The sequence below is a fragment of the Klebsiella sp. 7-CIP_Kleb. genome (assembly GCF_050378655.1).
Taxonomy (GTDB): Bacteria; Pseudomonadota; Gammaproteobacteria; order Enterobacterales; family Enterobacteriaceae; genus Klebsiella; species Klebsiella quasipneumoniae.
Map to the genome: position 1 here is coordinate 1 of NZ_JBNRLJ010000008.1, position 57671 is coordinate 57671.

The window sequence follows — 57671 nt, forward strand, 5'->3', positions numbered from 1 at the left end:
GCGCTGAACAAAATGACGAAAGCAGGTATGCCTGAAAGCGTGCGTATTGCCTGAAAACACAACCCGCTACGGGGGAGACTTACCCGAAATCTGATTTATTCAACAAAGCCGTAGCAGGCCACAAAGGAGTGACACCCCCTGACATCAGTACACAAGGGTGACTCTGGGTGTTTTGCTGCCCGCGGTTTTCCTATACCATTCTGCTATCGTTTCAATGTGCCTGTTCGGAGAACGCATGGCCCCTTCCAATGTGGAACATCACACGACTGATAGTCATGAAAGCCGCTTTTATCGTGAGGACTTTCCATTTTTCTGGATCGTGAATGTTCACGCAAAATATACCCAGTTAATGGACATTGAATTGAAGAAAGTGGCGATGGATGTGTCACGTTTCCGTGTGTTGATGTTGATCCACCAATACCGTAAAGCCAGTATCTCGCAAATATCCCAATATTCCGTCAGTAAAATGCCGACAGTCACCAAAATTGTAGGCAGGCTGCGCGACGATGGGTTGGTTGAAACCAGGGTCAGTGAGCAGGATGGGCGAGTCACCGAAGCAATACTGACTGAAGCGGGTACTCGCAAGGCTTTAGCTGTGATGGAGATAAGCCAGCGTATTTTCACCAAAGCGTTTAAAGGTATCTCTCCGGCGCAGGCGCGCAAGATGAACCAAATTCTGTCCGGCATACTCGACAATCTGGATGATTGAGCATTCCACTCCGATGTCTTACCTCTGCGTCCCATGTCAAAAACCATCCGATATGACGTAAAAAATGAAGCCGAAAAACTATTTTTTTGGTCTCATTTTTCCTGTAAAACCAATAACAATTATCCATATTTGCATTGGGTGTTTTTATTTTTTCACTATAAAAACATATTGATAAATCATTTTTAAGACGAAGGCTTGTCAGGTTAACGTATTCTGACATAAGTAAATTATATGTGACAAATTACTTGAATATTCACATATTCGTGACAGGCGTAAATCCACAACAACAGTCGTGTGAATGCCACTTTTCCCCTTGTCGCGGATACTGCAATGATGAGCAATAGTGTTGGTTTTTTTTCAAAATTTACCCGAGGAACGGGCAATCTTTCCTTCGCGGTGAAAGACACCATTGATGTGTCTGGTTATCCCACCCAGGCGGGCAGTCGGGTTTTCCTGCATGCACCACCCGCAGCCCGCAACGCCCGCATCGTTCAGCAGTTTCTCGATGATGGCTGTCAGTTATTGGGTAAAACGATGCTGCATGAACTGGCGTTTGGCGTGACTGGGATCAACCACTGGGGTGGGACACCGGTTAATTACTCTTTCCCGGATATTATTCCTGGCGGATCATCAAGCGGTTCTGCAACGGTAGTTGCGGCAGGTTGTGTTGATTTTGCCATCGGTACTGATACCGGCGGTTCGGTGCGTATGCCTGCGGCCTGTTGTGGCGTTGTCGGCCTTAAACCGACGTGGGGTTTGATAAGCCGTGTCGGTGTCACGCCGAAACACAGTTCACTTGATTGTGTGGGGTTTTTTACTCAGACGTGCGGAACCCTGTTGCAGGTGATGGAGAAGGCACAGGGAAAAGTGGCAGACCGCTCAATCTCCCTGCCTGCTATTGGAGTGATGAAAGGCCATGCCACTGAAGCGATAGATGCTCTGTTGGCACAGCGACTGCAGCCTCTCAGTGCAGCAGCCACAACAGTGGATTTGACCTATTTCACGGAAGCTCACCAGGCCGGATTGACCCTAATCAGCCATGAGAACTGGCAGGCTTACGCTTCCATCATTGACGCAGAGGGCATTTCGCCAGATGTTGTTACGCGTATTCGGGCAGGGTCTGCCGTCACCGCTGCGGAGCTGGCAAATGCGGAAGCCGTGCGGGAAAAATTTTCTGAAGCTTTGGACCACCAATTAGCCGAAACGCCGCTGATAATTTTACCGACATTGCCAGAATTGCCTCCTACGTTAAGTGAAGCTTCCGATCCATTAAATGTGGTGAATCTGACTCGATTAATCAGACCTTTTAACCTTAGCGGGCACCCGGCTATGAGTTTACCCATTGGCGTAATTGATGGCCGTCCGGTCGCTATGCAGCTTATCACGCATAAAAACCATGATTTGAATTTATGTGTTTATGCAAAGAAGCTGGTTGAATCTTTTACCTGATTATATTTTCTGAACGCGAGATTTTTTCTTATTCCTGTTTTCAGGAAGGGCAGTATGTGGAGGTTATATGTTACAGACACGATTAGCTATGAATGCTGAAAATACCCACTGCGATATGAGTATTTTACTGCAGGAATTAAAATCCAGAGGGGAGGAGTTTGAAAATCAGAAATATATTACCCATGACATAATTGAGAAGTTCAAAGAACTCGGTGTTTATCGGGCATTAGTACCCAAAAAATATGGCGGTACAGAAATGACACCGGCGCAATTCTGTCAGCTGATTGAAACTATTTCAATCGCTGATGGGTCGGCTGGCTGGGTTGCAAGTTTTGGTATGAATCCTTTTTATCTTGGAGGATTACCGCTCTCAACGCTGGATGAAATTTATCGCAATGGCCCGGATGTGGTCTTTGCGGGCGGAATTTTTCCTCCTCAAAAAGCCATGGTTACAGACAAAGGTTTTGTTGTTTCTGGCCGTTGGGGTTTTGCCAGTGGATGTATGGGGGCGAGCTTGATTGGCGTGGGTATTGTGCCGGAAAACGGTGAGGAAAAATCGTTGCCACGTATTGCCGTATTGCCAAAAAATCAGACCACCATTGATCCCGTATGGAATACCGTGGGGCTGGCAGGCACAGGCAGCCATGATGTGGTTGTGGACAACGTCGTTGTACCCGAAGAATGGACGTTTATCCGAGGTGGAAAACTTAATCTTCAGGGCGATCTCTACCGTTATCCGGTGTTGTCACTGGCGACTCAGGTACTGGCGGTGGTAAGCGCCGGAGTGGCCCGTGCGGCACTGAATGAAATATACACCATTGCCGGTCAGCAGCGTTCGGTAACAGGGGCGCCGCGGCTGGCGGATCGGCAGTTTGCACAACGGGATGTGGCGCATTGCGAGGCAGAACTTAATTCGGCTCGAAGCTGGTTTTATGACGCTATCGACAAGGTGTGGCAAACCCTTTGCCGTGGCGATGCACCCCAGGATGAGGACGTCAATTTGCTGCGCCTCTCAGCAACCCATCTGACACGCGTTGCCGCAAAAGTCACTTCAAAAACGTTGATGTTGGCCGGGATGCCGGGCATCTCCATGCGCAGTCCATTACAACGTTACGCCCGCGATTCCATGGTCATCACTCAACACGCCTTCATGGGTGAGCTGACCTACATCAACGCCGGCAATATGTTTTTTGGGCAGTCACCTTTGCCCGGTTACTTATAACCAACAGGAGTACTACATGAGCCAGACAGATTCAATTCGGGTGCTGTTTTGTATTGGTGTGAACCAGAATTTTTTTGATGCTACGCCGGAAGTAGCAAAACAGGTTTGGGCAGCCTTTGGCGAAATGATGAAAGGGATTGAAAACATGCCAGGCATCACCGTGCTGGGCAATATGGACGATGACAAAGTGATGGTGGGACCTTCCGCAGGTTGGCCATGGACCACGTATGTCCTCGCTGATGTACAGGATTTTGCAACCGTCAGCGCTGCCTGTAACTTATTCCGCACCGTCATCGTGGGCGAAGGACCGTATCGACTGTGGAAATTTTGCAAAGTCGAAGCACGCACCGGACGTGAGTTAATTATCCAACAGTAAGAGGCTGTTATGCAGATGTCTGAGCAACAACACCTTTTATCAAGACTGGATACGCTGGAGTCTGAGGCGGAAATTCGCAGAGTTATCAGTCAGTATATGCATTTATGTGATGACCTGCGTTCTGAAGATAGCGTTACACAAATTGGGCAACTTTTTACCTGCAATGCCGAATGGGCAGGCATTGGTGAACTCTATGCCGAACGGCTGGGGAATTATAAAGGGCGCGCGGCTATAGAAGCGATGATGAGAAAGTATGTCACTCATCCGGCCCATTTTAGAATCAACACGCACTATTTAAGTTCTGAGTTTATTTATCTAAATGAGATAAATGAAGCCACTGGCCGCTGGAAGATGTTGCAATTGTCAACCTTCAATAATGGCCAGTCACATTTAAACGGTGCCGAATTAATTATTGAGTTTCGCCGTGAAAACAAAATCTGGTTAATAAACCATTTCACTACGCGAAACCTATTTAGTCGCCCGATCGATTATTGGCATTCCCCCAGTGGATTGCCCATACCAGAAACCAAACGGGCCTGATAAATATTGGAGATGGAGTAATGCAAGATATCCCGGTAAAAAATATTGATTGTACGCCCAGTTCACAGGAGCTGGCGGCTCTGGTGAAGTCGGACCGTGTTCATACCTCTCTCTATACTTCAGCCGAAATTTTTGATGTAGAGATCGATAAAATTTTTTCCAATACCTGGATCTGGGTGGCTCACGAAAGTGAGATACCGGATGCCGGTAGTTTCAAATCCTCATTTGTCGGTACTCAGCCGGTCATTGTTGTACGTGACAGAAAAGGCAATATCAATGTGTTGTTGAACCGCTGTCGTCACCGCGCCGCAACAGTTTGCGAACACCAGAGTGGCAAAACCAATAACTTCGTTTGTCCTTATCACGGTTGGGGTTACGGGCTGGATGGTGCGTTGCGTGGAGTACCTCATCCAGAAAGCTATGCCGATACGCTGGATAAAGCCAACCTTGGCATGATTCGTCTACGTACAGAAAGTTATGCCGGTATGGTCTTTGCCACTTTTAAGGACGATATCGAGTCGCTGGTCGATTTCCTTGGACCCGCGAAAAAATGGATGGATTTATTTATGAAGCAAGGTGGCGGCTACCCGATCCAGGCCACGACGGCTCACCGTTTCCGTTTCCCAGGGAACTGGAAAATCCAGCTGGAAAACACTACCGACGGTTATCATTTTCCCATCGTTCATAAGTCTTTCCTTAGCTCAGTGGATAAACAGACTGAAGAAATGCTGAATTTTGTTGATGGCAGTGGCTTTGTTGAAGACCTGGGGAACGGCCATAGCGTGATGGTAATGATTCCGGAGTTGATTGATCTTGAAGAGAATCTTGATGCGCCGATTCCCGATCGTTTTGTTGAACTGGCCCAGGTATTACGTGACGAAGGCCATGCAGAACTGGAGGTCCGCCGCATAGTCCGCGCCGTAGGCGGCTGCGGTTTTAACCTCAACCTTTTCCCGAATGTGGCCTGTTCGATGGCCTTTTTCCGTGTACTCCAGCCGATTTCAGTTAAAGAAACTGAAATTCACCATGTAGTGATCACCATGAAAGGCGGACCGGAAGCAGCCAACCAGGCACGTCTGCGTATGCACGAACATTTCCAGGGACCGATGGGTTTTGGTACGCCGGATGATTCCGAAGCCTGGGAACGTGTCCAGCGCGGGTCATCTGCCGGGGATGATCTGTGGATCATGCTAAACCGAGGGTTGCCGGGGGAAGTGACCACCGAAGATGGCCTGCGCAGTGACGTCAGCGCGGAAACCGGGATGCGTGCCGCCTATCAAAAATGGAAAGAGTACATGACAGCAGAAACACGGGGGCAGCAATGACCGAGCAACAGGCTTTATTTTCCGCCATCAGTTTTATCAATTATGAAGCTGATGTGCTGGATCAGGAAGAGTTCAACCACTGGCTGACGCTGTGGAAACCGGAAGGGTTGTATGTCATCCCTATCGATCAGAAAACGGAAGATTTCGCTAACACGCTCAACTATGCCTACGACAACCAGCATATGCGGGAAAAAAGGGTTAACCGGCTTTACAGCGGGGAATCGATATCCACTACGCCACGCGCCAGAACCATTCGCATGCTGGCACGTTACCGCCTGCTGCATGCCAGCGAGGAACGGGTAGAAATCCGCTGTGCGCAATCGTTGTGGGAATACCGCAAGGGTAATGCCCAGCATTATGTCGCCGATGTCACCTATACATTGGTGCCAGAGGGCGAAAGCTTTCTGATCCTGAAGAAAGTGATTCGGGTGATCAATGGACAGGATTTCCTGCGCAGCATTGGCTACATCATGTGAGGTATCGAATGAAAAATGTTGCCCTGGTGACAGGTGCTGCTTCCGGGCTTGGGGCGGTGATAAGTCGCTATTTGTGGTCTCAGGGGTACGCGGTTGTGCTGGCGGATATTTCACTATCAAGTGCACAACAAATGGCCCGTGAGATCGATGTTAAAGGTCAGCGCACGGTGGGTGTACAGCTGGATATCCGTGACAGTGATGCATTTTCCCATGCTATTGACCATTGCGTGGCGCACTTTGGCGGACTGCATGTGCTGGTCAACAATGCGGCGTTGACACTTGCTACGCCAGTCATGTCAATCACGGTGGAAGAGTTTGATCAGGTGATGACCACGAATTTGCGCGGCACCTTTCTTGGTTGTCAGCTGGCAGGGGGTTATTTCGCCACACAGCAATATGGTCGCATTATCAATCTGGCCTCACTGGCGGGACAGAATGGCGGCACGGCCTCTGGCGCACATTATGCGGCTTCCAAAGGGGGAATTCTGACACTCACCAAAGTGTTTGCACGGGCGCTAAGTCACGATGGCGTTACGGTGAATGCCATTGCACCGGGGCCAATGAATCTCCCTTCGGTTCATGCAATGGTCCCGGACGATAAGATGCAGGCGCTGCTTCAGATGATCCCGGTTGAGAAATTAGGGGAACCAGAATTTGTCGCGCAGGCGGTTGCCCTGTTGGCCTCACCCGCTGCGGGCTTTGTTACCGGAGCGACCTGGGACATTAATGGCGGAATTTACATGCGCTAAATGCCACCGGGTTGGTTATCCAATCCGGTTTCATCTGATGCAGGAGTATTGAATGTCAGAAATATTAAGAGTACGCGTCAGCGAACGTGATGTGCAGGGAGCCGAGGTGGTCGTGCTGTCGCTTCAGGCGATTGATGGGACTAATTTACCGGCTTTTAACGCAGGTGCCCATATCGATTTGCATCTTGCCGACGGACTTATTCGCCAGTATTCATTGTGCAGCAGCCCGCAGGAACGTCATTACTATCGTCTTGGTATCCTTAAAGATCCAGCTTCGCGCGGTGGCTCGCTGGCTGCACACCAATTACAGATTGGTGATGAAGTAACCATCGGTGCGCCACGCAACCTTTTTGCTCTGGACATGAGTGCTGAACATACCTTGTTGTTTGGCGGTGGTATTGGGGTGACACCGATGCTAGCTATGGCAGATGAACTGTACCGGGCAGGGAAATCATTCGAATTGCACTACTGTGGCCGTGCGCGCGAGCGTCTGGCCTTCCTCAGTGAACTCGCCACCTGTTGCTGGGCGCAGGCAGTGCATATCCATGCGGATGACGAAGGTGAAGAACAAAAGTTGAATCTCAGCGCCGTATTGCCCCGTCATCATATTGATGGGCAAGTGTATGTTTGTGGCCCGGAAGGTTTTATGGATTGGGTCATCACCTCGGCACAGCGAGCAGGTTATGCCGATGAACGTATTCACAGGGAATATTTCAATCGCGAACTCGCCATCAGTGGTAAAGCCTTTGAAGTGGAAGTGCCTGAGCTGGATCTCACTGTCACCGTCAGTGAGAAAGAGTCAATTGTCGCTGCATTGGCGCGAGCAGGTATCAAAGTAAAGGTTTCCTGCGAACAGGGGGTATGTGGGACTTGTCTGGCCAATGTCGCCAGTGGCATCCCGGAGCATCGGGATGAATATCTCACCGAAGAAGAACGTTTGGATAACGATCAGATTCTGCTCTGCTGTTCACGTTCGAAGAGTGAGCGTCTGGTAATCGAAAACTTTGAATTCGTGAAACTAAAATAGAGAGGCAAATAATGAATCTTATGACCGACTTTCGTAATGCGATGGCGCAGCTGGGAAGTGCTATCACGATTATTACCACCGATGGCCCTGGTGGAAAATATGGCTTTACCGCCTCTGCAGTTTGTAGTGTAACGGATGAACCTCCGACATTATTAATTTGTATGAATCGTTCATCCTTTGCCAACAGCAAATTTAAAGAGAATGGTGTGCTGTGTGTCAATATTCTATCGGCACAGCATCGTGAATTGTCTGGGGTGTTTGCCAATGGCAAATTGCGTTCGGATGAGCGTTTTCTTCATGATAACTGGCAGACTCTGACCACTGGCGCACCGGTGCTGACGTCGGCAATCGCCAGCTTTGATTGTACAATTGGTGACTGTCATGAGGTCGGCAGCCACAGTATTTTTTATTGCCCGGTACAAGACATCGGTTTTGGTCAGGGGGAGCAGGGATTAGTTTATTTTAATCGTCAGTATCATACGCTGGCTGCCAGCCTATAAATTCTTTCCTGTTCAAAAAGGTAATCAGTATTTCTTATATTTATTCATCGCGATGAATATATTCGTCTGTTACGCCGCTAACAGACGATATTTGGATTTTTGCACCTGCATGAACGGAGATGATGATGAGCAATGACGTTACCAACGGTGATTTCAGCCGAAAAAATATGCGCAAGTTAATTATTGGTTCTTTCCTTGGGAACTCACTGGAATGGTATGATTTTTTTCTTTATGGTACTGCCGCTGCATTAGTTTTTGGGTCATTATTCTTTCCGGTTCAGGACGATCCGCTCATCAGCACATTGCTGGCATTTTCTGGCTTTGCCGTAGGTTTTATTGCCAGACCCTTAGGTGGCATTTTATTCGGTCATATTGGTGATAAATATAGCCGGAAAACAACCCTGATTATTACCCTGACCCTAATGGGGGCTTCCACATTTCTCATTGGATTACTCCCGACCTGGCACCAGGTTGGCGTACTGGCACCGATTGCCTTGATTAGCCTGCGCTTTTTGCAGGGCGTTGCATCCGGCGGCGAATGGGGAGGAGGGGTGTTGATGTTGAGTGAGAACGCGCCGGAAGAGAAAAAAGGCTACTATACCGCATGGAGCCAGGTGGGTGTTTCGGGTGGTTTTGTCCTCTCGGCGTTGGCTTTCTGGCTGGTTCAGCTGCTACCGGAAAACGCGTTCATGACGTGGGGCTGGCGGATCCCATTTCTGATGAGTGTGTTCATTTTTCTGGTTGGTATTTATATTCGAAAAAACATACGCGAGAATAAAGAATTTACGCAGCTGAAACAGGCCAGTGATACAGAACCGGAAGCAAACGTACCTGTAATTGAGATTTTTAAAAAATATCCCAAACAACTTCTCCAGGCCATTGGTCTGCGTTTGCCGGAAAACGGCGCAGTCTATATATTTTTCACCTTTTCAGTGGTGTTCTGTAAGCACGTTGGTATCGCCAGCGACAAAATTATCGCGGTTGTGACATTGGCAATGATGCTGGAGATTTTCTCTATACTGTTCTGGGGATGGTTATCCGATAGAATCGGGCGTAAAACTATTTATTATATTGGTGTCATTGGTCTTCTTCTCACCGCCTTTCCTTTCTTTTCATTATTGGCCAGCGGGAACTTTTCATTGATGATGCTGGCAATGATGCTCGGCTTACCACTGTGCCATGGTGCGATGATCGCAGCACAACCCTGCATCATGAGTGAGCTGTTTCCGGTGGAAGTTCGTTATACCGGTCTGGCTCTGGGACACGAAATCGGCGCGGTAATTTCTGGCGGTATCAGCCCAATGATTGCCGTGGCATTGTTATTAAAATATGACCATTGGTGGCCAATTTCAGTAATGCTGCTGGGCTTTGCGCTGGTAGCCCTTATCGCATTGCTAAGTATTAAAGTTTCACCTCGTGCTTTATCTTCACGCACAGCTTCATGATTCAAGAAATAAAAAACGGATGATAAGTAGAAAGTAACTCTCACAAACTACATGCATGTATACTGAGGTAAGATAACGCGGGAAGAGCGGCAGAAAATACACACGACCAGTAAGAGGTCTACTCAGTGTATTGAACACCACAGTTTTAATCTGGGGCATCACTTAGCACGTCAGGTGATGCTGCCAACTTACAGATTTAGTGTATGATGGTTTTTTTGAGGTGCTCCAGTGGCTTCTGTTTTTATCAGCTGTCCCTCCTGTTCAGCTACTGACGGGGTGGTGCGTAACGGCAAAAGCACTGCCGGACATCAGCGCTATCTCTGCTCTCACTGCCGTAAAACATGGCAACTGCAGTTCACTTACACCGCTTCTCAACCCGGTACGCACCAGAAAATCATTGATATGGCCATGAATGGTGCTGGATGCCGGGCAACCGCCCGCATTATGGGCGTTGGCCTCAACACGATTTTACGTCACTTAAAAAACTCAGGCCGCAGTCGGTAACCTCGCGCATACAGCCGGGCAGTGACGTCATCGTCTGCGCGGAAATGGACGAACAGTGGGGCTATGTCGGGGCTAAATCGCGCCAGCGCTGGCTGTTTTACGCGTATGACAGGCTCCGGAAGACGGTTGTTGCGCACGTATTCGGTGAACGCACTATGGCGACGCTGGGGCGTCTTATGAGCCTGCTGTCACCCTTTGACGTGGTGATATGGATGACGGATGGCTGGTCGCTGTATGAATCACGCCTGAAGGGAAAGCTGCACGTAATCAGCAAGCGATATACGCAGCGAATTCAGCGGCATAACCTGAATCTGAGGCAGCACCTGGCACGGCTGGGACGGAAGTCGCTGTCGTTCTCAAAATCGGTGGAGCTGCATGACAAAGTCATCGGGCATTATCTGAATATAAAACACTATCAGTAAGTTGGAGTCATTACCAGCACGTCAGTAAGAAAATCGCAGCTGTTTTAAGAATCAGGAGGATTAGATGATAAATATATTCTCCATTAATGACTAAATAGCACTATGAATAATTTTGAGTCACCATTGTATTTTTTATATTAGCTTCATTTTAATTACAACCTCCAATCTTACTTTTTGATACCCAAAACAAAATTTTTAATATTGACTACGATGGTTATTTTGTTATGGTGAATATATATCTATTTTAGGCGTCTCATCTTTTGATGAAGATTATCACCTTTGGTTTTTAAGATGAAATTATTAAGAGGATTAGATTTGAACAGGCGAGATCTTATTATTAAAACGGCAGTCATGATTACATCGTGTGGTTTGCTTTTAAAAAAAGCAGATTCCAAAGAATCAACTAAGCTTAGTAAGTCGATGATTTCTGGCTCGCGTCTTAAGGAATATAATAACCTTGAGTGGATCAGCATTGCAGAAAGATTGAAACCGACGCTTATTGAAAGTACTGTACAGGCTGTACAGCTAGTAAATGGTGTTAGCGACAAAAATAATATTTTACAATATAAAATGGTTTCTGATGAAACACGATCATTGAAATCAATTAGTGAGACTCCAGTCAATGCTGGTGATTTTTTTATCGTCGAATTTCCACATCATGTAACAGGATTTTTAACTTTTAATATGGACTGGGTTGGTAGAGGAAATGATGCGCCTACCAGATTAAGATTGATTTTTGGTGAAGTCCCAAGTGATGTACTGGAACCATTGTATCCATATAATGGAACTTTGAGTGCATCATGGCTACCTGATGAAATTATAAATATAGACCATCTTCCGGATGAGGTCACCATTTCGAGACGTCATGCATATAAGTATGTGAAAATTGAGGTTATGTCGGGTTCTAAAAATTTTGGTATAATATTTAGTAACATTCATACTATCGCAGTTAGTTCCGCAGGTGAAGACAAACAAACAAATATTTTAGGTCTTTCAGAAAAATGGAAAAAAATAGAAAAAATAAGTCTGAGAACATTGCATGAGTGTATGCAGACCACTTTTGAAGATGGTCCACGACGCGACCAACGTTTATGGTTAGGCGATTTAAGGCTACAAGCGCTGACAAACTATCTCAGTTTTAAAAATAACAACCTTGTTAAAAGGTGTCTATATCTTTTTGCCGGACTAACAAATAGTGATGGCTTTGTTACGGCATGTGTTTACGAAAAACCCACTCCCACCGCCGGGGAAGGAGTCATGCTAGACTATGCTGCGTTATTTGGCCCAACACTTGCAGACTATTATTTTGCAACAAACGACCGTCAAACACTTGAACATTTATTACCCGTTGCATTGAAGCAAATTACCTTAATAACGGAACGATATGTAAATAATGATGGGGTTGTTCAAATTCCTGATAGACCATTCACTTTTATCGACTGGCAGGATGGATTGGATAAACAAGCATCAATGCAGGGGTTAATGATTTATTGTTGTCGACGAGTTAAGAGTTTGACGGAACTGGTTGGAGATAATTCCTCAAGTGCAAAGCTGGATAGTTTGATTCAACATATGACGAATGCTGCAACGCGTTATTTATGGAAATCAGATTCCAAATTATTCGTCAGTGGGCCAAATTCACAAATATCCTGGGCGTCACAAATTTGGATGGTGCTAGCTGGTATTGTTGACAATCGGACGGGAAAGGATTTATTGCAGAGGGTCATGAAAATGCCCAAGGCAATAACTCCACTTACTCCATACCTTTATCATCATCTTGTGTCGGCTTTTGTAACAATAGGGGACAAACAAGGTGCGCAGGATGTTGTGCTTGGATACTGGGGAATCATGGCAGAGTACGGGGTTGATACCTTCTGGGAAGCCTTCGATCCACATAATCCGAAAGCATCTCCTTATGGCGCGATGCAAATCAATAGTTATTGTCATGCATGGAGCTGTACACCTGCTTACTTTATCCGTTCATTGTTCACCAGACCTTAATCTTGGACTGACTCTACACTGTTTCTTCTCAATATCGGTGCCAAGCTAAATCAGAGAACCCGACATTTTTCAGACTTCGGATAAATTCATCTGAGGTCCGATTCGATTATTCAGGAATTCATGAGGCTGATCGTTATTGTATTCCATCAGTCAGAGTTCTGTAATTTTCAGTGCTTCATTCAGGATTCTGAACCGATGAATATCACAAGAAATGCACCGCAAGTTAAGTCAGCTCATGTATCACCGGTTCATCGTGGGAGGTATCGGACCGGTAAAAATAGACAAGTCTGCCCAAATACAACATCTCTTCAATATAATCGCCAAGTTAATGCTTTATCGTTTGTTTTGAAAATTTTTAGATCGCGCATTTTCAACACGTAATTTTTCAGCCTAAAGTTAGCAAATAGCTGTTTGAGCCAACGATTTTCGTCATGAAGGTCCTGCATCTTTTGATTTCTGAGGCATCCTTATTGCCAAACTTTTCCTTTCAGTTTGAGTTCGAAACCTCTTATATTACTGTTTCGCATATGACATCTTTGTCGGCACGTCCAGGTTCGACAGACTTAAGAAAGGCTATGATCTGGTCGTTTGCCAAAAGAGTTTGCTGAGAATACAGCTGCCCGTGGAGGAAATAGTTATCTGTTGTGAAACCTATGCACAATGGTTTTAGGTTCGATGTAAAGGAAACCCTGGTGGTTGTAATATTCTTATGACAACATCCACAAACGTGCTCGGGCCGAAGTCTTTGGCCCGAGAAATGTCTCAACACTGCTGATTATGTAAAAAAAACACAATACCATATTATATGGAAGATATCTAACCTGCTAACAAGAACATATCAATAACGATATACCATGTGGTGAGCGGAAAATATACTCCTTGGTTAGATCGACATAATCTGAACTCTCGTACTAATATCAAGTGACTGCCCCGCAGTACAATTTTATTTTTGACAAAGTGAAAGTGCAGAATAAAATCATTTGTTGATATATGACTATTCATTACTATCAATAAACCATGCGTTATGATCACGAGATTCATTGCATAATAAAACAGGACGAATGCAACAACGCTGAAGGATACAGAGTATTGTCTGATACATTGCTTCCCCGGCTGTTCTAAAAGCTTCAATGTCTGACTTTATAATCATCATTAAAATAGTGATGATATGACTTTGCTATTCTTTTTCTTTGGCCAGTAATAATCCCTGGAGTGAAACTATTCCGCAGACAAAAATATATATTGCTGGGGCGCTATTACTCCCGGTCATTTTAATCATCAAGCTGCAGAAGAACTGGGCAAAGCCACCAAAAATCACAGTACTGACACTGTAGGTTAACGATAGCCCGGTGGCCCGAAATTCCCTTGGGAAAATTATACCCAACAAGACTAAAGAGGGCACAGTATTGAAAATCAGCAAAATGGTCAATAAAATAATTACCCCGGCCATTACCGGCGCAATCGGGATTGCCTCAATCAATAAGAATGCCGGATAGATAGCGATAAGCATCAAGATTCGTGTAATCAGCACCATTTTTTTGTAACCAAACTGGTCACACATTTTACCCGCTAGACCACAAAAACAGATCTGGATAAACCCAGCGACGCATCCCAGGAAAATACCATTGACCATCCCTATATTGAGCTGAGATATTGCGTAATTTGCCATATAGTGCAAAACTACATAGTTTGCCGAGGTGCCACCAATAGAAATCAGAATACCTGCGCACAGTGAGACCTTATGGCGCACAGCCATAGTCCATAATGACGAATGTTCCTTCAATGGTGCATGTTGTTCCGGCAGCGTATTACGAATGTATTGCCCCACCGGGATCACTAACAGGCCAATAATAAACGGAACACGCCATCCCCACTCATTCAATTGATTATTCGTGAGAAGCGCAGTTAATCCTAAGCCGACCAACGCACCCATTAATACACTGAGTCCCTGACTGAAGAACTGCCAACTGCTATAATAACCACGGGAATTTTTTGTTGCGAACTCCATCAGGTAAGTGAATCGCCACGGGTTTAACAGACACCTCAGAGTCATTTAAGATGGCTTAAAGAGAGGTGCCCATGAGCGATAAGCGTTATCCAGAAGAGTTTAAAATCGAAGCAGTCAAACAGGTTGTTGATCGTGGACATTCTGTTTCCAGCATTGCAACACGTCTCGATATCACCACCCACAGCCTTTACGCGTGGATAAAGAAGTACGGTCCGGATTCTTCCGCTAATAAAGAACAGTCAGATGATCAGGCCGAGATCCGCCGTCTCCAGAAAGAGCTGAAGCGAGTTACCGACGAACGGGACATATTAAAAAAAGCCGCGGCGTACTTCGCAAAGCTGTCCGACTGAGGTACGCCTTTATCCGTGACAATACCTGTTACTGGCCTGTTCGCCTGCTGTGTCGGGTGCTGGATGTTCATCCCAGTGGTTTTTATGCCTGGCTTCTGCAGCCGCATTCACAACGCCATCAGGCAGACCTGAGACTGACAGGACAGATTAAACAGTTCTGGCTGGAATCGGGATGTGTCTATGGTTATCGCAAGATCCATCTGGATCTGCGGGACAGCGGGCATCAGTGCGGAGTGAACAGAGTCTGGCGACTGATGAAGCGTGTCGGGATAAAGGCTCAGGTCGGATACCGGACCCCACGGGCACGTAAAGGCGAGACCAGTATCGTGTCGCCCAACAGGCTTCAGCGACAGTTCAATCCGGATGCTCCGGATGAGCGTTGGGTAACGGACATAACCTACATCAGGACTCACGAAGGCTGGCTATATCTTGCCGTGGTTGTTGATCTGTTCTCACGCAAAATTATCGGCTGGTCCATGCAATCCCGGATGACAAAGGACATTGTCCTGAACGCACTGCTGATGGCTGTATGGCGGCGTAACCCCCAAAAACAGGTGCTGGTTCATTCGGATCAGGGCAGTCAGTACACAAGCCATGAGTGGCAGTCGTTCCTGAAATCACACGGTCTGGAGGGCAGCATGAGCCGTCGTGGTAACTGTCACGATAATGCGGTTGCAGAAAGCTTTTTCCAGTTGCTGAAACGCGAACGGGTAAAGAAAAAGATCTACGGAACGCGGGAAGAGGCCCGCAGCGATATTTTTGATTACATCGAAATGTTTTATAACAGTAAGCGTCGGCATGGTTCCAGCGATCAGATGCCACCAACTGAATATGAAAACCAGTATTATCAACGGCTCGGAAGTGTCTAAATTATCAGTGGCGATTCAACCTGAGGCAGCGATGATAGTTCTTTCAGAACTTCCAAGGTAATTAGCTAAGATAATCAATCATTTCGTCAATAAATACCTGATACCTGCTTTCATTTACCCGTGAAGGGTCGTAGAGCAAATGCATTTCCCGTGAGGGAATAGTGAAGTTCTCCAGGACAGGAACGAGTTTTTCCCTGTTGATAAGTCGCCTGAGCTCTTTTTCATAACCAATCAGCACACCTGTGCCTCTTAATGCCGCCTCAAGGATTGCTCCCCAGTCGTTAATCGCCAGGCGAGAGTTTACCATCACTTCAGCAGGACCTTCAGTGCTGGCAAAAGGCCAGTAACGGGTTAACCCCGCAGACCAGGGTGCAAAAACCAGACACTCATGATGTTTCAGATCAGAAGGTTGTTCTGGATGACCGTACTTTGTCAGGTATTGAGGAGCAGCACATGCAATAAATCGGTATGCAGGCAACGGTTTTGCCGCAAGCCGGAGTTTCTTATCAAGCTCGCCGATTCGTATCACCAGGTCAAAATCTTCTGAAGCAGGATTAATAACGTCATCAGTAAGAACAAGTTCAATACGCATTTTCGGGTAGCGCTCAAGAAATGTGCTCAAAAAATCCACCAGGACATAACGGCCGAACGTTACCGGCGCATTCAGCCGCAGCGTACCTGCAAGAACTCCGCTCGTACTGCTTGCTTCCCGGTCAGCGCTGTCGATGGCCTGTAAAATTGTTTCACAACGCCTGTAGTACAGCGATCCTGCCGGCGTCAGGCTTTGCCTGCGCGTCGTTCGGTTAAGCAGGCGCGTTTCAAGCTGCTTCTCAAGTGTGGCGATATGGCGGGCCACCATCTGAGGCGACATACCGAGTCTGTCTGCGGCCGCGACAAAAGAGCCCGTCTGAACCACAACCACGAAGGCCCGCATTCCGGTAAGTTTATCCAGCATTCGCTACTCCTGGTTGTTTCAGAACTCAATATTGGCGAATTTTAAAAACTGCTAATACTTATTATGCTTATTTTTTGTCTCATGAACAGGACAGCGAAAACGATGCACATTTATATTGTCAGAATGGACCATCCGGACGGCCGCGGGTGGAATACCTTTGTGCGCGAGCATGTGATTTATCTGAAGGGTCTGATAGAACAGGGCAAACTGTTAGCGTCCGGTCCGCTCAAAAACACGCCACTGCGGGCGGGGTTTCTTATTTTCAGGGCTGAGACGCGCGATGAAGTCCAGTCCATGATCGGTGCGGACCCTTTTGCACGTGAAGGCCTTATTGCCCACCTTGATATCCAGCAATGGGACCCGTTGTTCGGGCAGCTCAGCAGTTACTCAAGCCATAATGCAAGCGGGGATTTGAAGGATTTAATTGATTAACCAATTGAGTTAAGAAAAATTTCTCTCAGTCTGCCGGATGATCCACATACAGGGTATGGGGAAGAGGAACGCCTGTATTCATGGCGATACATTTCCGGTATGTTCGGTAATGTATCGCCATTAACCAATTCTGGTTAGCATGGCAGAACATTCAATCCATCAGGTCGCGCCATTTTACCATCCTGTCACTGAGGTCAAGCGTCTCTCCGTCGACACTGAAACGGCCATCGCCCTGATGGTGGAGCAGGCGCAGTTCCTGCCATGCGCGGTCAAGCCAAATCCTCCGAACTTCCAGCACCCACAGGTTATAGCGCCGCACCTGTCGGTCATCCACCACTCTGCACTCCAGGTTAGCCACGCATTCATCTATCAGAGGCGCACTGACCGATTGCGCGGCAACGGGGGTCAGGCCGAAACGCGCAAATTTGTCGTCTGTTTCTCCCGAGCAATTACCGATGTCCACAACGGCCTTTGCCATCCCGGCTGGCGGTACAGCCAGAACACATTCCCCGGTATCTGACAACGCCTGATAGCTGTAATCCCAGGGGCCGATAATCACACCGACCAGCGGTGGGGCATGCTGCATCATCATGTGAAAACCTGCGGTCATCAGATTCGTTCGGCCATCTGTCCCCCTCGTGGACACCAGAATAACGGGACCAGCTTCAAGAATACGGTACGCTTTTTCCGCAGGTAGGCTGTCATGCATGAGATATCCTCCAGAAAGAAAATCAGGGACAGTGTGGTTCACATGTCCCCGGGGGTTATTACTCTTCAAAATCCGTGGCGTCTGACGCGCTTCGCCAGACATCAAGGTTCTGACTCACTGCATGCATTTTTTGTTCAGCGAGGGTGTTGGCAATCTTACCAGCAAAAAGATGCACGGGAGGGGCGTCAGCACTGGCCGCCTGCAGTATCAGAGAAGCGACTTTATCAGGATTGCCAGCCTGTTTGCCGTCCAGACCGTTCAGATGGAGGTCCAGCGAGGCCTGAGCTTCGGTATAGTCAGCGATTGTGCGCTGGGCCACGACCAGCGTCTCTTTCGACAGAAACCCGGTGCGCACCGGTCCAGGATAAACCACTGTGGCTCTGATGTTCAGCTCTGCCAGTTCGGCCGCCAGGGTTTCGGTCAGACCGGCCAGTGCGAATTTGCTGGCGACATAGCTGCCCCAGCCCGCGTAACCGCCCTGAAAGCCCACGATCGACGCCACGTTGAAGATATGGCCGCTGCGCCGCGTACGCATATGCGGCAGGGCATGGCGCAGAACATGCAGGGGAGCAAACACGTTAACATCAAAATTACGACGTAATTCGCTGTCGGTTAATGCTTCAATGGTGCCCTGCTGGCCGTAGCCTGCGTTGTTGACCACACAGTCAATGCGCCCGAAGGCGGCAATGGTGCTGTCGATGGCTTTTTGAACGCTGGCTTCGTTCACCAGGTCCACCTCCAGCGCCAGCAGTCGCGCGTTATCGTCGCCGAATGCCTGACGCAGACTGGTCAGGGTGCGGGAGGTTGCGGCTACGGCATCGCCTCGCGCCAGTAACTGGCGTGCCAGCGAAAGGCCAATACCACGAGCAGCGCCGGTGATAAACCAGACTTTTGCAGGGGAGGTTTGTTGTTGCATTGATGAAGACTCCTGTTGTTGAAAAATGAATTGCATTACTGAATGGCGACACTCATGCCACCGTCGGCCATAACTACTGCGCCGACAATGTAACTGGCCCTGTCTGACGCCAGAAAGGCGGCGACTTCTGCGATTTCATCGGGGTGGGCTGCACGACCAACAGGCGCTTTACGACCATGCTCTGCCAGATATGCCTGCCCGTCGGGCTGGATTGTATTCGTGATGTTTGTCACCGCATCTCCGGAGCCGACTGCATTAACACGAATACCGTGAGTGATAGCTTCCAGCGCGAGTGTACGGGTTAACTGTGCCAGCGCCCCCTTGGAAGCTGCATAGGCGGCGATACCGGGAAAAGACTGATAACAGGCGTAAGAACCAATATTAACGATTGCACCCGATTTTGCCGCCATCATTGGGCGGATGGCTTCCCTTGAGAAAAGGAATGCGCCCGTGGCATTAACAGCCATGACCTGGTTCCATTCCCTGAGCGTCATTTCTGCCACCGGCTGGTTGATGATGATGCCAGCGTTGTTGATTAATACGTCGAGGCGACCGAACTGTTCTGTTGCAGTCCGCACAGCCAGTTCCGCACTGGCTTCCTGAGTCACGTCGGCGACAACGGGGACAATGCCTTCACGTGCTAGCGCATTGACATTATCCCCCCGGCCAACTGCGACGATACGTGCGCCCTGGCGGTGCAACAGTTCGACGGTCGCCAGGCCGATACCGCTGGCGGCACCGGTGACGATCGCAACACGGCCTGCAAAGGGCATAGCCCTGGAAAAAGAGTCTGACTCTGACATGAACACTCCTTAATAAATGAAAACATGTTTACGGTTAATGAGGACTGGCCACAGGACGGACGATGAGTTCGCTGATATCTACGCCAGCGGGTTGTTCGATGGCATAGGCGATTGCCTGCGCCACGGGCTCCTGAGGTAAGGCGATGCGCCGGAATTCGCGCATGGCAGCCCGGGCTGTTTCGTCCGTAATATGATCGGCAAGTTCTGACTCGACCACTCCCGGGCTGACCAGCGTCACCCGGATCGCATCGGTCTCCTGCCGAAGCCCGTCAGAAATAGCGCGCACGGCAAACTTGCTAGCGCAATAGACAGCGGCTGTGGGCGAGACCGTATATGCGCCTGTGGAGGCAATGTTAATAATGTGACCATAACCCTGCTCCTGCATGATCGGCAGGACGGCGGCTATCCCGTGCAGAACGCCCCGTACATTGACATCCAGCATGCGGTTCCACTCTTCGACCTTCAACGCTGCCAGCGGTGAGAGTGGCATAACGCCAGCGTTATTTATGAGCGCGTCAATGCGTCCGTGCTTCTCCAGCGCCCTGGCTGCGATGCGTTGCAAATCTTCTGGTCGCGTGACGTCAATTGCCATGGCATCAACATTACCCCCCGTTGCCCGCAACTCTGTCGCCAGTGCGGTCAGTTTTTCAATACGTCTGGCACCGATAAACAAATGATGACCCTTCCGGGAAAGATGACGCGCTGTGGCCTCACCTATACCACTACTGGCACCGGTAAGAATGACCACCTTAGACGTTTCTGATACCACTGTTTTCATCACTCCTCCTTGCCTGTCCCCGGGCGGGATAGGGAATGTCATTGGAATATCAAACAGGCAGGTATCATAAAGAGAGGGCACTTACGACGACAGGCCTGACACTCTTGCATCATTGCCTAATCCTATTTTCTTTATTGATTTTTAAGCATGCAGGGGGTGAAAATATAATCATTAAATTCAATTATCAGGTCTGCTGTATGCCAGAAAGATTGCCCTCCATATCTCAACAGTCCGAAATGGCGGCTATGATTTGCCAGCTCGCCCCTCATGAAGGTCACACCCGTACGTTGCTGGATGGCGTGCGTCTGATGCGTGCTGACGGCGCGCTGGGGCGTACCCCCGTGTTGTACGAACCAGGCATTGTTATTGTCTGTCAGGGGCACAAAAGAGGTTACCTGGCCGACAGGGTTTACCACTACGACCCGTTGCACTACCTGGTGCTGTCAGTACCTCTGCCATTTTCAAGTGAGACAGATGCCAGTCCGGCAGAGCCTTTGCTTGCTGTATCCATTCGTCTGGATATGACAGCGGTGGCAGACCTGGTTGTGGCTGTCGATCACCATGCCACTGCATCAGGTTCACCCGTTGGCATTGTCTCCACACCACTTGACGACACGCTGGCAGATACAACAGTTCGTCTTCTGAAGGTATTATTTTCACCACTTGAAGCGCGGGTTCTGGGGCCGGGGATTGTGCGGGAGCTGATTTTTCGTGTTCTGCTGGGTGAACAGGGCGGAGCCATTCGTGCTGCGCTGGCCTGTCATGGCAACTTTGGACGTATTGCGCGTACGTTACGGCGTATCCACCTCGATTACGCCCGGCCACTGGATGTGGCTTCACTTGCGCACGAAGCTGGCCTGAGCGTACCGGCTTTTCATGCGCATTTCAAAGCCGTTGCGGCGACTTCCCCCATTCAGTACATCAAGTCAGTGCGTCTTCATCAGGCGCGACTGATGATGATACGGGATAACGTTACTGCAGCAGGGGCAGCAGCGCGGGTCGGCTACGAAAGTGCGTCGCAGTTCAATCGGGAGTTCAAAAGACTGTTTGGTCGAAGCCCCGGAGAGGAGACACGTAAAATGCGCACAGCATTCGCACTGATGGAACCTGCGCAACTCGAAGCAGCGACGTCGACACACTAATCTGCAACTGTCGATATTCATGCGCAAACGTTCACTGCAAACCGGACTGAGACGCCAGGACGCTAACAGTTCATGCTGATATTAAGTTTATCTGAATAACCTGTGGGATTTTCGTTCGTAACAAAAATGTCAGCAATACCTGCCGGCACATCAACACCGGCAGCCAGAACCAGTTTGTACCTGTACCTCTGTGAGCTGCGTGGAAGACGAATGTAAAAACATCGCAAAACCTGGTGCGAAAGCGTAAAGCAGTCGTGCCATTTATATGCGCAGATTGCCGGGCTAACCGTCCTGCTTTCATCACCAGGTTTTCAGGCTCCGTTCGAGTTACAAACCCAGCTTGTCTTTCATTTCTTTTTCTTCAATCGCCTTGGCAATAGCGTTTCTCATCACTTTCAGAATGATCCCGCTGAACATGGCCGTTAAACCGATGGTAAAGAATGCCGTAACCGCAAGGTCAATTAACCAGAAGCCTGAATGAACAAGAACGGGCCTGTAAATTGCAACACCGGCAAAAACCACCCAGTGACTAAAACAATAAAAACAACTGAAAAGGTAGCCTATCATGGCATTTTTTTTGACCATCCATTCACGCAACGGGCGAAACATTTCCTGCTGTGTGACGGTGATTGAAATGCAACTGGACATCAGTGCAATGACGAGGCAGACCCATAACTGTTCTGACACATTTTCGAATGACATAAAAATACTCTCTGTATGGATATCATGTAATAGTATAAGATACATGATATCCCGCCACTTATGCAACAACGAAAGTTTCATAAGAGATTCCGCAGCAAACAGGATTAAAAATGAGAAAAGACCACCGGCTGTCCCGTGCATTACACGTGCTGATACATATGGATAAAATCCGCGATCCCGTTACCTCCGAAGATATAGCCTCGATGATTAATACGAATCCGGTTGTGGTCAGACGCCTTTTCCAGGGGCTCAAACAGGCGGGTATCATTCATTCTGAAAAAGGGCATGGAGGTGGCTGGACACTCCAGAAACCTCTCGGAGACATCACTCTCCTTCAGGTTTTCCACGCTATTGGCAGCACTGAACTTTTTTCAATAGGCTGGGCGACTGAGCATGACAAATGCCAGATAGAGGATGCAGTTAACAATGAAATAAGTGATACGCTTGAAGAGGCGAGATGTCTGATTACGAACCGCTTTGCTGAACTTACTCTTGACAGGCTTGTGCCGGAAGTCCTTAAACATAAATAAATTCAACAGCCGGGTATCATATAGTGTCCGGCTGTTGAAAGGTCATCATGAATTTTTAGTCTGAAGCCTGTTCTGTTACCGGCCGTTCCTCAGGCGCGTCCGGTAATGAGGCCGAGTGCAAAGGTTTCCCGGATATTTGTCGGGCTAACAGGTAGAACACGGGGGTCATAAACAAGCCAAAAAGGGTGACGCCAAGCATGCCAGAGAATACCGATATCCCAATTGCCTGACGCATCTCAGCGCCAGCGCCATGCGATACCATCAGCGGGATTACGCCCATGATGAATGCCAGTGAGGTCATCAGAATTGGACGCAGCCTGAGACGGCATGCCTCTTTCACCGCGTTAAAGGCAGACTTACCTGAAAGTTCAAGCTCACGGGCAAATTCAACAATTAGAATGGCATTTTTAGATGCCAGCCCGACCAGAACGATAAATCCAATCTGTGTAAAGATATTATTGTCCCCATCTGTAAGCCACACCCCGGTAAGCGCGGAAAGAATACTCATTGGGACAATCATAATGACAGCCAGCGGGAGTGTAAGGCTTTCATACTGGGCAGCCAGTATCAGGAATACCAGGAATACACAGAGTGGAAAAATCCAGACGGCACTGTTGCCTGCAAGGATTTGCTGGTAGGTCAGGTCTGTCCACTCATACTCTACGCCGGGTGGAAGCGTTTTCTTTGCTATACGTTCAATCTCTTCCATCGCCTGACTTGAAGAAAAGCCTGGAGCAGGCGCGCCACTGAGATCGACCGCTGTAAAGCCATTATAACGGGTAACCAGCTCAGGACCGTGTGTCGGCTCAATACGGGCTATGGCAGACAGCGGTACCATATTGCCATCGGCATTGCGGGTCTGTAGTTTCAGTATATCCTCCGGGGTCGCCCTGAATTCTGCGTCAGCCTGCATCCTTACCGTAAGCGTACAGCGAGAGCCGTATTGACGGGGATGCGTTATTCAGTTGGCAGTACTACGCGCCAGGGTAGCAGTTCGCTGACCCGGTTGACTGGCCAGTCGGCGATGACGTCAAGCACATAGCGGAGGTAGCCTTCTGGATCCATGCTGTTCAGCTTGCACGTCCCGATCAGGCTGTACAGCAGTGCACCCCGCTCACCACCGTGGTTAGAGCCGAAGAACAGCCAGTTCTTTCTCCCCAGACTGACCATCCGCAACGCATTTTCAGCGATGTTATTGTCCGCCTCGGCCCAGCCATCATCTGCATAGTATGCCAGCGCCGGCCACTGGTTTAGCGCATACGTGAACGCCTTCGCCAGCTCCGAGTGTCGCGACAGAGTTTTCATCTTTTCACGCAACCAGCTTTCCAGGGATTTCTGCAGCGGTTTCGTTTTCAACTGACGTTCGGCAAGGCGCTGCTCCGCCGGCATTCCCCTTATTTCCACCTCGATGCCGTACAGTTCGCCGATCCGTCTCAGGGCTTCCTCCGTCAGGGCTGACGGGCTACGAACGTGCACATCGTGGATTTTACGGCGGGCGTGAGCCCAACAGGCGGCTTCCGTTATCCTGCCATCCCGGTACAGCTCGTTGAACCCCGCGTATGCATCCGCCTGCAGCACACCGCAGAACTCCGCAAGATGGTCCAGATAACTTCTGACAGACCTCACCGGCGAGCATGACGTTCGCCAGCATCATTCTCCTAAGTACTTAAATATTCCCTTTCAGCATGGCTACCGCATCCGCTTCGGGCATCTGAAACTGAACTCGATGCCGCGCAGCAACATCAAGTGCAAACACCTTCGTATAGACTTCCGTCGAGCTAATCGATTTGTGGCCCATCAGGCTCTGCAAAACCTTCAGTGGTATGCCGGCATACAGCATGTGCATCGCGTAGGAGTGACGGAACGTATGGGGGGTCACCGGTACTGAGAACGTCACCCCGTCTGCCGCTGCGGCTTCCACCGCTTCGCTAAGCCAGGTGCGGACGGTACGGTCTGTGATCTCCCAGATACGCGCCTTCTCCATTTGCCGGTGCGTTTGTTTCGTCTTTCGAGGGGAATTTTCAGGGTGGCCACCATCATCTGCAGCTGACTGACGTAGTGGTGATCGGAAAGGGGAACCAGACGATGGACCTGACTGCCTGCGGGGGCACGACCTGCCGTCCTGGCCGCTTTCTCGGTGCGCTGCTTGAGCGTGGCCAGCTGCACGAAAGGATACGGCGGCGCCAGCGAAAAATCCCCCCGGGTCAGCGCGAGCGCTTCATTAATGCGCGCGCCGGTGTTCCACAGCGTCGCCAGCAGCATCTTGCGGTGAAGATCCGGCACGTAATGGAGCAGGGCGCTGACTTCCGGCGCCAGAAGGTATTTCGGGAGTTCATCCTGCACGAGCGCCATCTGACGCAGGGCGAGAGCGGCAGGGTAATCGATGGCTACTGGCAGATTCATCGAGGTGTTCCGTGTGTTATCCCTGATACCTGCCGGGAAATTATTATTCATAGTCTAACTCCTGAGCCATCTACTCAGTAACATCAGGCAACCGTTTATATCGGCGGTAAACATTGTTATTATTCCTAATATGCTCCCAGCGCTTCCGATACAAAACACTCCATGCCGACCAACGGTCGTCAGACAACCTGTCCCCAGGCATATCGCATAGCTGACTTAGCCAACGGGATAAACGTATTGCTTTTTAATCCGAGTCTTGCAGACTGCCTGTTAAGTTCGAAAATTCCATACGATCCATCGAAGGGAGTATCTTCATTGAACGCCGCACTTATAGAACTCGCGGCTTCCCTGCAGATGACTGGCAATTCAGCAAGTCTGTACATCAATCCTGGTGGCAGAGAACGCCAGTCCCCAGTAATGGACTCGAAATTGATTTCAGGTAAAGAATACTCAATCCTAATACGTCCATCTTGGTCATATTCCCCTGATTCATTAGCAGAATAAACACAGCGTTGTGCAAAACGCTCCAGCAGAAAAACTAGCTCGGTAGATATAAAGTACAATTCATCGTAACGTTTACGTGCAGCAGTAGCTTCTTCACGCCCTCAGTCGCAATAAACCAGTCAGCCATGTTTGATCCTTATTGAGAAATCCCGCCAGGCATCTGCCAGTGCTTGTACCAGGGTTAGATTCATTCAGTATCCCTGTTTTGCATAATGTGATGCGAGGTTTCTATCCAGAGGTATACCGCTATCAAGCATGACCCCGTTTTTATCAGCAGGTTCACGGCGAGGATTGTTTGCTGAACACACCCATTGCTCTCTGTGCACATCAAGCGTGACCAGAATACGGCCCGACGCGCTGTAAATTTCAAACTGCGCTCTGTATACCGAACCGGTATATCCTGGAGGTAGAGGGTTAATTTTTAGCCATAGGAATTTATGACCACAACGTGTCAGATACTCCCAGACATGAACCATTGATGCGTGCATTTAGCCTCCTAACAAATAGTCACTCAGGGTAATTATGACGCAAGGTATAATTAGCTGAGCACAATCCTGCATCTGTCACCTGGATAAATTTCCCATACTGTAATTATTTTTTTGACTGATAATAAGCAGCCATATAGCCACGATGTTAAATTACCGGATGACCGTTTCCGGCAGATCCGACTTTTCACATTTAGCGAAGTTTCCGGAAGTGTACCACGGTCAGGAAGTAAGCGAAGCACTGTTTTCTGATGCTGCGCGCCGGGTCACGGGGCAGGAGAGGGACACAACATATGGCGTCACTGTCAGCTGGAAACACCGCTACATCTTGTGTTGTCGGGCCGCTGCGCGCCGGTGGGGTTCGCAGAGATCCGGGACTCAGGGTTTTCGGATCTTCGCGGAAATGAGAAGGGGCAGGCAATGCTGTAGCTCTACAATCATCACCTTTAGTAATTAATGATGTATCACAATTTTAGGAATCAAAACAAATTGATTAATGGATAACAATAAAATGCTAGGTTAGCATGAAGAGCAAAACAAACATGCAAGGAACGATGATGCTCAGCCAGCTTAACCTGCGTTTTCATAAAAAGCTGATCGAGGCGCTGAAAGTGCGCGCCGGCCGCGAAAATACTTCGGTCAACGCCCTGGCCGAACGCTTCCTCGATGACGGACTGAAAACGGTCGCGCCCGGCGACGGGTATTTTCAGCTCATTGCCGATCCGGAGGCCACGGTCCGGCAGCTGTACCGGCATATCATTCTCGGCCAGACCTTTGGCACGTCAGCGCTCTCCCGCGACGAACTGCGCTTTGTCCTGGTTCACGCCAGGGAGGCCTTCATGCGCGGGCATAACAGGCTGGCCACACTCCCGGCCCTGGACACGCTGCTGGACATCACCGGCAACCTGCTGGCCTGGCAGGTGGAGCACGACCGTCCGGTTGACGGTCACTACCTGAAGGGGATTTTCCGCCTGGCCGGGAAAAACTGGACGGAAGAGTTTGACGCCTTCCGGGCAGCGCTGCGCCCCGTTGTGGACCAGATGTATGCCGAACACCTCCTGCGTCCGCTGGAGAGCGACTGCTTCAACCTCGCCGATATTCCCGACAGTGCTCTGGCTGGGATTTTCACCCTGCCGCGGCTGAAAACCGTTTTCCCGCTGATGCTGCGCGGGCTGGACTGGAGCGGGGAGAAGGCCCGAGATCTGGCTCAGGAGCTGCGCCCGGTGATCCCGGCCGTCACGCAAACCATTGAGGCCGGTACGCTGCGCCTGGAGATCCGCATCGACGGCCAGCACCCCGGCGCGCGCCCGGGCGCCTGGTATGAGACACCGCGGCTGCACCTGCTGATCACCGGCCAGGACTTCGTGGTGCCGTACGGCTGGGAAGCGTTCTCCGAATTGCTGGGCCTGTTCACGCTGTACGCCCGCCATCCGGAAGCCCTGGCGCACGGCCACCAGGGCGAGCGCGTGATGTTTTCCCCGCCCGGACATGTCACGCCGGAGGGATTTTTCGGGATAGACGGCCTGCGGATTTTTATGCCGGCGGAGGCCTTTGAGACGCTGGTCCGGGAGCTCACTAGGCGATGCGCGGAAGGCACGCTGGCGGAGCCCCTGACCGGTCTGCGCTGCCTGCACGGAGATCTGTGAGGAGACTCCCATGTACAATAACCTTCCCGCCTTAACCGACAGTATTCTGTGGGATAATGGTCTTCTGGCAAAAGACTATTCTGTCCTCGACGCTGAAGCGCTGATGGGAGCACTTAGCCGTTATCTCCACGCGGTCAGCGTACTCCGGAGCGAGTGGCATAATCCCGAACACTCTCCTCTCAGCCTGTGGATTGCCCGTCACGACCAGGTAGCCCTTTATCGACCCGGATTGTTGTCAGCTGAGCGAATAATCCTGACCGATGCGCTGGAAGAAGCGGCATTACGGCTTGAAATTGTTGAATCATCCCAGGCGATGGATCATCTGGTACATAACAGAGAAACCGACAGGCTTGGGGATATCAGAACTGGTGTTGCGCATTTCATTCGTTTTGTTAAGGACAATTTTCTTCTGATTCAGGCCGGTTTCATTGCTTTCACGCCTTGTGAATCAGCAAGGCATGAACAGCAGCGCAGGATGCAGCTCCTGCAGGATAACCCTGACCGGCATTTCCTTCACAGCGTGATGCCTCCGGCTGTGGCTCAGCTCTATGAACGAAGCCTTTCCGTGCGGGGCATCAGGCGAGTGGGTGACGAAGGGCATTTCAGGTTTGTGTCAGAAAAAACATTGCCGGACGAGATCGTGCTGGAATTACGGGATTGCCTCAGTCCTTTCACCAATGCGTATATTTATCAGGAAATGCGGCCTGTCCGGATAAACGAAGACGGGACGTTTATAGCAAGGATCACCCGCGGTAAACATGAAAGCCGTAAAGGGTATGAGCGATGGGTAAACGGAGCCAGAAATCGTAGCATGTACTTTCATTATCGCGGTCTCCTTACTGATATCAGCCAGTCAGCCAGGGCTGGTGCCTCTTTTGTCACTCGTTGTACATTCCAGAGCAAAATACTTCAGAAACTGGATGAACCGGGTAGACTTTCACGTCGGATGCTGGAAATTGAGCTCCCGTTTCTGCAGGACCTGTCTTTACACGACATTTTTCGCATCCGTACCGATTACGAACCAAGCGTGACAGCCTTCAGGCGTTCTTTGCGTGACTGTGCAGTTGAAATGGAGCGCGCGTCCGGTCCGGATGAGATCCGCCTCCTGCAGCAGCGTTTCCGGGAACGTATTGCGGATGAAGGGCTGGATGAACTTCACCAGAAGCTCAGCATATGGAAGCGCAGGAGTATGCAGGACACTGCACTGCTCGCCGTACCGGCAGTGCTGGGTTATATGGGATCACCTTCATTGCTGAATATGGCCGCTGGAGCAGTTAGTCTCCTGCAGGCTGTGTTGGGGGCTCATCGTCATCATGGAGATGTAACCCATCATCCGTCCTGGTTTCTCCTGCGCACCACGGCAATTAAGTGCATGAAGAAGTAGTAATCAGACCGTGCTTAGGCAGAGCATTTCATCTGTCAGGAATGACTTCATGGCTTATTTTTATAGGCTATCCTGTAAAAGTTTAAGTCATAGAGCCATACATAAAGCTCACCTCCGAAGAGCTTGGTTTTTATAAGGTGTAATGATAATGTAAGTTAATGTTTCACATATCAAAGGAAACACCATGAGCCGCAGGGAGTTGTTCAGCGAATTTCTTGAAAATTTGAATCTTGACCTTAAACAGGCAAAAAAGATCAGCTATCACTATCGAAAAATAACCAAGTCATTAAATCTTGCGTTCAGAGGAACTAGTTCCCGGGTAGCAAATCGCTTGAAAGTGGGGTCAGTAGGTAGACATACCGCAATAAAAGGCATATCCGATCTGGATATGCTTTATATTATGCCCCCCAATCAGTATGAATATTATAACCATAAGGATAATGGTCAGTCTGCATTGCTCACAGATGTCAGAAACATTCTGGCGGAAGAATATCCTGACCAGACGGTGAAAAAGGACAGGCTGGTCGTTCAGGTCGTCTTTAAAAACTTTCATGTCGAGGTTCAACCAGTATTCAGACAGGATGATGGCAGCTTTAAATTCCCTGAAAGCTATAATGGGGGAGCATGGCGCATTACAAAACCTCTTCACGAAAAGGCGGCTATGACCGCATTTTCGCGAGATAAATCCAACAATCTGCGCAAGCTGTGTAAAATGATCAGAGCCTGGAAGAACCTGCATGGCGTCAATATGGGTGGCTTACTGATAGACACACTGGCGTATCGCTTTCTTTCATCAACATCAGATTATGACAATACCGGAAATGGCAGTCTGGGAGTCCTCGCCAGAGACTTTTTTGAATATCTGTCAAATGAGGAGAGAAGGGAAAGGTATCTCGCGTTAGGCAGTAATCAATATGTACGTGTTAAATCCCCTTGGTTTGGTCGGGCAGCGAAACACGCGTATGAACTATGTTGTGATGCCTTAGACGCTGAGGGTGCTGCCAGTGAAAATGACCGCTGGCGCAAAGTGTTCGGACGAGCCTTCCCCAGACGTAAGGTGGATATTATGGAAGCCCGCCTCGCTCTGGAATCGCATGCGGCTGATGCTGCTCCCTGGGCCGATACCGAAGAGTTTATAGAGGAAAAATATCCGGTGGATATCAAGTACTCACTCAATCTTGACTGTACCGTAACCCAGGATGGTTTCCCTCCCAGAAGCCTGAGGGAGATGCTTACCAGAAGATTTCGCCTCTCCGCCCGAAAATCTCTCCTTTTCCAGGCAGACCTGACAGAAATGGAGGCAGAGGAACCCTACACCGTTATGTGGAAGGTACTGAACGTGGGTGACGAAGCACGCAGAAGAAATATGATCCGGGGACAAATCGTTCCGGACGGCGGCTACTATACGAAGAAAGAGACTACCGACTTCCGTGGAGATCACGTGGTAGAATGCTATGTGATAAAAAATGAGGTTGTGGTTGCCCGGGCACAGATTGAAGTTCCCATAAGCTGAGGTTTTTATGACGCAATCAGAGATGCTGAAATTAATCGCCCGACACGGTTATAACGTCGGATTTGGCGCTAAGAAAAACTTTGCCACCTATGATCTGATTTGTAAGGCATCCGGTTGGATTAGCTTTATTTCTCTTGCTGTCGGTGTGTTCGCCCTTTTCATTCCTGAGCTGGCCACAAACGTCATCTCCGCGATATTAATTATTTTTGGTGTTGCTACCATGTACATTCAGTTTTATGACTCGGAAAAGCAGAGTTATGAAAGTGCGGGGATTGAGCAGACCAAAATTTTTAATGAACTTGAAGTCATATACCGCAACGTGAAAAGCGATGCAAACTTTGACTATCAGCATACACAGCAATCCATCGACGCTATCATGTCCCGGTTTTACGGTACAGTCATTAGCAAACAGATCTTCGGAAGTAACTGGTACGCACATTATAAATTTTACTGTGAATTTGAGAAAGCATGGGTTGAAGAAGAACTGAACCTGACACTGAAGGATAAAATTCCGCTTTCGCTCTGCTTTCTCGCCGGTCTGGTGATCATTTTCACTATAGCTGTCATCTGGAAAACGTCCTGATGTTGCTGTCGATGAAAAGTTCAGTAAGCTGACTGGCAAATATGCGATGTATATGTATAGCCGGTATCACCATCTAATTTACGTTCAATAAAATTGACCTGCTATTCTGCAGGTCAATTCATACTTCAGACCCTTCCGTTGTCTTACTTGCTCAGAGCGAGGTGTCGCTCCTGGGCTTCATCAGCAGAGTTAGAAGCTGAAGTCTCCTCTATCAACATAACCAGAGTCATGGCAGTCGGTAAATTCGTTACCTAATTAGCCAGTTAAGATCCGGCTTTAGCTTTTTTCGGATCTGACCGGGAAAAGAGAGAATACAACATAGGTTCAACATATCCATATGCCGGGCATCTGCATAGGTGTGGCATACGCATATACTTACCATCTGCATATGCTATGACTATACATATGCTTTGCATCTGCATATACTGAACATAGTCATACAGGCCGGTCGGCCAGGAGGAAATGATGAGAACTGTATCCATTTTTAAAAACGGCAATAACCGCGCCATTCGTCTGCCCCGCGATCTGGATTTTGAGGGAGTGAGCGAGCTGGAGATCGTCCGGGAAGGGGACAGCATTATTTTGCGTCCCGTCCGGCCGACCTGGGGCTCGTTCGCGCAGTTCGAGAAGGCAGACCCGGACTTTATGGCGGAGCGCGAGGACGTTGTCAGCGACGAAGGACGATTTAACCTGTGAACAAGACCTATATGCTCGACACCTGTATCTGCTCGTTCATCATGCGCGAGCAGCCGGAAGCCGTCCTGAAGCGCCTGGAGCAGGCGGTGCTGCGCGGCCAGCGCATCGTTGTCTCGGCCATCACTTATTCTGAAATGCGCTTCGGGGCCACCGGCCCGAAGGCCTCCCCGCGCCACGTCGAGCTGGTCGACGCGTTCTGCGCCCGCCTCGATGCCATCCTGCCCTGGGATCGCGCTGCGGTGGACGCCACCACGGAGATTAAGGTGGCGCTGCGAATGGCCGGGACGCCGATCGGCCCGAACGACACGGCCATTGCCGGGCACGCCATCGCCGCCGGTGCCGTGCTGGTGACGAATAATACGCGGGAATTTGAGCGGGTACCGGGTCTTGTGCTGGAAGACTGGGTAAGATAACGCTGTAAAACAAAACAGGCGGTCTGGCGCAGCCGGACACTCTTTCAGTCAGCGGTATATAAAGGAATAAAAGATGCCTCTGATCACGCGGCTTATGCTGCAAAACTTTAAAAAGTTTCCGGAACTGGACCTGCGCTTCACTCATGACCGTAACATTCTGGTCGGGGACAATGAGTCCGGGAAAAGCACGATTCTGCTGGCCCTTGACCTTGTGCTGAGTGACAGCCGGCACCGGGTCGAGGCATTGGGTGTGGAATCGCTCCTGTCCCAGTCAGCAGTAAGGCAGTTTCAGGAAGGTGAGCGCCGCGCCGATCAGTTACCCGTGCTGACAGCTGACGTTTTCCTGAGTAATGGGGGAGATCCTGACCTGAACGGCAGGCAAAATCTGGCGGGTATCAATGCGGATGGTCTCAGAATGCGTATTGCACCAATGACGGAGGAATACGGCCAGGATATTCACAATGTACTACAGCAGGATCCCGATAATTTTCCCTATGAATACTATTCCGTGCGGTTCAGCACCTTCTCCGGTGGTCATTTCGCCAGCTTCAGACGCTATCTGCGCCATCTGCTCTTAGACAGTGCACGCATCGATAACGAGCACGCCGCACAGGAATATACGCGCACAGTTTACAGCGTCAATGTGCCGGTGGCCGATCGGTACCGGCTTGAAAACAGTTACCGGCAACAGAAAATGCACTTCTGCACCCGGCATCTGTCAGCCATAAACGACACGCTGGAAACGTATCAGTTTGGCGTGCGTTCCGGTGCTAAATCAGGGCTTGAGGCGAATCTGGACATTACCGAGGACGGTATTTCCATTCGTCACCGTGGAAAAGGAAGGCAGTGCTTCATCAAAACGGAGTTTGCGCTGCAGCGGCATCAGCAGCAGGGAGAGCTCCACGTACTGTTGCTTGAGGAGCCGGAAAATCATCTCAGCCATGTCAGTATGAAGAGGCTGGTTAATCAGCTTGCCACTGAACGGCAGACGCAGGTGTTTATTGCCACACACAGCAGCCATATCTCCTCCCGCCTCGATCTGCGTAAGGCAATCCTCCTCGGGTCTGCCCGGCCGGTACTGATGAATGAACTTTCCGCTGAGACTGCCGCCTTCTTCATGAAAGCACCGGATAATAACGTACTGGAATTTGCGCTGGCCAGACGTGTGCTGCTCGTGGAGGGGGATGCTGAGTTTATTCTGATCGAGGCCTTTTATCGCCGCCTGTATGGCAGGGCACCGGAGGAAGACGGAGTTCACATCATCGCTATCGGCGGAACGAGTTTCCGTCGTTATCTTGAACTGGCCCGTCTTCTGGAAAATCGCGTCGCGGCCCTTCGTGATAATGACGGCAACTATCAGCAAAACTGCGATGAACGCTATGCTGACGTGATTTGTTCCCGCTCCCGGGTATTTGCTGATCGCGATAACACCCGATCCACATTTGAAATCAGCCTGTATCAGGATAACGCTGATCTGTGTGATACGCTTTTCCGCGGACCCCGCCGGACACTCACGGTGCAGGAATACATGCTGGCCAATAAGGCAGAAGCAGCATTCCGGCTGTTACAGCTGCACGCCGGAGAGCTGACCGTACCTGATTATATTCAGGAGGCACTGGCATGGATAAGAGAGTGATATTTGCGGTTGCCGGCTCGGGCAAGACCACGCTGCTGATACGACGGTTGAGTGAGGACAGGAGGACGCTGCTCCTGACCTTCACCGTGAATAATGAAGCGCATCTGCGGGCACAGATTATCAGACGTTTTGGCTTTATCCCGGAAGGGATCAGGGTGATGACCTGGTTTGAGTTTCTGCACGGTTTTTGCTTCCGGCCTTTCCTGCAGGAGCAGCTGGCATCGCGTGGCCTGAGCTTCGACCAGCCCCCACCCAGAATACCGCGCACGAATGCCCGGCATTATCAGGATCCCGCCGGACGGCTGTATCACCGGAGGCTCGCACATTTACTGACAGCCCGGGGGTTGCTGCCGGATATCCGTATCCGGCTTGCCCGTTACTATGATGAACTGCTTGTCGATGAAGTCCAGGACTTTGCCGGACATGACTTTAATTTTCTGCTGGAGCTCTGCCGCGCGGAAATCACTGTGCTCTGTTGCGGCGATTTTTATCAGCATACCTTTGATACAAGCCATGACGGCAACGTTAATTCAACGCTGCACGACGACATCACGCGATATGAGGCCCGCTTCGACGCAGCAGGTTTCGCGGTTGACCGGGACACGCTCAACCGGACATGGCGTTGCTCAGCTTCAGTGTGCGAGTTTATCACCGGGCAACTGAACATCCGTATCGCTGCCCATGGGATACATGCCTCCCTGATTGAAACGATCGCAGATACAGAGCGCTCAGCCACCCTGCACGCCGATAATACGGTGATTAAGCTCTTCTATCGTGAACATCACCGTTACGGCTGCTATTCCATGAACTGGGGCGCCAGTAAAGGGCTCGATCACTTTCAGGATGTCTGCATTGTGATGGGATCCTCCCACTGGAAGCTTCTGACCCGTCAGGAACTGGCAACCCTTCCACCGTCGTCCCGTAACAGGCTGTACGTGGCATGCTCACGGGCGCGCGGCAACATTTATTTTGTTCCCGAAACTCATCTGCGCCGATTCCGAAACTGAGTTACCGACTTCTCAGTCGGGCACAAATCAGTAAAAAGCGAGGGTCATCGACGGGAATACCGGCTGGACAGGTGCGGTTCCGGTTCTCGCTTTCCGGAACCTGGCTAACAATATGTAACATTATCATTAAATACAATTATGCCAGTTATTTTTATTCGCAAAATGCTAATAATGTGGCATACACGCCAGTATGAAAACATTGTTAACTTTTTAAGTTCTGAATGGTATGTCGCTTGTGCAGTTAAAAGTGCAGATCATTGAAAGTATTGTACGGTTTTGTTGACCGGAGACTGTTTCATCGTCGCGGATAATGAGCAGAATTATCTGTCCACTATATCTGGGGCAGGCTGAAAACATGGAATGGTTGGTTATGGATGCTGAGATTCTGTCATTTATGAAACAATTTCATTTGTGGTACTGTAAAAATAGTTTTTCTGATTTACCTGAGCTGTGAATATGGCATACTGCAGATGTTACCCGGCCGCACTCATACCGGGTAACGAACTGTGTATTGTGATGATTTTTTTATTACAGGGGGATGATCGTGATCAATAAGATTTGCCAGGTAATTGACGGGGAGTACGTCTGCGACATTGATATCAGTGTGGAAGAATGGAAAGCTCTGTTAATGAATGAAAAGGTTTTTGACTCTAAAAGTATTGAGGCGTTAAAAAAATGGTATATTGAACCAAATCATTCCTGCACATGTTTCGATATAGGCAAAAAGTACGAACAGCACAGTATGAGTGCTAATGGCGTTATTAACGGGCTCGGTGGTAGAGTTCAAAAAGAGCTTGGCAGATTTGAAGTTAAAGGGATCGGCAATATAGCACCCGGCACAAAATTCATTACAGTCATGAAGAGTAAAGAAACCGGTGAAAAACCAAAAAGATACTTATGGACTATTCGTGATGAACTTGTTCAGGCAATTAAAGAACTGGATTTTTTTGGGTCGAAAGAAATAACCACCAATGAGTATTACTCAGACGATGAGTTGATCAACGCCATGGAGGCGAATAATACATTTGATGTCGCGCAGACATTTGAATATACAGGGGAAGCTAAACCAAAGAAACATGCAACAGAAGTAAAAAATGGCGTCTCGTACCCAAGAAGTAAAGGGGTTTCAAAAAATGCACTGAACAAAGCAGGTTACAGATGTGAAGTCGATGGCGAACACCCAACCTTCAGAAGGCGTAACTCTCCCCTGAATTATACTGAACCTCATCACATTGTACCTATGTCCAGGCAGGATGACTTTAACACTTCGCTTGACGTCGAAGAAAATATAATATCGCTGTGTTGCAATTGCCATAAGCAAATTCACCTCGGACAGGGATATGAAGAAATGCTTGAGAAAATATATAATGAGAGAAAGGAGTTGTTAAAACAGGTAGCTATCGATATATCTCTGGAGGATTTGATTCGCTATTATAAAGGACAGAACAGGTGAATGTTATTCAATAGTAATGCTTTTACCTTACTTACAGAGAATGTCATTATTTCCTGGCAGTTACCGATTTGGCGCGTAAAAATACAAAACCCGAAATTAATCGGGTTTGAATTATTTAACGATTAACAGACTCCTGTGTCCAGGAATGATGTAAAATCACGCTTATCGTGACATTTCTGCAAATTTTACTTTTGAGTATCAAGCCATTTATTCATCTGCTCAATTTCACCTTTTTGAGCTTTAATGATGTCCTGCGCGAGCTTTCTCATTTCGGGATCTTTTCCGTATTTTAGCTCAGTCTCAGCCATTGCTATTGCCCCTTCATGGTGTGCTACCATGCCTTTCGCAAAAGCCTTGTCGGGATCGGATTCATTTACAGCAGTCATCATTTTGTCATGCATGTCTTTCATGCCAGCCATATATTCCTGTGACGAAGCTGAGGTAGACATATCAGTCATTTTCATTTCTGAATGTTCTGCTGAAATCGCTGGCAGGGATAACATTAATACTGCAAATAAAGTGTTTCTGGCTTTCATAAAAAATATCCTTTTAGCGTTGATACCCGTTAACTGTAGCAGAATCTGATAAAAATGCCCCCTTTAGGGGGCAAAGATGTTGCAATATATCCGGTTACGGAAAAATCTATCAAGGAAATCAGGACTGCAAAGATACTACCATCGCCGTCAGCCTGCATTGAGCATACGACGATGCGCTTCGGCCATGGCCTGATGTGGGCCGGACTGACCGTTATTCATAAATTCATGGGCAACTGCAGCTCTTTCATGCTCATTCATTGCCGCGAATGACTTTGACGGCCCGGTAGGGGAAACGGTCTGACTTCCCATCATCCTCTGATGACTTTCCACCATTTTCTGGTGCGCATCCGCCGACCCGTTCGTCATGGTTTCATGGGCAATAATGGCCTGTTCATGCTGGTCCATACCGGTCATACGAGGAGCAGTCCCCTGGATCCCGACAGGAGCCGCAGCAGACTGCATCTGGTGAGCAGGAGCCTGTGCATTGTTGACGCGATCATGGATATTCACGGTTTCAGTGGCCCAGGCCGATGAAATTAAACCAAAGCCCAGCAAAGATGCTAATACGATATTTTTCATGATAACTCTCCATTTCTGAATTAGTGATGTCCGGGGAAGTACAACCGGTGTTTTCAGTTCCATAACTGAAACAAGTTCGGCAGCGTTTATTTCTCCGGAAGAGGGCTGGATATTCATTTCCTGGCGTACTCTGACGCCGGGTATTGATGAAGCAATCCAGCCTTCCTGATAAGTTGCACTAATTATATCGAATGGCTTCTGTTTGCTGCATGACAGGCTAATGACATCTTTGTCATTTACATCTTTATTTTCAGCATTGGGTTTCCGGGATCATTTTCTCCAGTCTGGGCACGGATAAGATAAAACGCGTGGAGCGTACGTCTGATTCCACCTGCACTCTTCCGTGATGTGCTTCCACGATTGACTTCACAATCGCAAGGCCGATGCCGCTGCCTTCTCCTTTTCGTTGTCTGGATGGATCCACCCGATAAAAACGGTCAAACAGCCTTGATAAATGTTCTTCAGGGATCGGTTTCCCCGGATTTTCAATCACAAGGTCAAAAAAGCTCTCCTGCTCTCTTATTGAGACGGTGATTGCCTGTCCCTCCGGGGTATAACGCAGGGCATTGGATAACAGATTATTGATCGCCCTTCTGAACATTTGTGGATCTCCCTCAACCAGGCAGGGCATCCCGTTAAATTTGAGCGTGATATTGCGTTCTTCGGCCCAGGCTTCGAAAAACTCGAAGACTTTCATGACTTCCGCTCTGAGGTCAAACATGACCCTGTCAGGTATCAGCTGATTATTATCTGCCTGTGCCAGGAACAGCATATCGCTGACCATTTTGGTCATCCGGTTATACTCTTCAAGACTGGAATAGAGGACATCCTCAAGTTCCCTCTGTGTTCGATCCTGACTCAGTGCGATTTCAGTCTGCGTCACCAGATTGGTGATGGGCGTTCTGATCTCATGCGCGATATCGGCAGAGAAATTGGCCTGGCGGGTAAAGACATCCTCAATCTTTCCAATCATATGATTGAACGAGATAACCAGTTGCTCCAGCTCAATGGGAACGCGTGTCGGTTCCAGTCGCGCATCAAGATTCTCGGAGGTGATGTTTTTAATGGCATTGCTGACATTACGAAGGGGCAGGTGCCCCTGACGGACAGCGATTCGAATGATCAGAACAATCAACAGGCTTATCACGACGGCAATCGCAATCAGGTTCTTTTTCAGCGCATCGAGGTAATGGAGATGGAAATTAATGGATAGGCCAGTCAGCATGACATAGTTCTGCTGTTTGCCCTGAAATATCGCCTGACCAGAGGAGGCGATAATCCTGTATGTTTCCATCTTCATTTCGGACCCGGTATCCATCGGTCCCGCAGGATCCTCCACCGTCCAGAGAAAGACATCCCGTGCGCGGCTGTGCTCGCTAAAATCTGCTGAATTCACTGCCGGGCGTAGTGCCGCCCCCTGAGCTGAGCTAAAGAGCACTTCACCCCTGGGATTGAGGAGCAAAAGGGCAACGTTGCGGTAGCTGGCAATTGATTCCTTTATTTTGCTTATTTTTTTATCATCCGGATCCACCGGGGACTGCAGTATACGGTTCAGTGTGGTGCTGATTTGTTGAAGATCGCTGACATCCTGCTCGGCAAAATGATTTTCAACAGAATGCAGCATAAACCAGGTGAAGGCGATAAAAGCCAGTATCGTGGACAGGCTGATAAAAAAGGTCAGCCGCAGAGCGAGTGAGAAAGGGCGTCTGGAAGGTTTGCTATGCATCCGGGACCTCCAGCATGTAGCCCACGCCCCGGACTGTCTGGATCAGCTTTGTCCCGTAATCGTTGTCTATTTTAGCGCGGAGTCGCTTTACTGCGACATCGATCGCATTAGTGTCGCTGTCAAAATTCATGTCCCAGACCTGAGAGGCAATCAGGGAGCGGGGAAGAACCTCTCCCTGATGGCGAATGAAGAATTCCAGCAGGCTGAACTCTTTACTGGTGAGCACAATGCGGTTTCCGGCGCGACTGACTTTTCTGGATACGAGATCAATCGAGAGGTCAGCCACCTTAAACTGGCTTTCCGTGATCATCGTGTTTCCCCGCCTCAGAAGGGTTCTCACCCGGGCGAGCAGTTCGGCAAACGCAAAGGGTTTAACCAGATAATCGTCCGCACCCAGTTCCAGTCCTTTGACCCTATGTTCGATCGTGCCGAGGGCTGTCAGCAGTAATACCGGCATACCCTTTCCGGCAGTGCGCAGCATGCGGATGATATCCCAGCCGTTCACATCAGGTAGCATGATATCCAGAATGACTAAATCATACTCGGCTGTCATGGCGAGATGATATCCGGTAAGACCATTATCAGCGTGATCCACTACGAACCCTGCCTCTGTAAGCCCTTTGCTGAGATATTCACCTGTTTTAATTTCGTCTTCGACGATCAATATTTTCATCTTGCTCCCCGGCTGGCTGCTAATGTCATTCTATTGCGCCCACGATCGTTATCAACGGATTACAGCAAAAATGACAACATTGTCATTATCCTGTCACTCGGCAAACAGAGAGCGTTAGGTAAAGTACCCCTATCAATACTCTGGACTTCATTTGAACCATTTACCAGGTCTGCCTGGACGAGAAGCGTTATGTTCAAATTAAAATTACTCAGCATTAGCACGATATTCATCCTGGCAGGCTGCGTGTCGCTTGCGCCTGAATATCAGCGGCCCGCAGCACCGGTACCCCAGCAGTTTTCACTGTCCCATAACAGCCTGACGCCAGCGGTAAATGGCTATCAGGATACGGGCTGGCGTAACTTTTTTGTCGATCCCCAGGTTACCCGGTTGATCGGTGAAGCTCTGACTAATAACCGTGATTTGAGAATGGCTGCCCTGAAGGTTGAAGAGGCCCGAGCCCAGTTCAACGTCACGGATGCAGATCGTTATCCCCAGCTGAATGCCTCATCCGGGATAACATACAGCGGTGGTCTGAAAGGTGACAAGCCGACCACACAGGAGTACGACGCGAGACTGGAGCTCAGCTATGAGCTCGATTTTTTCGGCAAACTTAAGAACATGAGTGATGCTGACCGCCAGAACTACTTTGCCAGCGAAGAAGCCCGTCGGGCCGTACACATCCTGCTGGTCTCCAACGTTTCACAGAGCTATTTCAGCCAGCAACTGGCGTACGAACAACTCCGTATTGCGCGGGAAACGCTGAAAAATTATGAACAGTCCTATGCTTTCGTTGAGCAACAGCTCGTGACCGGGAGTACGAACGTTCTGGCACTTGAACAGGCGAGAGGACAAATCGAAAGTACCCGCGCCGAAATAGCCAAACGAGAAGGCGATCTGGCTCAGGCAAACAATGCCCTGCAACTGGTGCTGGGAACGTACCGCGCACTTCCGTCAGAAAAAGGGATGAAAGGCGGGGAGATCGCACCAGTAAAATTGCCACCAAATCTATCTTCACAAATTTTACTGCAGCGACCGGATATTATGGAAGCGGAATATCAGCTGAAAGCGGCTGATGCCAATATTGGCGCAGCGCGAGCGGCCTTTTTCCCCTCCATTACCCTGACCAGTGGTCTTTCCGCAAGCAGTACGGAGCTGTCAAGCCTGTTTACGTCAGGAAGTGGAATGTGGAATTTTATCCCTAAAATTGAAATTCCTATTTTTAATGCTGGCAGGAATAAAGCCAATCTGAAGCTGGCTGAAATTCGCCAGCAACAATCGGTGGTTAATTACGAACAAAAAATTCAGTCAGCCTTTAAGGATGTTTCCGACACGCTTGCGCTGCGCGACAGCCTTAGCCAGCAACTTGAGTCACAGCAGCGTTATCTTGATTCACTTCAGATAACTCTCCAGCGTGCCAGAGGATTATATGCAAGTGGTGCTGTCAGTTACATCGAAGTGCTGGATGCAGAACGTTCCCTCTTCGCTACGCAGCAAACCATTCTCGATCTTACCTATTCCCGACAGGTTAACGAAATTAATCTGTTTACCGCGCTGGGTGGCGGTTGGGTAGAGTAAATTTATTTAATTAATCAGGAAATTAAAAATGCGTAATTCACTTAAAGCCGTTTTATTTGGTGCCTTCTCTGTCATGTTTTCTGCCGGTCTTCATGCTGAAACACATCAGCATGGCGATATGAATGCTGCCAGTGATGCTTCGGTACAGCAGGTTATCAAGGGCACCGGTGTCGTTAAAGACATTGATATGAATAGTAAAAAGATTACCATTTCGCACGAAGCAATCCCTGCTGTGGGCTGGCCTGCAATGACCATGCGCTTCACTTTTGTTAATGCAGACGACGCTATCAATGCCCTGAAAACCGGCAACCATGTCGATTTCTCGTTTATTCAGCAGGGCAATATCTCCTTACTCAAAAGCATTAACGTTACGCAATCCTGATTATCAGTCCGGAGCGAATACATCCAGTGCGCCTGAACATTCATTAAGGGATTACTGTGAATGAATGATCGGGCGCATATGCCAGGTGTTTTGATTTTTCAGCGAGAAATTGTATGGCTTCTTTAAAGATAAAATATGCTGCAATAATTATCAGCAGCCTCATAGCAGGAGGGCTGATATCGGTTACTGCCTGGCAGTATGTAAACTCATCACAAAAAACAGTACAAACCGAACAAAAGGCACCGGAGCGAAAGGTACTTTTCTGGTATGACCCGATGAAACCGGATACCAAATTTGATAAACCCGGAAAATCGCCCTTTATGGATATGGACCTGGTGCCAAAATATGCTGATGAAAGCGGCGATAAAAGCAGTGGCGGGATCCGTATCGATCCAACGCAGGTTCAGAATCTGGGATTAAAAACGCAAAAAGTCACGCGAGGAATGCTGAATTATTCTCAGACAATCCCGGCTAATGTCAGTTACAACGAGTATCAGTTTGTCATTGTGCAGGCGCGCTCTGACGGTTTCGTCGAAAAAGTGTATCCCCTGACGATTGGCGATCATGTGAAGAAAGGCACTCCGCTTATCGATATCACCATTCCTGAATGGGTTGAGGCACAAAGTGAGTTCCTGCTGTTATCCGGTACAGGCGGTACGTCAACCCAGATAAAAGGGGTTCTGGAGCGACTTCGTCTGGCTGGTATGCCGGAAGAGGATATTCAAAGGCTGCGTTCAACCCGCACAATCCAGACCCGTTTTACCATTAAAGCACCTATTGATGGTGTCATTACTGCGTTTGACCTGCGCACCGGCATGAATATTTCGAAAGATAAAGTAGTGGCTCAGATTCAGGGGATGGACCCGGTCTGGATCAGCGCTGCAGTGCCAGAATCTATCGCATATCTGCTGAAAGATACGTCGCAGTTTGAAATTTCGGTACCGGCTTATCCGGATAAAACATTCCATGTCGAAAAATGGAACATTCTTCCCAGCGTGGATCAGACAACCCGTACGCTTCAGGTCCGTCTCCAGGTTTCTAATAAGGATGAGTTTCTCAAGCCGGGCATGAATGCCTATCTGAAACTGAATACCAAGAGCCAGGAGATGCTGCTGATACCAAGCCAGGCAGTTATCGATACCGGCAAAGAACAGCGCGTGATTACTGTTGATGATGAAGGCAAGTTTGTGCCGAAACAGATCCACGTTCTGCATGAATCACAGCAACAGTCCGGCATCGGTTCCGGCCTGAATGAAGGCGATACCGTGGTGGTCAGTGGCCTGTTCCTCATTGACTCCGAAGCCAATATTACGGGCGCGCTGGAACGTATGCGCCACCCTGAAAAAACAGAAAGCAGTATGCCAGCAATGTCTGACCAGCCTGTAAATATGCATTCAGGGCACTGAGGAGACGACGATGATTGAATGGATTATCCGGCGCTCTGTCGCCAACCGTTTCCTGGTCATGATGGGGGCCCTGTTTCTCAGCATCTGGGGTACATGGACGATTATTAACACGCCGGTCGATGCCTTGCCTGACCTGTCAGATGTGCAGGTCATTATCAAAACCAGCTATCCCGGCCAGGCCCCGCAGATTGTAGAAAACCAGGTCACCTATCCACTTACCACCACCATGCTGTCCGTACCTGGCGCAAAAACCGTGCGTGGTTTTTCACAGTTCGGGGATTCGTATGTGTATGTCATTTTTGAAGACGGCACCGATCTGTACTGGGCCCGTTCCCGCGTGCTGGAATATCTGAATCAGGTTCAGGGAAAACTGCCTGCCGGTGTGAGTTCTGAAATCGGTCCTGATGCCACGGGTGTGGGCTGGATTTTTGAATATGCCCTTGTCGATCGCAACGGAAAACACGACCTTTCAGAACTGCGCTCTCTGCAGGACTGGTTCCTGAAATTTGAGCTGAAAACCATCCCGAACGTGGCTGAGGTCGCTTCGGTTGGCGGCGTGGTGAAACAGTACCAGATTCAGGTCAATCCGGTAAAACTGTCCCAGTACGGTATCAGCCTGCCCGAAGTGAAACAGGCACTTGAATCGTCTAACCAGGAGGCCGGTGGCTCATCCGTTGAAATGGCCGAAGCGGAGTATATGGTCCGTGCCAGCGGTTATCTTCAGAGCATTGATGATTTTAATAACATCGTCCTGAAAACAGGTGAGAACGGCGTGCCGGTTTATCTGCGGGATGTTGCCCGCGTGCAGACCGGGCCCGAAATGAGGCGTGGTATTGCCGAGCTGAACGGCCAGGGAGAAGTCGCTGGCGGCGTGGTGATCCTGCGGTCGGGTAAAAATGCGCGCGACGTTATCACGGCAGTGAGGGATAAACTGGAGACGCTGAAGGCCAGCCTGCCGGAAGGCGTTGAAATCGTGACCACCTACGATCGCAGCCAGTTAATCGACCGGGCGATTGATAACCTCAGTTCCAAACTTCTGGAAGAGTTTATCGTGGTGGCCATCGTCTGTGCTCTGTTCCTGTGGCACGTACGTTCTGCCCTGGTGGCGATTATCTCTCTGCCGCTTGGCCTGTGTATCGCCTTTATCGTCATGCACTTCCAGGGACTGAACGCCAATATCATGTCGCTGGGAGGGATAGCGATTGCCGTCGGTGCGATGGTGGATGCCGCCATTGTGATGATTGAAAATGCGCACAAACGGCTTGAGGAGTGGGATCATCAGCATCCGGGTGAGCAGATTGACAACGCCACCCGCTGGAAGGTGATTACCGACGCCTCCGTGGAAGTGGGACCCGCGTTGTTCATTAGCCTGCTGATCATCACCCTGTCCTTTATTCCTATCTTTACCCTGGAAGGGCAGGAAGGTCGTCTGTTTGGCCCGCTGGCATTCACGAAAACGTACTCCATGGCGGGAGCGGCCGCACTGGCCATCATCGTCATTCCTATTCTGATGGGATTCTGGATCCGGGGGAAAATTCCTGCCGAGACAAGTAACCCCCTGAACCGGGTGCTGATCAAAGCGTATCATCCTTTGCTGCTGCGGGTCCTCCACTGGCCAAAAACAACCCTGCTGGTTGCGGCCTTGTCCATTTTCACGGTTATCTGGCCACTGAGTCAGGTGGGCGGTGAATTTCTGCCGAAGATTAACGAGGGCGATCTGCTGTATATGCCGTCGACCTTGCCTGGCGTCTCTCCGGCAGAAGCTGCAGCGCTCCTGCAGACAACAGACAAGTTAATCAAAAGCGTTCCTGAAGTGGCTTCTGTATTTGGCAAGACCGGTAAAGCAGAGACCGCAACGGATTCCGCGCCGCTCGAAATGGTGGAAACCACGATCCAGCTCAAACCTGAGGATCAGTGGCGTCCCGGCATGACAATTGACAAGATTATTGATGAACTCGACAGGACAGTCCGTTTACCGGGTCTGGCAAACCTCTGGGTGCCGCCTATCCGTAACCGTATTGATATGCTCTCAACCGGGATCAAAAGCCCGATAGGTATCAAAGTGTCCGGGACTGTTCTGTCCGATATCGACGCGACAGCGCAGAGTATCGAGGCGGTAGCCAAAACCGTGCCTGGCGTGGTGTCTGTCCTGGCTGAGCGACTTGAGGGCGGGCGCTACATCGATATCGATATCAACCGGGAGAAAGCCTCCCGCTACGGGATGACGGTAGGTGATGTCCAGCTGTTCGTCTCTTCAGCAATCGGAGGTGCTATGGTGGGTGAGACGGTTGAAGGGGTGGCCCGGTACCCTATTAACATTCGCTACCCGCAGGATTACCGGAACAGTCCGCAGGCGCTGAAACAGATGCCGATCCTGACCCCGATGAAGCAGCAGATCACGCTGGGCGATGTCGCGGATATTAACGTCGTTTCTGGACCAACCATGCTGAAAACCGAAAATGCCCGGCCAGCCAGCTGGATTTATGTTGATGCCCGCGGCAGGGACATGGTGTCGGTGGTTAACGACATTAAGACGGCCATCAGCGAGAAAGTGAAACTGAGACCGGGAACCAGTGTGGCATTCTCCGGACAGTTTGAACTGCTTGAGCATGCCAACAAGAAACTGAAGCTGATGGTGCCGATGACGGTGATGATCATTTTCATCCTGTTGTATCTGGCATTCCGCCGGGTTGACGAAGCCCTGCTGATCCTGATGAGCCTGCCGTTCGCCCTGGTTGGCGGAATATGGTTCCTGTACTGGCAGGGCTTCCATATGTCAGTGGCGACCGGAACCGGGTTTATCGCCCTGGCCGGGGTGGCAGCAGAGTTTGGCGTGGTCATGCTGATGTATCTGCGTCATGCCATTGAAGCGCACCCGGAATTGTCCCGTAAAGAGACGTTCACACCGGAAGGTCTTGATGAAGCCCTCTATCATGGTGCCGTACTGCGTGTCCGGCCGAAAGCCATGACCGTGGCGGTGATCATTGCGGGTCTGCTGCCAATACTCTGGGGAACCGGCGCAGGTTCAGAAGTCATGAGCCGTATTGCGGCACCCATGATTGGTGGGATGATCACGGCTCCGCTGCTGTCCCTGTTCATTATTCCTGCCGCCTACAAATTAATCTGGCTGCGCAGACATAAAAAAAGCGTGTCCTGAACCTGAAAGGGCACCCCCTGTGGGTGTCCTTCTTTACTGATTCACCCTGACGTCAGGGTTTATATCGATAATATACAGAGGTGAGTATGAAAAAAGTGGTTCTAATGGCGCTGGCTCTCGGCCTTTCACTACCCGCGATGGCGAGTGAAAAAGTGATTGATATGTACAAATCTGAAAACTGTGGCTGTTGTTCCCTGTGGGGCAAAGCGATGGAAAAAGACGGGTTTGAAGTACGAACTCACGTCATGAATGATCAGGCGCTGTCAGCCCTGAAAGAAAAGCATTCTATTCCTGCAGGACTACGAAGTTGTCATACCGCGGTTGCCGGTAATTTGATCATTGAAGGCCATGTGCCTGCGACAACGATACATAAGGCAATGCAGTCTGGTTCGGGTATATACGGTCTCGCCACCCCCGGTATGCCAGCAGGAAGTCCTGGAATGGAGATGGGAGCCCGAAAAGAGGCTTACGATGTTATCGCATTCTCACCGGATGGAAGTAAAAAAGTCTTCCAGCGAATCGAATAGTCAGCGGAACGGCTGATAACGGGACGCCGGTAGCAGGCACTCCTGTGCCGGCGATATTCGTGGTAATCGCATCCATGACATACCCTGAAGACAGAAGATGCTTCGGTATGCATAAGGAGAGTTACTGTGAAAAATGACAATGCAGTGCAACACAACAACCAGACTGCTTCTGAGCAGACATTATCCCCGGACGAGGGCCACGTATTGCATAAGGTGAGAGATCCCGTGTGCGGGATGGCCATCCTGCCCGACAGGGCGCACAGCAGCATTCGATACCAGGACCACCAACTTTATTTCTGCTCCGCCAGCTGTGAGAGTAAATTTAAAGCCCATCCCGATCGTTATCTTACCGAAGATGCCAGTGAACATTCCCATCACCATCACCACGATCATCACGAAGTCAGCCCTGATCAGATAAAACAGCCTCACAACCAGGCGGAAAAAGAGAATTCTGAAGGTGTGTGGACATGTCCGATGCACCCGGAGATACGCCGCAGTGGTCCCGGAAGCTGTCCTGTCTGTGGAATGGCACTGGAGCCGCTCGTAGCTACGGCATCCACGGGGCCGAGTGATGAACTTCACGACATGACAAGACGCTTCTGGCTGGGGTTGTTGCTGGCGTTTCCGGTTCTGGTACTCGAAATGGGATCTCATCTGTTTCCCGACTTGAAGAATACAGTACCGCCACAGTACAACACATGGCTGCAGTTGCTTCTGGCCTCCCCTGTCGTGTTGTGGTGTGGCTGGCCATTCTTCGCCCGGGCCGGAATGTCGTTACGTAACCGCTCCCTGAATATGTTTACCCTTGTTGCAATGGGGACCGGCGTAGCCTGGGTTTACAGCGTCATTGCAACCGTCTTCCCCTCCTGGTTTCCTGCATCGTTCAGAAACATGGATGGCCTGGTGGCCGTTTATTTTGAAGCCGCAGCAGTTATTACGGTGCTTGTTCTGCTGGGACAGGTTCTTGAGCTGCGGGCACGGGAACAAACCTCAGGCGCCATTACTGCGCTTCTGAACCTTGCCCCCAAAACCGCCAGACGGCTGGATCATGACGGTCATGAAACGGATATTAATGCGGAAGATGTCCTGCCTGGCGATAAGCTCCGCATCAGACCTGGAGAGAGTATTCCGGTCGACGGTATCGTGATCGAAGGCAAAACAACCGTTGATGAATCGATGGTGACCGGGGAGTCTATGCCGGTTACCAAAACGAAGGGTGACCCTGTCATTGGGGGGACGATTAATCAGACAGGTAGTCTTATCATCTGTGCAGAGAAAGTCGGTGATGAAACGATGCTCTCACGAATTGTTCAGATGGTCGCTGATGCACAGCGTTCGCGTGCCCCCATCCAGAGAATGGCAGACAGCGTTTCAGGCTGGTTTGTTCCTCTGGTGATACTTATCGCGGTTGTTGCTTTCTTGATCTGGTCTGTCTGGGGGCCCGAGCCCAGGATGGCGCACGGTCTCATTGCGGCTGTGTCGGTCCTGATTATTGCCTGTCCCTGCGCGCTGGGACTGGCCACGCCGATGTCGATAATGGTGGGGGTGGGCAAAGGCGCCCAGGCCGGGGTGTTAATCAGGAATGCCGAAGCCCTTGAGCGTCTTGAAAAAGTGGACACGCTGGTTGTCGACAAAACAGGCACGCTCACGGAAGGTTCGCCTACGGTGACAGGGATTATCAGTCTCAGTCCGGGTGGGGAAATATCTCTTTTACGTGTAACAGCTGCAGTGGAAAAAGGTTCGCAGCATCCGTTGGGTATGGCTGTTGTCAGAGCCGCGCATGAAAAGGGGATCGTGATACCTGCCGTCAGTAATTTCAATGCCCCGTCGGGGAAAGGTGTCTCAGGCGATGTCGAAGGTCAACGGGTTGTTATTGGTAATGAACTGGCTATGCAGGAAAACAGTATCGTTATTGATAATCAAAAGGCCGTTGCGGATACGTTGCGGATGGAAGGCGCTACCGTTATCTATGTGGCCACAGACGGGAACCTTGCAGGCCTGATAGCTATCTCGGATCCCGTGAAAGCAACCACGCCGGATGCGCTTAAAGCTTTGCGTCAGGCGGGGATCCGCATTGTTATGCTCACCGGGGATAACCAGCTTACTGCTGAAGCAGTCGCACGGAAACTGGGAATAGATGAGGTTGAAGCCGGGATTCTGCCGGATGGCAAAAAAGCAGTGATAACCCGACTGAAAGAGTCTGGCCATGTGGTTGCGATGGCCGGAGACGGTGTGAATGATGCCCCGGCGCTGGCAGCGGCTGACGTGGGTATAGCCATGGGAACGGGTACAGATGTGGCAATAGAAAGTGCTGGCGTTACCCTTCTCAAAGGCGATTTGATGATACTCAACAGGGCCCGTCATCTGTCAGAGATCACCATGAAAAATATCCGGCAGAATCTGTTTTTTGCGTTTATCTACAATGCTCTTGGGGTGCCTGTAGCTGCAGGTCTGCTTTATCCTGTGTATGGAATACTGCTGTCGCCAGTTATTGCGGCGGCGGCTATGGCCCTTTCCTCCGTTAGCGTCATTGCAAATGCGTTGCGTCTGAAAAGTGTCAGGCTCGGGAAATAACCCTGAATGAAGGGTCTGTTACTAACAGAAGGAGTCCGGTATGAAAAGTACAACCTATGCGCTTATTGCTGTCGCCGCGATTGCGGCATTTGCTCTCCTGCGCGAACACTGGTCACATGTGGCAGGCTACTGGCCATATCTGTTACTGCTGCTTTGTCCGCTCATGCATCTTTTCCACGGTCACGGGGGGCATGGAGATCATCAACATCACGGAAGTGAAAACGATAAAAAAAATTAATCCGGCAGACGGGACCGCGTCGCGGTCCCGTTATCAGTCCAGGTATCGTTCGTAGTCTCTGGCATGCGCAAAGGCATGCTGTTCGAGTTTGTTATCAGCGGGTGCCGCCGTCCGGAACGCCAGTGAGTTAACAGGATTGTTATTGATGACCAGCTCGTAATGCAGATGAGGACCGGATGAACGTCCGCTGTTACCGGATAACGCAATAGCGTCTCCCCGGGTAACCCTGGCCCCTTTAGTAACGAGTATTTTATTGAGGTGGAGATAGCGAGTTTTAACACCGGCTTTTCCCGTTACTTCAACAAAATATCCCATGGTACTGTTGTATTCGGCCCGGGTGATTTTTCCGTCGATGACGCTGACTATTTTCGTGTTCATGGGCATGGAATAATCAATGCCATTATGGGGACTCACTTTTCCCGATACCGGGTTAAGTCTTGCAGGATTGAAAGGCGAACTGAGTCTTGCTGTGGCCGGTAACGGATAATCGAGACTGCCTTTCCCGGAAGTATCGGAAAGGTTATAGAACTTTTTATCTGATATACGATACGCCGTGTAATTAAATGAACCGGACGTAAATTTATAGGCCACGACACGTGATTTTCCCGCTTTCTTTTGCAGTACGAGTTTTAATGATTCATTTTTTTTCAAATGCCGCAGATTAAACCGGGAAGGCAAGGAGCGCTGAAGAGTAGCGATCTCGTTCGATTCCAGCCCCGAGCGGGTGGCTGAAAGGTAGGCATTTTCTTTTACGACATCGGTAGAATACATTTACTGGAATTCGCCGTTAGCATGAACACTGCGGCGTATGCTAGGGGTTTTCAGGAGGCGTGTCATCTGTCAGTTAATCGGGAGCACCGTTGATGGTCGTCATTTTTGTAACATATCTTGTTTCCCGTTTGCTCCTGAAGCTCTGGGAACTGTATGACCAGCCCGACGGTGATGATTAACGGGACTGAAACAGGTTACGGCAGAGCAATATGGGGCTCATGTCCTGCTACGTAACCCGTCAGTAAAGCCCTGCTGCGCACCTGACGCTAAGCACTAACCCGCCTGCAGTTACCTGGTCGAATACAGCCCGCGAAGCTTTCTTGCCTGCGTCTGATGTGCTTCCGCACCGGCATTATTGACCTGCTCATGCACGAGAGCGGCTTTTTCTCCGGCATTCAGTTCGTTAAAAGAAGAAGACGAGGTCTTTGAATTTGCATCACTGCCGGACAGCATTTTTTTATGTTCCTCAATCATTTTCTGATGCGCATAGGACGCGCTGTTGTTCATAAATGAATGAGCAACAATGGCCCTTTCATGTTCATTCATTTCAGAGAATGAGGGCGTGTTGTTTTTATTAACCCTGTCCGGTAAGTTTTCATGCTTCGAGGAATTCACATGACTGACGGCTGAGGCATTATTAACAAATCGATGTGCTTCATGGGCAATATCACTGGACTGAGCAAAAGCTGCCCCACAAAATAAAGCTGTAAACGCAGTGGTCGTAATTAATATATTCATGTGTAATTACCTTCTGAGGTACATAAAAGATGTCCTTATGATCATATATAAAAATAATCAACCTGTGGGGAAGATGACGTAAATGTAATACAGCTATGTACATTACACGATTGTAATGAATTTGTTTCTTAAGGTGTGCTAGATTCATTTCATTGTAAGTGGATGAACCAGTAATTTAATTTAAATCGGTTCTCGAATTCTGTCAGTAACCATACTTTAAATAAGGGAATGCGCATGCTGTTGAAAACGTCTCGACGAACTTTCCTGAAGGGGTTAACCCTCTCTGGCGTAGCCGGAAGTCTTGGCGTATTGAGTTTCAATGCGCGTTCCAGTCTGAGCCTGCCAGTTGCCGCATCCCTGCAGGGTACTCAGTTTGACCTGACCATTGGTGAAACGGCCGTCAATATCACGGGCAGTGAGCGTCAGGCCAAAACAATCAATGGAGGCCTGCCGGGGCCCGTTCTTCGCTGGAAAGAAGGTGACACCATTACCCTGAAGGTCAAAAACCGTCTTAATGAACAGACGTCCATTCACTGGCACGGCATTATTCTTCCGGCCAATATGGATGGTGTTCCGGGGCTGAGTTTTATGGGCATAGAGCCTGATGATACCTACGTTTACACCTTTAAGGTTAAGCAGAACGGGACTTACTGGTACCACAGCCATTCCGGTCTGCAGGAACAGGAGGGGGTGTACGGTGCCATTATCATCGATGCCAGGGAGCCAGAACCGTTTGCTTACGATCGTGAGCATGTGGTCATGTTGTCTGACTGGACCGATGAAAATCCTCACAGCCTGCTGAAAAAATTAAAAAAACAGTCGGATTACTACAATTTCAATAAACCAACCGTTGGCTCTTTTTTCCGCGACGTGAATACCAGGGGGCTGTCAGCCACTATTGCCGATCGGAAAATGTGGGCTGAAATGAAAATGAATCCGACTGACCTCGCGGATGTCAGTGGCTACACCTACACCTATCTCATGAACGGTCAGGCCCCGCTGAAAAACTGGACCGGGCTGTTCCGTCCCGGTGAAAAGATACGCTTACGGTTTATCAACGGTTCGGCAATGACCTATTTCGATATCCGCATCCCCGGGCTGAAAATGACGGTCGTGGCTGCAGATGGCCAGTATGTAAACCCGGTTATCGTTGACGAATTCAGGATTGCCGTTGCCGAAACCTATGATGTCATTGTGGAGCCTCAGGGTGAGGCCTATACCATCTTCGCACAATCCATGGACAGGACCGGCTACGCTCGGGGGACACTGGCCACGAGAGAGGGGTTAAGTGCTGCCGTTCCCGCCCTGGATCCCCGTCCTCTGTTGACCATGGAAGATATGGGTATGGGAGGGATGGGGCATGATATGGCAGGAATGGACCACAGCCAGATGGGAGGCATGGATAACAGCGGAGAGATGATGTCTATGGACGGTGCTGATCTTGCGGATAGCGGGACATCCTCCGCGCCCATGGATCACAGCAGCATGACTGGTATGGATCATTCCCGGATGGCCGGAATGCCGGGTATGCAAAGTCATCCTGCGTCAGAAACGGGTAACCCACTGGTTGATATGCAGGCGATGAGCGTCTCTCCGAAATTAAATGATCCGGGTATTGGTCTTCGAAATAACGGAAGAAAGGTTCTCACGTACGCGGATTTGAAAAGCCGCTTTGAGGATCCTGACGGACGTGAACCTGGCCGTACCATAGAACTTCATTTAACCGGCCACATGGAAAAGTTTGCCTGGTCATTTAACGGAATCAAGTTTTCAGATTCCGCACCGGTGCTGCTGAAATACGGTGAGCGGCTCAGGATCACGCTGATCAACGATACGATGATGACTCACCCCATTCACCTGCATGGTATGTGGAGCGATCTGGAAGATGAAAACGGTAATTTCATGGTTCGTAAACACACAATAGATGTTCCCCCTGGTACAAAACGCAGTTACAGAGTGACAGCAGATGCGCTTGGCCGCTGGGCGTATCACTGCCATTTGCTCTATCACATGGAAATGGGAATGTTTCGTGAAGTCCGGGTGGAGGAATGATGCGAATGAAGAGAAATTTGAAGGCCATACCTGTTCTGGTCGCCGGTTTGTTTACCTCACAGCTTTCTATTGCGGCGGGCTCCGTCTCTGCAGATCCCCACGCCGGGCACGACATGTCTGCCATGCAGATGCCAGCAGATGAGAATTTTACTGAGATGACGTCAATGGAGCCCATTGTAACTGAGAGCAGAACGCCAATTCCGCCTGTTACCGATGCCGACCGGAAGGCTGCATTCGGCAATTTACAGGGGCATGCGATTCACGACAGTGCGATTAATTATCTGGTTCTGCTGGATCAACTGGAATGGCAACGGTCGGATAACACCAACAATTTCAGCTGGAGTGTTAACAGCTGGATTGGAGGCGACACAGATCGGATTTGGCTAAAGAGTGAAGGTGAACGAAGCAATGGGGAAACGGAGGCGGCTGAAGCGCAGTTACTCTGGGGACATGCGGTTGGCCCATGGTGGGATTTGGTTGCGGGTGTCAGGCAGGATTTCAGACCTGCTTCTGCCCGGACCTGGGCTGCTGTCGGTTTTCAGGGGCTGGCACTCTATAATTTTGAGTCTGAAATTACGGGTTTTGTCAGTAATGGCGGAAAAGCAGCCCTTCGTCTGGGAGGAGAATACGACGTTTTACTGACTAACCGGCTCATACTCCAGCCATCCTATGAGGTGAATTTCTACAGTCAGGATGATGAATCGCGGGGTCGCGGCAGGGGACTGACTGACACAGAGCTGGGGCTCCGGCTGCGCTATGAAATACGCCGTGAGTTTGCACCCTATATAGGCGTTTCCTGGAATCAACTTTACGGGAAAACATCCGATATGGCGAAAAGAGAAGGTGAGAAAGACCATCAGGTAGTATTCCTGGCGGGAGCCAGAATCTGGTTTTAACGCACTGATATAAAACACTCAACTAAACAGGTAAATAAAATGTCGATTTTAAATAAAGCCATTCTTACAGGTGGCCTCGTTATGGGCGTTGCTTTCTCTGCTATGGCCCATCCGGAATTAAAAAGCTCTGTGCCACAGGCTGATTCAGCCGTAGCGGCCCCGGAAAAGATTCAGCTTAATTTCTCGGAAAATCTGACCGTGAAATTCTCAGGTGCAAAATTAACGATGACGGGTATGAAAGGCATGTCATCACATTCTCCGATGCCGGTCGCGGCAAAAGTGGCGCCAGGCGCTGACCCTAAATCGATGGTCATTATTCCGCGAGAGCCTTTACCCGCTGGCACTTATCGTGTTGACTGGCGCGCTGTTTCTTCAGATACGCACCCTATTACCGGTAATTACACCTTTACAGTGAAGTAATATTATGAACGACCTGATTATGATTGTTATTCGTTTTCTTCTTTATCTGGATTTGATGGTAATATTTGGATTGCCATTTTTTCAGATATATGGAATAAGCGGTGTCAGACATGAAACCTATAACCTGACTAATTTCAGGTCGTTTATAACCTTTGCTGTTGTTACAGGCATCATTCTTACTGGCATTAATATGCTCCTGGTATCTAATGCCATGAGTGGAGTAACTGACCTCAGAGAATTATCCATCCATGTTATCGAGATGGTGATAGAAGAAACTGATGTGGGTATTAGCTGGATTGTCAGGCTCTGTGCCCTGTTTACCACACTCGGTGCTTTGTTCCTTTACACTAATAAGAGAGTATTGTCCTGCCTGCTGATGACGATGAGTGGGGGCGTGGCGCTGGCTACACTTGCCTGGGGAGGACACGCCGTTATGCATGACGGTCTGCATTACTATCTCCATTTACTGAGCGATCTGACCCATCTCGGCGCTGCAGGTGCCTGGACAGGTGCTCTGGTTGCATTTGCTATCCTGCTGATGCGCAGAAACGAGCATAATGCACAGAGCGTCATTGTGATATCTGACTCCCTGGCAAAATTTGCCACGGCAGGAACGGTGATTGTTGTAGCCCTGATCCTGAGTGCGCTGGTCAACTATCTGTATATTGCTGAGGGTAACTTAACTCCCTTATTCAACAGTTCCTGGGGGAGGATATTGCTTGCCAAGACGGCTCTGTTTGTTCTGATGCTTCTTCTGGCTGCAGCAAACCGGTTTCACCTGGGTCCCCGGCTTGAAGTTATGGTCAGGGAAGGGAATTATGATCGCAGCGTTGCCCTGATGCGAAACAGCATCCTGACAGAATTCGTTGTTGCGATTATCATTCTGGGCGCCGTAGCGTGGCTTGGAATGCTTGCTCCGTCTCAGATCAGCTAGGGGACAGCCAAAGCTCATGCGTGAGATTTTTACTTTCATATCAGCGAGTTGACCATGCAGCGTATTTTAATCGTTGAAGACGAACAAAAAACAGGTCGTTACCTGCAGCAGGGACTGGTTGAGGAAGGCTATCAGGCCGATCTCTTTAATAATGGCCGCGATGGTCTCGGGGCCGCGTCGAAGGGACAGTATGATTTGATAATACTGGACGTGATGCTGCCTTTCCTCGACGGGTGGCAAATCATCAGCGCACTGAGGGAGTCCGGGCACGAAGAACCGGTCCTGTTTTTAACCGCAAAGGACAACGTGCGGGACAAAGTGAAAGGACTGGAGCTTGGCGCAGATGACTACCTGATTAAGCCCTTTGATTTTACGGAGCTGGTTGCACGTGTAAGAACCCTACTGCGCCGGGTACGCTCGCAGGCCGCAACAGTCTGCACCATCGCCGATATGACCGTTGATATGGTGCGCCGGACCGTGATCCGTTCGGGGAAGAAGATCCATCTCACCGGTAAAGAATACGTTCTGCTTGAGTTGCTGCTGCAACGCACCGGAGAAGTGTTACCCAGGAGTCTTATCTCGTCCCTGGTCTGGAACATGAATTTTGACAGTGATACGAATGTGATTGATGTCGCCGTGAGACGTCTGAGAAGTAAAATTGATGATGACTTTGAGCCAAAACTGATCCATACCGTTCGCGGTGCCGGATATGTCCTGGAGATCAGAGAAGAGTGAGGTTCAAAATTTCCCTGACCACACGCCTGAGCCTGATTTTTTCTGCGGTGATGCTTACGGTATGGTGGTTATCAAGTTTTATCCTGATTAGCACCCTGAATGGCTATTTCGATAATCAGGACCGCGATTTTCTGACAGGTAAACTTCAGCTCACCGAAGAGTTTCTTAAAACAGAGACGTTCAGGAACAAAACGGATATTAAGTCATTATCAGAAAAAATAAACGATGCGATGGTGGGGCACAATGGCTTATTCATTTCTATAAAAAACATGGAAAATGAAAAAATTGTTGAACTCTATGCCAAAAATTCTGTTGTTCCAGCGGTCCTGCTTAATAAGTCGGGTGATATTCTCGACTATATGATCCAGACGGAAGAAAATAACACCGTGTACCGCAGTATCTCGCGGCGGGTTGCCGTGACGCCGGAACAGGGTAAAAGCAAACATGTCATCATTACGGTTGCCACGGATACTGGGTATCACACCCTGTTTATGGACAAACTCAGTACCTGGCTGTTCTGGTTCAATATCGGTCTGGTCTTTATTTCTGTTTTTCTGGGCTGGCTGACCACACGTATTGGTCTGAAACCGCTACGGGAAATGACCAGTCTGGCTTCCTCCATGACCGTACACAGCCTGGATCAGCGTCTAAATCCCGATCTGGCTCCGCCGGAAATCTCTGAGACCATGCAGGAGTTCAATAATATGTTTGATCGCCTGGAGGGGGCATTCCGGAAACTGTCAGATTTCTCGTCTGACATCGCGCATGAGCTGCGCACACCAGTCAGTAATCTGATGATGCAGACGCAGTTTGCACTGGCTAAGGAAAGGGATGTTTCGCATTACCGCGAAATTTTATTCGCTAACCTGGAAGAACTGAAAAGGTTGTCACGAATGACCAGTGACATGCTTTTTCTGGCACGTTCAGAGCATGGTCTGCTGCGGCTGGATAAACATGATGTGGATCTGGCAGCCGAACTGAATGAATTACGTGAGTTGTTCGAGCCCCTGGCAGACGAAACAGGAAAGACAATCACGGTTGAAGGAGAGGGCGTTGTTGCCGGAGACAGCGATATGCTCCGACGTGCTTT

At 49.5% G+C, this 57671-nt stretch carries 53 protein-coding genes and 4 pseudogenes (1 of these 57 running past the window's edge); 39 read left to right on the plus strand and 18 right to left on the minus strand.

Annotated elements, in window-relative coordinates; all coding sequences use genetic code 11:
- Positions 1 to 235 precede the first annotated feature (235 nt).
- The 13 genes from ACQUTI_RS21955 (at position 236) to ACQUTI_RS22015 (ending at position 12745) form a co-directional block, all read left to right on the plus strand.
- Positions 236 to 709, plus strand: coding sequence for a MarR family winged helix-turn-helix transcriptional regulator (locus tag ACQUTI_RS21955; protein WP_036114653.1), 474 nt, complete (start codon positions 236 to 238; stop codon positions 707 to 709).
- Positions 710 to 1039: 330 nt separating this feature from the next.
- Positions 1040 to 2158, plus strand: a complete 1119-nt coding sequence (locus ACQUTI_RS21960; protein WP_109266661.1) for an amidase — start codon at positions 1040 to 1042, stop codon at positions 2156 to 2158.
- 67 nt (positions 2159 to 2225) lie between these two features.
- Positions 2226 to 3380, plus strand: coding sequence for an acyl-CoA dehydrogenase family protein (locus tag ACQUTI_RS21965; RefSeq protein ID WP_225545477.1), 1155 nt, complete (start codon positions 2226 to 2228; stop codon positions 3378 to 3380).
- A gap of 16 nt (positions 3381 to 3396) precedes the next feature.
- A complete protein-coding gene (locus tag ACQUTI_RS21970) occupies positions 3397 to 3756 on the plus strand; it encodes a hypothetical protein (protein ID WP_036114559.1) in 360 nt (119 codons plus the stop codon).
- Between the two features lie 15 nt (positions 3757 to 3771).
- Entirely contained in the window at positions 3772 to 4296 is a 525-nt protein-coding gene (locus tag ACQUTI_RS21975; RefSeq protein WP_428923364.1) for a nuclear transport factor 2 family protein, read from the plus strand.
- Positions 4297 to 4316: 20 nt separating this feature from the next.
- Complete coding sequence (locus ACQUTI_RS21980) at positions 4317 to 5621, plus strand: aromatic ring-hydroxylating oxygenase subunit alpha (protein WP_036114556.1); 1305 nt, start codon at positions 4317 to 4319, stop codon at positions 5619 to 5621.
- Positions 5618 to 6097 (plus strand): aromatic-ring-hydroxylating dioxygenase subunit beta, encoded by a 480-nt coding sequence (locus ACQUTI_RS21985; RefSeq protein WP_036114552.1) that lies wholly within the window; start codon positions 5618 to 5620, stop codon positions 6095 to 6097. Before ACQUTI_RS21980 ends, ACQUTI_RS21985 begins: the two co-directional genes overlap by 4 nt.
- Positions 6098 to 6105: 8 nt before the next feature.
- Positions 6106 to 6846, plus strand: a complete 741-nt coding sequence (locus tag ACQUTI_RS21990; RefSeq protein WP_036114550.1) for an SDR family NAD(P)-dependent oxidoreductase — start codon at positions 6106 to 6108, stop codon at positions 6844 to 6846.
- Positions 6847 to 6898: 52 nt separating this feature from the next.
- Complete coding sequence (locus ACQUTI_RS21995) at positions 6899 to 7873, plus strand: PDR/VanB family oxidoreductase (protein WP_036114548.1); 975 nt, start codon at positions 6899 to 6901, stop codon at positions 7871 to 7873.
- Positions 7874 to 7884: 11 nt separating this feature from the next.
- Positions 7885 to 8373 (plus strand): flavin reductase, encoded by a 489-nt coding sequence (locus ACQUTI_RS22000; RefSeq protein WP_036114545.1) that lies wholly within the window; start codon positions 7885 to 7887, stop codon positions 8371 to 8373.
- Between the two features lie 167 nt (positions 8374 to 8540).
- A complete protein-coding gene (locus tag ACQUTI_RS22005; RefSeq protein ID WP_036114644.1) occupies positions 8541 to 9818 on the plus strand; it encodes an MFS transporter in 1278 nt (425 codons plus the stop codon).
- A gap of 228 nt (positions 9819 to 10046) precedes the next feature.
- Positions 10047 to 10744, plus strand: a protein-coding gene (locus ACQUTI_RS22010; protein ID WP_428923365.1) for an IS1 family transposase whose coding sequence is annotated in 2 segments (ribosomal slippage) — positions 10047 to 10296 and positions 10296 to 10744 — 699 coding nt in all. Because the reading frame shifts where the segments join, the coding sequence is not laid out codon by codon here.
- Positions 10745 to 11035: 291 nt separating this feature from the next.
- On the plus strand, positions 11036 to 12745 hold the full coding sequence (locus ACQUTI_RS22015; RefSeq protein WP_428923366.1) for a sugar hydrolase: 1710 nt from the start codon (positions 11036 to 11038) through the stop codon (positions 12743 to 12745).
- 1177 nt (positions 12746 to 13922) lie between these two features.
- On the opposite strand, the gene ACQUTI_RS22020 is transcribed toward ACQUTI_RS22015, so the two are convergent.
- A complete protein-coding gene (locus ACQUTI_RS22020; protein ID WP_325909035.1) occupies positions 13923 to 14798 on the minus strand; it encodes an MFS transporter in 876 nt (291 codons plus the stop codon).
- Positions 14799 to 14824: 26 nt separating this feature from the next.
- Between ACQUTI_RS22020 and ACQUTI_RS22025 the strand changes: the two genes are divergently transcribed.
- Positions 14825 to 15972, plus strand: a protein-coding gene (locus ACQUTI_RS22025; protein ID WP_428923367.1) for an IS3 family transposase whose coding sequence is annotated in 2 segments (ribosomal slippage) — positions 14825 to 15062 and positions 15062 to 15972 — 1149 coding nt in all. Because the reading frame shifts where the segments join, the coding sequence is not laid out codon by codon here.
- Between the two features lie 61 nt (positions 15973 to 16033).
- Here ACQUTI_RS22025 and ACQUTI_RS22030 read toward each other — a convergent pair.
- Positions 16034 to 16927 (minus strand): LysR substrate-binding domain-containing protein, encoded by an 894-nt coding sequence (locus ACQUTI_RS22030; RefSeq protein ID WP_428923368.1) that lies wholly within the window; start codon positions 16925 to 16927, stop codon positions 16034 to 16036.
- Positions 16928 to 17029: 102 nt separating this feature from the next.
- Between ACQUTI_RS22030 and ACQUTI_RS22035 the strand changes: the two genes are divergently transcribed.
- Positions 17030 to 17359, plus strand: a complete 330-nt coding sequence (locus tag ACQUTI_RS22035) for a YciI family protein (RefSeq protein ID WP_036114537.1) — start codon at positions 17030 to 17032, stop codon at positions 17357 to 17359.
- Positions 17360 to 17510: 151 nt separating this feature from the next.
- Here ACQUTI_RS22035 and ACQUTI_RS22040 read toward each other — a convergent pair whose 3' ends face one another.
- From ACQUTI_RS22040 to ACQUTI_RS22055, 4 genes are read right to left on the minus strand one after another with little or no spacing between them, the layout of a single operon-like run.
- On the minus strand, positions 17511 to 18068 hold the full coding sequence (locus tag ACQUTI_RS22040; protein WP_080861672.1) for a flavin reductase family protein: 558 nt from the start codon (positions 18066 to 18068) through the stop codon (positions 17511 to 17513).
- A gap of 58 nt (positions 18069 to 18126) precedes the next feature.
- A complete protein-coding gene (locus tag ACQUTI_RS22045) occupies positions 18127 to 18984 on the minus strand; it encodes an SDR family oxidoreductase (protein WP_080861674.1) in 858 nt (285 codons plus the stop codon).
- A gap of 35 nt (positions 18985 to 19019) precedes the next feature.
- Positions 19020 to 19787, minus strand: a complete 768-nt coding sequence (locus ACQUTI_RS22050) for an SDR family NAD(P)-dependent oxidoreductase (protein ID WP_080861675.1) — start codon at positions 19785 to 19787, stop codon at positions 19020 to 19022.
- A 34-nt stretch (positions 19788 to 19821) separates the two neighbouring features.
- The gene (locus ACQUTI_RS22055) at positions 19822 to 20565 is read right to left on the minus strand and encodes an SDR family oxidoreductase (RefSeq protein WP_036114533.1); all 744 of its coding nucleotides are present in this window, start codon (positions 20563 to 20565) and stop codon (positions 19822 to 19824) included.
- A 236-nt stretch (positions 20566 to 20801) separates the two neighbouring features.
- Between ACQUTI_RS22055 and ACQUTI_RS22060 the strand changes: the two genes are divergently transcribed.
- Positions 20802 to 21707, plus strand: coding sequence for an AraC family transcriptional regulator (locus ACQUTI_RS22060; RefSeq protein WP_036114530.1), 906 nt, complete (start codon positions 20802 to 20804; stop codon positions 21705 to 21707).
- A 327-nt stretch (positions 21708 to 22034) separates the two neighbouring features.
- Here ACQUTI_RS22060 and ACQUTI_RS22065 read toward each other — a convergent pair whose 3' ends face one another.
- Positions 22035 to 22490 carry a hypothetical protein gene (locus ACQUTI_RS22065; protein ID WP_306293240.1) on the minus strand — a complete coding sequence of 152 codons (456 nt, stop codon included), beginning with the start codon at positions 22488 to 22490 and terminating at the stop codon, positions 22035 to 22037.
- A 29-nt stretch (positions 22491 to 22519) separates the two neighbouring features.
- Here ACQUTI_RS22065 and ACQUTI_RS22070 point away from each other — a divergent pair, with 29 nt between their 5' ends.
- On the plus strand, positions 22520 to 22939 hold the full coding sequence (locus ACQUTI_RS22070; protein ID WP_036114528.1) for an Rrf2 family transcriptional regulator: 420 nt from the start codon (positions 22520 to 22522) through the stop codon (positions 22937 to 22939).
- 55 nt (positions 22940 to 22994) lie between these two features.
- Here ACQUTI_RS22070 and ACQUTI_RS22075 read toward each other — a convergent pair.
- The 4 genes and pseudogenes from ACQUTI_RS22075 to ACQUTI_RS22090 all read right to left on the minus strand — a co-directional run.
- Positions 22995 to 23867, minus strand: a pseudogene (locus ACQUTI_RS22075) (efflux RND transporter permease subunit); the annotation flags it as partial.
- 29 nt (positions 23868 to 23896) lie between these two features.
- Positions 23897 to 24571, minus strand: a pseudogene (tnpC, locus tag ACQUTI_RS22080) (IS66 family transposase); the annotation flags it as partial.
- Between the two features lie 34 nt (positions 24572 to 24605).
- Positions 24606 to 25393, minus strand: a pseudogene (locus ACQUTI_RS22085) (site-specific integrase).
- Between the two features lie 644 nt (positions 25394 to 26037).
- Positions 26038 to 26334 (minus strand): hypothetical protein, encoded by a 297-nt coding sequence (locus tag ACQUTI_RS22090; protein WP_225545457.1) that lies wholly within the window; start codon positions 26332 to 26334, stop codon positions 26038 to 26040.
- 554 nt (positions 26335 to 26888) lie between these two features.
- Between ACQUTI_RS22090 and pifC the strand changes: the two genes are divergently transcribed.
- From pifC to ACQUTI_RS22110, 4 genes are all read left to right on the plus strand, one after another.
- Positions 26889 to 27977, plus strand: a complete 1089-nt coding sequence (pifC, locus tag ACQUTI_RS22095; RefSeq protein WP_325909038.1) for a transcriptional repressor PifC — start codon at positions 26889 to 26891, stop codon at positions 27975 to 27977.
- A 10-nt stretch (positions 27978 to 27987) separates the two neighbouring features.
- Positions 27988 to 29361 (plus strand): hypothetical protein, encoded by a 1374-nt coding sequence (locus ACQUTI_RS22100; protein WP_060590536.1) that lies wholly within the window; start codon positions 27988 to 27990, stop codon positions 29359 to 29361.
- A 184-nt stretch (positions 29362 to 29545) separates the two neighbouring features.
- Complete coding sequence (locus ACQUTI_RS22105; RefSeq protein WP_275368966.1) at positions 29546 to 30874, plus strand: nucleotide-binding domain-containing protein; 1329 nt, start codon at positions 29546 to 29548, stop codon at positions 30872 to 30874.
- A gap of 7 nt (positions 30875 to 30881) precedes the next feature.
- A complete protein-coding gene (locus tag ACQUTI_RS22110) occupies positions 30882 to 31457 on the plus strand; it encodes an SLATT domain-containing protein (RefSeq protein ID WP_004206608.1) in 576 nt (191 codons plus the stop codon).
- 266 nt (positions 31458 to 31723) lie between these two features.
- On the opposite strand, the pseudogene ACQUTI_RS22115 reads toward ACQUTI_RS22110, so the two are convergent.
- Positions 31724 to 31966: pseudogene (locus tag ACQUTI_RS22115) on the minus strand (hypothetical protein); the annotation flags it as partial.
- Here ACQUTI_RS22115 and vapB point away from each other — a divergent pair.
- From vapB to ACQUTI_RS22140, 5 genes are all read left to right on the plus strand, one after another.
- Entirely contained in the window at positions 31923 to 32153 is a 231-nt protein-coding gene (gene vapB / locus ACQUTI_RS22120; protein ID WP_001261282.1) for a type II toxin-antitoxin system VapB family antitoxin, read from the plus strand. The pseudogene ACQUTI_RS22115 and the gene vapB overlap by 44 nt on opposite strands.
- Positions 32150 to 32566 (plus strand): type II toxin-antitoxin system VapC family toxin, encoded by a 417-nt coding sequence (locus tag ACQUTI_RS22125; protein WP_001044770.1) that lies wholly within the window; start codon positions 32150 to 32152, stop codon positions 32564 to 32566. Before vapB ends, ACQUTI_RS22125 begins: the two co-directional genes overlap by 4 nt.
- Before the next feature lie 73 nt (positions 32567 to 32639).
- Positions 32640 to 34202 (plus strand): ATP-dependent nuclease, encoded by a 1563-nt coding sequence (locus ACQUTI_RS22130; RefSeq protein WP_004206609.1) that lies wholly within the window; start codon positions 32640 to 32642, stop codon positions 34200 to 34202.
- On the plus strand, positions 34187 to 35209 hold the full coding sequence (locus ACQUTI_RS22135) for a helicase UvrD (RefSeq protein WP_000361404.1): 1023 nt from the start codon (positions 34187 to 34189) through the stop codon (positions 35207 to 35209). Before ACQUTI_RS22130 ends, ACQUTI_RS22135 begins: the two co-directional genes overlap by 16 nt.
- 544 nt (positions 35210 to 35753) lie before the next feature.
- Positions 35754 to 36662 carry an HNH endonuclease gene (locus tag ACQUTI_RS22140; RefSeq protein ID WP_032411229.1) on the plus strand — a complete coding sequence of 303 codons (909 nt, stop codon included), beginning with the start codon at positions 35754 to 35756 and terminating at the stop codon, positions 36660 to 36662.
- Between the two features lie 185 nt (positions 36663 to 36847).
- Here the strand turns inward: ACQUTI_RS22140 and copM are convergent, their stop codons facing one another.
- The 4 genes from copM to silR form a co-directional block, all read right to left on the minus strand.
- Complete coding sequence (gene copM / locus ACQUTI_RS22145) at positions 36848 to 37198, minus strand: CopM family metallochaperone (protein WP_004187110.1); 351 nt, start codon at positions 37196 to 37198, stop codon at positions 36848 to 36850.
- Positions 37199 to 37345: 147 nt separating this feature from the next.
- Entirely contained in the window at positions 37346 to 37777 is a 432-nt protein-coding gene (gene silE / locus ACQUTI_RS22150; RefSeq protein WP_004187113.1) for a silver-binding protein SilE, read from the minus strand.
- A gap of 250 nt (positions 37778 to 38027) precedes the next feature.
- Positions 38028 to 39503 carry a copper/silver sensor histidine kinase SilS gene (gene silS / locus ACQUTI_RS22155; RefSeq protein WP_000555737.1) on the minus strand — a complete coding sequence of 492 codons (1476 nt, stop codon included), beginning with the start codon at positions 39501 to 39503 and terminating at the stop codon, positions 38028 to 38030.
- Entirely contained in the window at positions 39496 to 40176 is a 681-nt protein-coding gene (silR, locus tag ACQUTI_RS22160; RefSeq protein WP_000697969.1) for a copper/silver response regulator transcription factor SilR, read from the minus strand. The genes silS and silR overlap by 8 nt, the downstream gene beginning before the upstream one ends.
- A gap of 189 nt (positions 40177 to 40365) precedes the next feature.
- Here silR and silC point away from each other — a divergent pair, with 189 nt between their 5' ends.
- The 7 genes from silC to ACQUTI_RS22195 all read left to right on the plus strand — a co-directional run bounded on the left by silC (position 40366) and on the right by ACQUTI_RS22195 (position 50035).
- The gene (gene silC, locus ACQUTI_RS22165; RefSeq protein WP_000475503.1) at positions 40366 to 41751 is read left to right on the plus strand and encodes a Cu(+)/Ag(+) efflux RND transporter outer membrane channel SilC; all 1386 of its coding nucleotides are present in this window, start codon (positions 40366 to 40368) and stop codon (positions 41749 to 41751) included.
- A gap of 28 nt (positions 41752 to 41779) precedes the next feature.
- Positions 41780 to 42133, plus strand: coding sequence for a cation efflux system protein CusF (gene cusF, locus ACQUTI_RS22170; protein WP_001246153.1), 354 nt, complete (start codon positions 41780 to 41782; stop codon positions 42131 to 42133).
- Positions 42134 to 42246: 113 nt separating this feature from the next.
- A complete protein-coding gene (silB, locus tag ACQUTI_RS22175; RefSeq protein ID WP_004098959.1) occupies positions 42247 to 43539 on the plus strand; it encodes a Cu(+)/Ag(+) efflux RND transporter periplasmic adaptor subunit SilB in 1293 nt (430 codons plus the stop codon).
- 10 nt (positions 43540 to 43549) lie between these two features.
- Complete coding sequence (silA, locus tag ACQUTI_RS22180) at positions 43550 to 46696, plus strand: Cu(+)/Ag(+) efflux RND transporter permease subunit SilA (RefSeq protein WP_000574021.1); 3147 nt, start codon at positions 43550 to 43552, stop codon at positions 46694 to 46696.
- An 86-nt stretch (positions 46697 to 46782) separates the two neighbouring features.
- Entirely contained in the window at positions 46783 to 47223 is a 441-nt protein-coding gene (locus ACQUTI_RS22185) for a DUF411 domain-containing protein (protein WP_428923369.1), read from the plus strand.
- Positions 47224 to 47349: 126 nt separating this feature from the next.
- Positions 47350 to 49797 (plus strand): Ag(+)-translocating P-type ATPase SilP, encoded by a 2448-nt coding sequence (gene silP / locus ACQUTI_RS22190; RefSeq protein ID WP_428923370.1) that lies wholly within the window; start codon positions 47350 to 47352, stop codon positions 49795 to 49797.
- Between the two features lie 40 nt (positions 49798 to 49837).
- On the plus strand, positions 49838 to 50035 hold the full coding sequence (locus ACQUTI_RS22195) for a DUF2933 domain-containing protein (RefSeq protein ID WP_004388331.1): 198 nt from the start codon (positions 49838 to 49840) through the stop codon (positions 50033 to 50035).
- A gap of 33 nt (positions 50036 to 50068) precedes the next feature.
- On the opposite strand, the gene ACQUTI_RS22200 is transcribed toward ACQUTI_RS22195, so the two are convergent.
- A complete protein-coding gene (locus ACQUTI_RS22200; protein WP_004388332.1) occupies positions 50069 to 50806 on the minus strand; it encodes a peptidoglycan DD-metalloendopeptidase family protein in 738 nt (245 codons plus the stop codon).
- A 288-nt stretch (positions 50807 to 51094) separates the two neighbouring features.
- Positions 51095 to 51544: a copper resistance protein gene (locus ACQUTI_RS22205; protein ID WP_202696157.1), complete on the minus strand. Its 450-nt coding sequence runs from the start codon at positions 51542 to 51544 to the stop codon at positions 51095 to 51097.
- Positions 51545 to 51778: 234 nt separating this feature from the next.
- Between ACQUTI_RS22205 and pcoA the strand changes: the two genes are divergently transcribed.
- The 6 genes in view from pcoA to pcoS are tightly spaced (at most 55 nt apart) and all read left to right on the plus strand, a layout consistent with a single transcriptional unit that may run on beyond the window.
- The gene (gene pcoA, locus ACQUTI_RS22210; protein WP_275368960.1) at positions 51779 to 53596 is read left to right on the plus strand and encodes a multicopper oxidase PcoA; all 1818 of its coding nucleotides are present in this window, start codon (positions 51779 to 51781) and stop codon (positions 53594 to 53596) included.
- A 5-nt stretch (positions 53597 to 53601) separates the two neighbouring features.
- Positions 53602 to 54492 carry a copper resistance outer membrane transporter PcoB gene (gene pcoB / locus ACQUTI_RS22215; protein ID WP_001378118.1) on the plus strand — a complete coding sequence of 297 codons (891 nt, stop codon included), beginning with the start codon at positions 53602 to 53604 and terminating at the stop codon, positions 54490 to 54492.
- 39 nt (positions 54493 to 54531) lie between these two features.
- Positions 54532 to 54912: a copper resistance system metallochaperone PcoC gene (gene pcoC / locus ACQUTI_RS22220; protein ID WP_000025662.1), complete on the plus strand. Its 381-nt coding sequence runs from the start codon at positions 54532 to 54534 to the stop codon at positions 54910 to 54912.
- A 55-nt stretch (positions 54913 to 54967) separates the two neighbouring features.
- Positions 54968 to 55846: a copper resistance inner membrane protein PcoD gene (gene pcoD, locus ACQUTI_RS22225; RefSeq protein ID WP_080821469.1), complete on the plus strand. Its 879-nt coding sequence runs from the start codon at positions 54968 to 54970 to the stop codon at positions 55844 to 55846.
- Between the two features lie 54 nt (positions 55847 to 55900).
- On the plus strand, positions 55901 to 56581 hold the full coding sequence (pcoR, locus tag ACQUTI_RS22230) for a copper response regulator transcription factor PcoR (protein WP_275368958.1): 681 nt from the start codon (positions 55901 to 55903) through the stop codon (positions 56579 to 56581).
- Positions 56578 to 57671 carry the 5' portion of a copper resistance membrane spanning protein PcoS gene (gene pcoS / locus ACQUTI_RS22235; RefSeq protein WP_002436614.1) on the plus strand. Its footprint extends 307 nt past the window's final position, so only the first 1094 of its 1401 coding nucleotides appear in the window; its start codon is at positions 56578 to 56580; its stop codon lies beyond the right edge, outside the window. The genes pcoR and pcoS overlap by 4 nt, the downstream gene beginning before the upstream one ends.

Coding starts and splice junctions, on each gene's coding strand:
- ACQUTI_RS21955 (WP_036114653.1), top strand. CDS start 236: ATGGCCCCTTCCAATGTGGAACATCACACGACTGATAGTCATGAAAGC.
- ACQUTI_RS21960 (WP_109266661.1), top strand. CDS start 1,040: ATGATGAGCAATAGTGTTGGTTTTTTTTCAAAATTTACCCGAGGAACG.
- ACQUTI_RS21965 (WP_225545477.1), top strand. CDS start 2,226: ATGTTACAGACACGATTAGCTATGAATGCTGAAAATACCCACTGCGAT.
- ACQUTI_RS21970 (WP_036114559.1), top strand. CDS start 3,397: ATGAGCCAGACAGATTCAATTCGGGTGCTGTTTTGTATTGGTGTGAAC.
- ACQUTI_RS21975 (WP_428923364.1), top strand. CDS start 3,772: ATGTCTGAGCAACAACACCTTTTATCAAGACTGGATACGCTGGAGTCT.
- ACQUTI_RS21980 (WP_036114556.1), top strand. CDS start 4,317: ATGCAAGATATCCCGGTAAAAAATATTGATTGTACGCCCAGTTCACAG.
- ACQUTI_RS21985 (WP_036114552.1), top strand. CDS start 5,618: ATGACCGAGCAACAGGCTTTATTTTCCGCCATCAGTTTTATCAATTAT.
- ACQUTI_RS21990 (WP_036114550.1), top strand. CDS start 6,106: ATGAAAAATGTTGCCCTGGTGACAGGTGCTGCTTCCGGGCTTGGGGCG.
- ACQUTI_RS21995 (WP_036114548.1), top strand. CDS start 6,899: ATGTCAGAAATATTAAGAGTACGCGTCAGCGAACGTGATGTGCAGGGA.
- ACQUTI_RS22000 (WP_036114545.1), top strand. CDS start 7,885: ATGAATCTTATGACCGACTTTCGTAATGCGATGGCGCAGCTGGGAAGT.
- ACQUTI_RS22005 (WP_036114644.1), top strand. CDS start 8,541: ATGCGCAAGTTAATTATTGGTTCTTTCCTTGGGAACTCACTGGAATGG.
- ACQUTI_RS22015 (WP_428923366.1), top strand. CDS start 11,036: ATGAAATTATTAAGAGGATTAGATTTGAACAGGCGAGATCTTATTATT.
- ACQUTI_RS22020 (WP_325909035.1), bottom strand. CDS start 14,798: ATGACTCTGAGGTGTCTGTTAAACCCGTGGCGATTCACTTACCTGATG.
- ACQUTI_RS22030 (WP_428923368.1), bottom strand. CDS start 16,927: ATGCTGGATAAACTTACCGGAATGCGGGCCTTCGTGGTTGTGGTTCAG.
- ACQUTI_RS22035 (WP_036114537.1), top strand. CDS start 17,030: ATGCACATTTATATTGTCAGAATGGACCATCCGGACGGCCGCGGGTGG.
- ACQUTI_RS22040 (WP_080861672.1), bottom strand. CDS start 18,068: ATGCATGACAGCCTACCTGCGGAAAAAGCGTACCGTATTCTTGAAGCT.
- ACQUTI_RS22045 (WP_080861674.1), bottom strand. CDS start 18,984: ATGCAACAACAAACCTCCCCTGCAAAAGTCTGGTTTATCACCGGCGCT.
- ACQUTI_RS22050 (WP_080861675.1), bottom strand. CDS start 19,787: ATGTCAGAGTCAGACTCTTTTTCCAGGGCTATGCCCTTTGCAGGCCGT.
- ACQUTI_RS22055 (WP_036114533.1), bottom strand. CDS start 20,565: ATGAAAACAGTGGTATCAGAAACGTCTAAGGTGGTCATTCTTACCGGT.
- ACQUTI_RS22060 (WP_036114530.1), top strand. CDS start 20,802: ATGGCGGCTATGATTTGCCAGCTCGCCCCTCATGAAGGTCACACCCGT.
- ACQUTI_RS22065 (WP_306293240.1), bottom strand. CDS start 22,490: ATGAAACTTTCGTTGTTGCATAAGTGGCGGGATATCATGTATCTTATA.
- ACQUTI_RS22070 (WP_036114528.1), top strand. CDS start 22,520: ATGAGAAAAGACCACCGGCTGTCCCGTGCATTACACGTGCTGATACAT.
- ACQUTI_RS22090 (WP_225545457.1), bottom strand. CDS start 26,334: ATGCACGCATCAATGGTTCATGTCTGGGAGTATCTGACACGTTGTGGT.
- pifC (WP_325909038.1), top strand. CDS start 26,889: ATGCTCAGCCAGCTTAACCTGCGTTTTCATAAAAAGCTGATCGAGGCG.
- ACQUTI_RS22100 (WP_060590536.1), top strand. CDS start 27,988: ATGTACAATAACCTTCCCGCCTTAACCGACAGTATTCTGTGGGATAAT.
- ACQUTI_RS22105 (WP_275368966.1), top strand. CDS start 29,546: ATGAGCCGCAGGGAGTTGTTCAGCGAATTTCTTGAAAATTTGAATCTT.
- ACQUTI_RS22110 (WP_004206608.1), top strand. CDS start 30,882: ATGACGCAATCAGAGATGCTGAAATTAATCGCCCGACACGGTTATAAC.
- vapB (WP_001261282.1), top strand. CDS start 31,923: ATGAGAACTGTATCCATTTTTAAAAACGGCAATAACCGCGCCATTCGT.
- ACQUTI_RS22130 (WP_004206609.1), top strand. CDS start 32,640: ATGCCTCTGATCACGCGGCTTATGCTGCAAAACTTTAAAAAGTTTCCG.
- ACQUTI_RS22135 (WP_000361404.1), top strand. CDS start 34,187: ATGGATAAGAGAGTGATATTTGCGGTTGCCGGCTCGGGCAAGACCACG.
- copM (WP_004187110.1), bottom strand. CDS start 37,198: ATGAAAGCCAGAAACACTTTATTTGCAGTATTAATGTTATCCCTGCCA.
- silE (WP_004187113.1), bottom strand. CDS start 37,777: ATGAAAAATATCGTATTAGCATCTTTGCTGGGCTTTGGTTTAATTTCA.
- silS (WP_000555737.1), bottom strand. CDS start 39,503: ATGCATAGCAAACCTTCCAGACGCCCTTTCTCACTCGCTCTGCGGCTG.
- silR (WP_000697969.1), bottom strand. CDS start 40,176: ATGAAAATATTGATCGTCGAAGACGAAATTAAAACAGGTGAATATCTC.
- silC (WP_000475503.1), top strand. CDS start 40,366: ATGTTCAAATTAAAATTACTCAGCATTAGCACGATATTCATCCTGGCA.
- cusF (WP_001246153.1), top strand. CDS start 41,780: ATGCGTAATTCACTTAAAGCCGTTTTATTTGGTGCCTTCTCTGTCATG.
- silB (WP_004098959.1), top strand. CDS start 42,247: ATGGCTTCTTTAAAGATAAAATATGCTGCAATAATTATCAGCAGCCTC.
- silA (WP_000574021.1), top strand. CDS start 43,550: ATGATTGAATGGATTATCCGGCGCTCTGTCGCCAACCGTTTCCTGGTC.
- ACQUTI_RS22185 (WP_428923369.1), top strand. CDS start 46,783: ATGAAAAAAGTGGTTCTAATGGCGCTGGCTCTCGGCCTTTCACTACCC.
- ACQUTI_RS22195 (WP_004388331.1), top strand. CDS start 49,838: ATGAAAAGTACAACCTATGCGCTTATTGCTGTCGCCGCGATTGCGGCA.
- ACQUTI_RS22200 (WP_004388332.1), bottom strand. CDS start 50,806: ATGTATTCTACCGATGTCGTAAAAGAAAATGCCTACCTTTCAGCCACC.
- ACQUTI_RS22205 (WP_202696157.1), bottom strand. CDS start 51,544: ATGAATATATTAATTACGACCACTGCGTTTACAGCTTTATTTTGTGGG.
- pcoA (WP_275368960.1), top strand. CDS start 51,779: ATGCTGTTGAAAACGTCTCGACGAACTTTCCTGAAGGGGTTAACCCTC.
- pcoB (WP_001378118.1), top strand. CDS start 53,602: ATGAAGAGAAATTTGAAGGCCATACCTGTTCTGGTCGCCGGTTTGTTT.
- pcoC (WP_000025662.1), top strand. CDS start 54,532: ATGTCGATTTTAAATAAAGCCATTCTTACAGGTGGCCTCGTTATGGGC.
- pcoD (WP_080821469.1), top strand. CDS start 54,968: ATGGTAATATTTGGATTGCCATTTTTTCAGATATATGGAATAAGCGGT.
- pcoR (WP_275368958.1), top strand. CDS start 55,901: ATGCAGCGTATTTTAATCGTTGAAGACGAACAAAAAACAGGTCGTTAC.